Below are 55352 nucleotides of genomic sequence, written 5' to 3'. Positions count from 1 at the left end.
GTCCTGGTGCCGTTTGTCGCCGCCCATGTGCACACGGTCGATATCGCCAGCAGGCGGCTCGACAGCAACTGGCCGGCGGAGTTCTGAGGGCTGTTTCTTGGGCGGGCGCTATGCGGTTTGACGTGGTTTCCCTTTTTCCCGATATGTTCTCCGCGGTGCGCGACCTCGGGGTCACCGGGCGCGCCCATAAGCAGGGGCTTTGGTCGCTGGGCTTGTGGAATCCGCGCGATTTCACCCATGACGTCCATCGCACGGTCGATGACCGCCCTTACGGCGGCGGACCCGGCATGGTCATGATGGCCGAGCCGCTGGAGCTGGCTGTCGCGGCCGCCAGGGCCGGCATTGCGGCCGAGCGGGAGCCGCCTGGCGACATTCCTGTCATGCTCATGAGCCCGACGGGCAAGCGGTTTGACCAGGCCATGGCGCAGGAACTGGCCCATGGCGGCGGCGCCATCCTGATTTGCGGCCGCTACGAGGGCATAGACCAGCGTTTCATTGATCGCAATGTCACGCACGAGGTGTCGATGGGCGATTTCGTGCTGTCGGGCGGCGAAATCGCGGCGCTCGCCATCATAGACAGCGCCGTCCGCCTGCTGCCGGGCGCGCTCAATGACGCGGATTCGGCTCTCCAGGACTCTTTCAATACGGCCTTGACCGGCTTGCTGGACAGCCCGCATTACACGCGGCCGGAACAGTATCACGGGGTGTCTGTGCCGGCGGAACTGATCTCCGGCCATCATGCGAATATCGCTATCTGGCGGCGCCAGCAGTCGCTGGCCTTGACCGCGGCGCGGCGCCCCGACCTGATAGCGGCCGCCCGCGAGGCGGGTTTGCTGTCCAAGGCCGATGAGAAGTTCCTGAGGTCTTTGGGCGGTCAGGCGAAATAGGGCGGTTTGCGTGTTCTTTAGACATGCTCTTTGGCCATGCCGCTCTTCTCAAGAACGTATGCCAGGTCCTGTGCTACCTCCTTCATCGCCAATTTCCCTGGACAGCCAATCCAGCAGGCAGTGAATGACAAAATCCGCCACCAGCGCTAGCGTCTTGGCCTGCCGGGGTTGTGCTTGCCTAACGAATAAAACTCACCTCTGCCGCTAATTTTTTTAGCTGCCTGCTTGGCAACGGCTGAGCAGATGGCGCATGAGTTTGTCCGGCCCCCCCTTTATTCTCCTGCCTATCCGATGCAAGATATCCATTGCCAGGCGCCGTGCCCCGCTACTCTCGGGGCAGGTCAAAGCCGGGCTGGTAGTCCATAATAATGTCGATGGGCGTCTTATGACTATTTCCAACCATACGCCAATGGCGTATGATATGGCCATGGAGTTTATCGAAACTCCCATATTCACGGACCAGATTCTAAAACTGCTGGACGATGATGGCTACGCGAAATTCCAGCAGGAACTGGCTGCCAATCCGGCAATAGGCGACCTCATTCCAGGTGGCGGCGGAATTCGGAAGCTGCGTGTGCGGCGGCCGGGCACCGGCAAACGAGGCGGCTTGCGGGTAATCTATTACTGGATCACCGCCGACGACCAAATCCTGCTATTGCTGGCGTACGCCAAGGCAAAACAGGGGAACCTGACACCTGCACAGGTTGAAGTATTGCGGGAACTGGTAAAGGATCTCTGACATGGACGAAAAGCTCTTCTCTGAACTCAAGCTCAGCTTGCGGCAGGCCAAAGCGATTCGAGCTGGCCAGCTCGAAGGCCGACGCACCAACGTCATCGACGTCAAAGCAGTGCGCGAGCGCACACGGCTGTCGCAGGGAGATTTCGCGGCAGCGATCAACGTTAGTGTACGTACGCTGCAAAATTGGGAGCAACGGCGCCGCGCGCCCACCGGCCCGGCAGTTGCGCTGCTCAAAGTCGTGGCATCTGCGCCCGACGTGGTTCTCAAAGCATTGCACCATTAGTCGGCGCCGGCCCGTTTCATCAGCAAAGCGGCGTGTCAAGCAGATTCCGGCATCAAATCAACATGGCGACGTGTGAAGCAAGCGCCGACGCACGCCAGCGACGCATCAAAAGCCATCGCCAATGCACGCCGGCGCTGGGCGAAAGCAGGAATCATCGCCACCGCCCCCGTCAAGCCAGCTTTGCCAGCTGATCCCGCACCTTCTGCAGCGTTTCCCCGAATTGCGCCACGCGCGCCTTTTCCTGCGCCACGACTGCCGCCGGAGCCCGCTCCACGAAACTGGCGTTCGACAGCTTGCCATTGGCCTTCGCAATCTCATTTTCCAGGCGCTCGATTTCCTTGCCCAGCCGCAAGCGCTCCGCATCCACATCGATCTCGACGTGCAGCATCAATTGCGTCGCCCCCACCACCTGCACCGGAGCGCCCACATCCGGCAAATGATCCACTATATCCACATTGTCCAGCTTGGCCAGCGCCGCCAGATACATACTGTTGGCCTGCAGCACCGCGCGGTCGCCCTGCGCAATAAGCGGCACCCGCTGGGCCGGCGACAGGCTCATCTCGCCGCGCAAGGCCCGCACCGCTTCGACCTGCGCCTTCAGTTCGGCGACCTGCGCCTCCGCTTGCGGATCCAGCAAATCCGTATTGGCCCAGGGATAGGGCTGCACGCACAGGCTGGCCTGCTCGCCGGCCTGGCGCTTGCCGGCCACCAGGGCCACTTTCTGCCAGAGTTCTTCCGTGATGAACGGAATGATAGGATGCGCCAGGCGCAATACCGTTTCCAGCACCCGGATCAGCGTGCGGCGGGTGCCCAGCTGCTGCTGCGGCGTGCCGTTCTGAATCTGCACCTTGGCCAGCTCCACATACCAATCGCAATACTCGTCCCACACAAAGTGGTACAGCGCATTCGCGATATTGTCGAAGCGGTAATCGGCGAAGCCGCGCTCGACATCGCTTTCCAGACGCTGCAGCTGGCTGACGATCCAGCGGTCCGCGAACGACAGCTCGCCGCCCGGCGCTTGGCCGCCCGCCGGCGCGGCCAGGTCATGCCCTTCGGTATTCATCAGCACAAAACGCGTGGCATTCCAGAGCTTGTTGCAGAAATTGCGATAGCCCTCGCAGCGCTTCAGGTCGAAATTGATATTGCGCCCCAGCGTGGCATAGGCCGCCATGGTAAAGCGCAGCGCATCCGTGCCATAGGCGGGGAAGCCGTTGGGGTAGTCCTTGGCCGTCTTTTTCCTGATGCTGGCGGCCTGCCTGGGGTTCATCAGCCCGCTGCTGCGTTTTTCCAGCAAACCATCCAGGCCTATCCCGTCTATCAGGTCGACTGGGTCTATCGTGTTGCCCTTGGACTTGCTCATCTTCTTGCCGTCCATGTCGCACACCAGCCCGTGCACATAGACGGTTTCGAACGGCACTTTGCCGGTCATGTGCATGCTCATCATGACCATGCGGGCGACCCAGAAGAAAATGATGTCGAAGCCTGTGACCAGCACGCTCGACGGCAGGTAGCGGGCCAGGTCCGGGGTTTCTTCGGGCCAGCCCAGATCGGTGAACGGCACCAGGGCCGACGAGAACCAGGTGTCGAGCACGTCCTCGTCGCGCAGCAGCGGGCCGCTCACGCCGGCCGCGTCGGCTTTCCGGCGCGCCTCGGCTTCGTTGCGCGCCACGAAAATCCGGCCGTCTTCGGCGTACCAGGCGGGAATCTGGTGGCCCCACCAGAGTTGCCGCGAAATGCACCAGTCCTGGATTTTTTCCAGCCACTGGTTGTAAGTGGTGGTCCAGTTCTCGGGATAGAACTTGATGCGGCCATCGGCCACCACTTCCAGCGCCACATCGGTAATGCTCTTGCCCGGATGCAGGGTATCCGCCGGGGCCGCCTTGCTCATGGCCACGAACCATTGATCGGTAAGCATGGGTTCGATCACGGTGTTGGTGCGATCGCCGCGCGGCACCATCAGTTTGTGGGGCCTGACGCTCTGCAGCAGCCCCTGGGCGCTGAGATCGTCGACGATTTTCTTGCGGGCCTCGTAGCGGTCCAGGCCGCGATAGGCCGCCGGCGCCGCGTCGGCGATCCTGGCGTCCAGCGTGAGAATGCTGATCATGTCCAGGCCGTGGCGCTGCCCGACGGCATAATCGTTGAAATCGTGGGCCGGGGTGACCTTGACGACGCCGGTGCCGAACTCGCGGTCGACATAGTCGTCGGCGATCACCGGAATCTGGCGCCCGACCAGGGGCAGAGTGACGGTCGCGCCTATCAGGTGGGCGTAGCGCTCGTCTTCAGGGTGCACCATGAGCGCCACGTCGCCCAGCATGGTTTCGGGGCGCGTGGTGGCCACCACCAGATGCTCGATGCCGCCCGCGGGCTGGGCAAGCGGATAGCGGATTTCCCACATGAAGCCGTCTTCTTCCTCGCTGACCACTTCCAGGTCGGACACGGCGGTGCCCAGCACCGGGTCCCAGTTGACCAGGCGCTTGCCGCGGTAGATCAGGCCCTGCTCGTGCAGGCGCACGAAGGTCTCCACGACGCCGCGCGACAGATTGTCGTCCATGGTGAAGTATTCCCGCTTCCAGTCGCACGACGAGCCCAGGCGGCGGAATTGTTCGGTAATCGCATTGCCGGATTTCTGCTTCCATTCCCAGACCCTGTCGACGAAAGCCGCGCGGCCCAGGTCGTGGCGCGAGACGCCTTGCGCGTCGAGCTGGCGTTCGACGACGATCTGGGTGGCGATGCCCGCGTGGTCGGTGCCGGGGATGAAGACCGTGTCGTCGCCGCGCATGCGGTGGTAGCGCACCAGGCCATCCATGATGGTCTGGTTGAAGGCATGTCCCATGTGCAGCGTGCCGGTGACATTGGGCGGCGGGAACTGCACGGCAAAGGGCCGGGCGCGGTGCTGGCCGCCGGGTTCCACATGCTGGCCGCCGTTGAAGTAGCCTCGACGTTCCCATTCAGCATACCAGCGGGTTTCTATTTCCTGCGGCTCAAAGCTTTTCGAGAGTTGTTCGGGATCGGTCGCTGCGAGATTTGTGGTCATGATGTAAAAGGTAAATGCAGACAGCCGCAGAGCGGCGAAAGTCTGACTATATATGAAACGTGCGATGCGCGCGAAACTTGGGTCAAATGCCGAACTGGTCGGTAAAACGAGCCGTGATCCGCTTTTGACTTGAATGGCGTTATTTTATGATGTAGCCGGCTGGCTTTGGCATGTTAAAATGCCCGGTTAACATAAACTTCATCAAAGTTATTGTTTTTACTAAGAAAACCGTTTTCGCAACCTGGTTTTTCGCTGTCTTGACTGCCGCCCATGGTCTGCCCGCAGGGCGCCGCGCGTAATCAAACGGCAAGAACCATCCTATACTCTCTGGATTCTACATGGCTATTGAACGCACCCTTTCCATTATCAAGCCCGATGCCGTCGCCAAGAACGTCATCGGCCAGATCGTCGCCCGTTTCGAGCAAGCCAATTTGAAAGTCATTGCGGCCCGTTTGCAACAACTGTCGCGCGAAGACGCCGAACGCTTCTACGCCGTGCACAAGGCGCGTCCTTTCTACAAGGACCTGGTTGACTTCATGGTGTCGGGTCCCGTGTTCGTGCAAGTGCTGGAAGGCGAAAACGCCATCCAGAAAAACCGCGACCTGATGGGCGCAACCGATCCCAAGAAAGCCGAGGCCGGCACCATCCGCGCCGACTTCGCCGACAGCATCGACGCCAATGCCGTCCACGGTTCCGACGCCGCGGAGACAGCCGCTGTCGAAATCGCTTTCTTCTTCGCCGAAAGCAACATCCACAGCCGTTGATTCCTGGCGATAACGCGTCATTCATTGCGCCAAAGTTTATGTCATCCACTGAATCCATCAACCTTCTTGGCCTCGATACCGCCGCGCTGACCGACCTGGTCGGCCAGTGGGGCGGCAAGCCTTTCCGGGCCAAGCAACTGCAGCGCTGGATCCACCAGCGCGGCGTGGATACGTTCGACCAGATGACCGACCTGGCGCGTGAATTCCGCGGGCAACTGACAGAGCACTGTTCGATTCATGCGCCGGTCGCATCAATCGAACAGCGCTCTACCGACGGCACGCGCAAGTGGCTCTTCGATGTGGGCAAGAACAATGCGGTCGAGGCGGTTTTCATACCGGAAGACGACCGCGGCACCTTGTGCATTTCCAGCCAGGCGGGCTGTACCGTGGCCTGCCCCTTCTGCTCCACCGGCTACCAGGGCTTCAACCGCAACCTGACGACGGCCGAAATCATAGGCCAGCTCTGGTATGCCAAGCGCGCCCTGCAGGCCGATCCGCCCAGCGCCCGTATCGGCGAGGGCGCGCCGGCGGCGACCGAACCGGCCCGCGTCATCAGCAATGTCGTGATGATGGGCATGGGCGAACCTCTGCTCAATTACGACCAGGTGCTGGGCGCCTTGCGCCTGATGCTGGACGACAACGCTTACGGCCTGTCGCGGCGCCGCGTCACGGTGTCCACCTCGGGCGTGGTGCCCATGATGGATCGCCTCGGCCGCGACTGCCCGGTGGCGCTGGCGGTATCCCTGCATGCCCCCAACGACGCGCTGCGCGACAAGCTCGTGCCGCTGAACCGCAAGCATCCGCTGGCCGAACTGCTGGCGGCGTGCAACCGGTATCTCGAATATGCGCCGCGCGACTTCATTACTTTCGAATACATCATGCTCGACGGGGTCAACGACACCGACCAGCATGCGCGCGAATTGATTACTATTGCAAAGCAGGTGCGTTGCAAATTCAATTTGATTCCATTTAATCCTTTTCCGCAGTCAGGCCTGACGCGTTCGCCCGCGACCCGCGTGCGTTTGTTCGCTCAGCGTCTCATGGATGCCGGTCTGGTGACAACCGTACGCAAGACGCGTGGTGATGACATTGCCGCTGCCTGTGGGCAGCTGGCAGGCGATGTCAAAGATCGCACGCGCATCAACGAGCGTTTGCCTGACCGTGCGACCATCGCTATCAAACAGGAGCGTGGATGACTCAACCCTTACTGAAAGAATCTCGGCTCGAAGTCGTGCCTCCCCCTTCCGTCCCCAGCGGGATCGGGGCTACGCTGCGCAGTCTGCGCGAAGCCCGGCGCTTGTCGCCCGGGGAAGTCTCCGCGCGCCTGAAGTTCACCAGCCGCCAGCTGGAGGCGCTCGAAACCGAGCAATGGGACCGCCTTCCCACCGGTGTTTCCCTGCGGGGCTTCGTGAAAAACTATGGCCGCTTCCTGGAAGCCGATGTCGACGCATTGCTGGTCATGCTCGATAGCCAGGTGGGCTACACCGCCGCCAAGCCGGTCGCCATTTCGCGCGCCGGCTCCCTGGGGCCCGCCGACCTGCCCATCCATGGCGAGCCGGTGCACCGCCCCTGGGGCTGGCTCATCATCATTCTGGTCTTATTGTTTGTCGCCGGTTTTTACGCCATTGAACGCGGCTGGGTGCCCGATTCGTGGCTGGTATTCGACTGGCTCAAATCCCTGAAGAAATGAACGACACTCCAGGCAGCATTCCGGCCAGCCATTCCTTGCCTGTCGGCGCCGCCGGGCGCCGGCCGACACGGTCGGCCATCGTCAGCTGGGGCGGCAAATCGGTGCGGATCGGCGGCAACGCCCCGGTGGTGGTGCAGTCCATGACCAATACCGATACGACCGACGCCGTCGCCACCGCCATTCAGGTCAAGGAGCTCGCCATGGCGGGCTCCGAGCTGGTGCGCATTACGGTCAATACGCCGGAGGCTGCGCGCGAGGTTCCCGCCATACGCGAACAGCTGGACCGCATGAATATCGCCGTGCCGCTGGTGGGCGATTTCCATTACAACGGGCACAAGCTGCTGGCCCAGTTTCCCGAATGCGCGCAGGCCTTGTCCAAGTACCGCATCAATCCGGGCAATATGGGCGGGGGCAAGAAGCGCGACGACAATTTCGCGCAAATGATAGAAATTGCCTGCCGCTACGATAAGCCGGTGCGCATAGGCGTCAACTGGGGCAGCCTGGACCACGAACTGATGGCCCGCATGATGGACGACAACAGCCGGCGCCAGCAGCCATGGGATGCGCAGGCGGTGATGCGCGACGCCCTGGTGGTGTCGGCGATCAGCAATGCGCAGCGCGCCGAAGAACTCGGCCTGCCGCCCGACGCCATCGTGCTGTCATGCAAAGTCAGCCATGTCCAGGACCTGATCACGGTATACCGGGATCTTTCCTTGCGTTGCGACTACCCGCTGCACCTGGGCCTGACCGAGGCGGGCATGGGCAGCAAGGGGATAGTGGCCTCCACGGCGGCCCTGTCCGTCCTGATGCAGCAGGGCATAGGCGACACCATACGCATTTCGCTCACGCCCGAGCCGGGCGGGGACCGCCGCCGCGAGGTCATCGTCGCCCAGGAAATCCTGCAAAGCATGGGCCTGCGCGCATTTACTCCCATGGTGGTAGCATGCCCGGGTTGCGGGCGCACCAGCAGCACCGTATTCCAGGAACTGGCCGACAGCATACAGACGTATTTGCGCGAGCAGATGCCCGTCTGGAAAAGCCGCTACCCCGGCGTCGAAACCATGAATGTCGCGGTGATGGGCTGCGTGGTCAACGGGCCGGGCGAAAGCCGGCACGCCGATATCGGCATCAGCCTGCCCGGCACCGGGGAAATCCCGTCGGCGCCGGTGTTCGTCGATGGCCAGCGCACCGTGACGCTCAAGGGCGACGGCATCGCCCACGAATTCCAGGCGATAGTCGAGCAGTATGTCGAGCGCCGCTATGGCGCCGGCCATCCGGATAACTACAAGGGGCGGGGCTAGCCCGCGGGAAAACAAGAATTCTATGACGCAGTCGTTTCAAAAAGTCCGTGCCCTGACCGGCATGAAAGATGTATTGCCCGATAGCAGCGCCCAATGGGAAGCGCTCGAGGCAACAGTGCGCGAATGGCTCGCCAGCTACGGCTACCGCAATATGCGCACGCCTGTGCTGGAACAGACCAGGCTGTTCGCGCGCGGCATAGGCGAAGTCACCGACATCGTCGAAAAGGAAATGTATACCTTCACCGATGCCCTGAATGACGAACAGCTGACCATGCGCCCGGAGTTCACGGCCGGCATGGTGCGGGCGACCATCGAACACAATATCCTGTACGACAGGCCGCAGCGGGTGTATGCCATGGGGCCGGTGTTCCGCCACGAAAAACCGCAGCGCGGGCGCTATCGCCAGTTTCATCAGGTCGACGTCGAAGCCCTGGGCTTTGCCGGGCCCGACGTCGATGCCGAACTCATCGTCATGCTGTCGCGCCTGTGGAAAACGCTGGGCCTGAACGACATCCGGCTCGAACTGAACTCGCTGGGCCAGGCCGACGAGCGCGCCGCGCACCGCGCCGCGCTGGTCGCCTACCTGGAACAGCACAAGGACGTGCTCGACGAGGAAGCCTTGCGGCGCATGTACACCAATCCCTTGCGCGTGCTCGACACCAAGAACCCCGCCATGCAGGATATGGCCGACAACGCGCCACGCCTGTTCGATTTCCTGGGCCGCGAATCGCTGGACCATTTCGAAGGCGTATGCGAACGGCTGCGCGATGCCGGCATAGACTACCGCCTGAACACGCGCCTGGTGCGCGGCCTGGACTATTACAATCTGACTGTTTTCGAATGGGTCACCGACAGGCTGGGCGCGCAGGGCACGGTTTGCGGCGGCGGCCGCTACGACGGATTGATTGAATTGCTGGGCGGCAAGGCGGCGCCGGCGGTGGGCTTCGCCATCGGCGTTGAACGCCTGCTGGATCTGTGCTCGCAGTCGGGCGAGCAGGCCGCGCAGCCCGAATGCCAGGTATACATGATTCATCAAAGCCCCGAGGCGCAGCGCCTGGCCGCGCAATTGGCCGAATCGCTGCGCGATGCGGGCCTGCGCGTGATCGTCCATGCCGGGTCCGCGGGCTTCAAGTCGCAGTTCAAGCGCGCGGATGCCAGCGGCGCAACCGTCGCGGTCATCCTGGGGGCCGACGAACTCGCCGCGCGAGCGGCAAGCGTCAAATGGTTGCGGGAACAGGGCGGGCAAGATCAGCCTCAGCAAGAGACGATCGCGCTCGATCGCCTGGTTACAGAATTGAAATTAAAGGTTTAAGGCATGGCATACGATTTGGAAGAGCAGGAAAAGCTGGATGCGCTGCGCGCATGGTGGGACCGCTACGGTACGCTGTGCGCCATTCTGATTTTCGTCATCGTGGCGGGAATAGTCGGCTGGCGCGGCTGGCAATGGTACGAAGGCCACCAGGCCGGGCAGGCCATGGGCTACTTCGAAGCGCTTGAAAGCGCGACTGCGCAAGAGGGCGATGACGCCGTGGCGCGGATCAAGGCCGCCAGCAGCACTTTGCGCAGCGATTTTTCCGAATCCGGCTATACCTCGCGCGGCGTCCTGGTCGCGGCCAGCGCCTTGCAGGAACGCAAGGACCTCGATGGCGCGCGCGAACAACTGGAATGGCTGACCAGGCACAGCACCGATATCGCGCTGGTTTCGCTGGCCAAGCTGCGCCTGGCCGGCGTGCTGCTGGAACAAAAGCAGTACGATCAAGCCTTGGCCCAGCTGGACAATGCCCCCGCGGCGTTCGCCGGGCTGTATGCCGACAGGCGCGGCGACATCCTCCTGGCGCAGGGCAAGGTGGCCGACGCCAGGTCGGCGTGGGAAAGCGCATTGAAAGAACTTGGGCCGGATCCCGTGGCGCAAATCGTCCGATTGAAAATTGATGCATTAGGTGGAGCCTGATTTATGCAGATAACCCTTGCCCGTCGTGTTTTGCGCAGCACCGTGCTGGCGCTGGGCGTAGCCGCCCTGGCCGGATGTTCCATGTTTTCCAGCAAGAACGAGCGCTACGATCCGGCTCCCCTGACTGAATACGCCGCCGGCGTTTCGGCCAATGTGGCGTGGTCGGCATCCATAGGCAGCGGCGGCGGCTACGGCTTCATTCCCGTCCTGGTCGGCGACGCCGTTTATGCCGCCGCGCCCAACGGCGCGGTCAGCAAGGTGGAGCTTGCCTCGGGCCGCGTGCAGTGGCGCGGCGACGCCAAAACCAATCTCACGGCCGGTGTAGGCTCGGACGGGAACATCACGGCGGTCGCCGCGGCCGACGGCACCGTCGTGGCATTCGACGACACCGGCGCTGAAAAATGGCGCGCCAAGGCCACCAGCGCCGTCAACATTCCTCCCGCGGTCGGCGCCGGCGTAGTGGTGGTGCGCAGCAGCGATTACCGCATCCAGGCCTTCGACGAAGCCAGCGGCGAGCCGCGCTGGAATATCCAGCGCCCCGGTCCCGCCCTGGCGCTCAAGACCAATATGCAGATGGTCATCCTCGACGGCCTGGTGATTTCCGGCCTGCCCAACGGCAAGCTGATGGCCATCAATGCCGCCAACGGCAGCGTGCAATGGGAGGGGACGGTCTCCGTTTCCCAGGGCGCCACCGACCTGGAACGCATCAGCGATGTGGTCGGGACGCCGCAGATGCAGGGGCCCTTGCTGTGCGGCGTGACCTACCAGGGCCGGATGGTGTGTTTCGACGTGTCGCAGGGCGGCCGCCCCATATGGGAACAGAACTTCTCCAGCAACACCGGCATGACCACGGATACCCAGCAGGCTTACGCCGCCGACCAGCGCGATGTGGCGCGCGCTCTGGCGCTGGCCGATGGGCATGAAGTCTGGAAACAGGAAGCGCTGCGCAATCGTCGCCTGTCTTCGCCGGCGGTCGTTCCGCAGGCCGTGGCATTTGGCGATTTTGAAGGCTATGTGCATTTTTTATCGCGTACCGACGGCAAGCTGCTGGGTCGCGTGCAGGTCGGTGGCGACGCCATTACGTCGCCATTGCTGGCCACCAATCGCGGTGTGCTGGTGCAAACAGGTAATGGCAATCTGGTTTTGGTCGGTGTCAATTGAATAGTGTTACTTTTAAACCGGTAGTGGCCCTGGTGGGCCGCGCCAACGTGGGCAAGTCCACGTTGTTCAACCGGATCACCCGCTCGCGCGCGGCCCTGGTGGCGGATTTCTCCGGGCTGACGCGCGATCGCCACTACGGGGAAGGGCGCGTCGGCAATCATCCTTTCATCGCGGTGGATACGGGCGGTTTCGAGCCGGTCGCCAAGGACGGCATCCTGCTCGAAATGGCGCGCCAGACCCAGCAGGCGATTGCCGAATCCGATGTGGTGATTTTCCTGGTCGATGCGCGCGCCGGCGTCAACGCCCACGATCACGAAATCGCGCGCTTGCTGCGCAAGACGGGGCAGCGCGTGCTGCTGGCGGTCAACAAGGCCGAAGGCATGCGCTATGGCTCCGCCGCGTCCGAATTTCACGAACTGGGCCTGGGCGAGCCGCATCCCATTTCGGCCTCGCATGGCGATGGCGTGGTCGACCTGATCGAACTGGCCCTGTCCTACCTGGACAAAGAAGGCGGCGCTCCCGGCGCCCAGGCCGAGGAAACCGTTCTCGACCTGGACGAGGCCAATGCCGCCTTCGGCGACGACGAAGAAGAAGGGGTAGAGGGCGCGGAAGGCGAGGCCGGCGCGCACCAGCACCGCATCAAGCTGGCCATCGTCGGGCGGCCCAATGTCGGCAAGTCCACCCTGATCAACACACTCCTGGGCGAAGAGCGCGTTATTGCCTTCGATATGCCGGGCACCACGCGCGACGCCATCGAGATCGACTTCGAGCGCGGCGGCGTGGCGTATACCCTGATCGATACGGCGGGCCTGCGCCGCCGCGGCAAGGTATTCGAAGCGGTCGAGAAATTTTCGGTCATCAAGACCCTGCAGGCCATCGAAGCCTGCAATGTGGTGTTGCTGATGCTGGACGCGCAAACCGAGATTTCCGACCAGGACGCCCACATCGCCGGCTTTGTCCTGGAAACGGGCCGGGCGCTGGTCGTGGGCATCAACAAATGGGACGGCCTGGACAGCCATCAGCGCGAAGTCATACTGCGCGATTTCGAGCGCAAGCTGCGTTTCCTGTCCTTCGCCAAGATGCACACGATTTCGGCCTTGAACGGCCAGGGCGTCAATGCCCTGATCAAATCCGTCAATACGGCGCATGCCGCGGCCTTCGCCAAGCTGTCCACGCCCAAGCTGACCCGCATCCTGCAGGCCGCCGTCGAGCAGCAGCCGCCGCCGCGCAAAGGCATCTTCCGGCCCAAGATGCGCTATGCGCACCAGGGAGGACAGAACCCTCCGCTCATCGTCATCCACGGCAATGCGCTGGACGCCATTTCCGATTCCTACCGCCGGTACCTGGAAACCCGTTTTCGCACCACCTTCAAGCTCGAAGGCACGCCTTTGCGCATTGAATTCAAATCCTCGCACAATCCATACGCACAGGGGGCGCAGTGAGCCGTTTCTGGAGTGATCACGTCGTTAATCTGGCGCCATATACGCCTGGCGAGCAGCCCAAAATCGCCGACTTGCTCAAGCTCAACACCAACGAACATCCGATGGGCCCGTCGCCGCTGGTCCTCGAGGCCATCAGGGCGGCGGCCACTGACAGCCTGCGCCGCTATCCGGACAACGAATCCACGGCCTTGCGCGAGGCGATCGCCGCGCTGCACGGGCTGGACGCGCGCCAGGTGTTTCCCGGCAATGGCTCGGACGAAGTGCTGGCCCATATTTTCAACGGTCTGTTCCGGCGCGGCGACAGGCCCTTGCTGATGCCCGACGTGACCTACAGCTTTTACCGCACTTATTGCCGGCTGTACGACATCCCTTGCCGCACGATTCCCCTGGCCGAGGATTTTTCCATACGTGTTTCGGACTACACGGCGGGCCACCCGGCGCAGCCCGCCGGCATTATTTTTTCCAATCCCAATGCGCCCACCGGCATCGCGCTGGGCCTGGCCGACATCGAAGCCATCGCCAGCGCCAACCCGGATGTGCCGGTGGTGGTCGACGAAGCCTATGTCGACTTCGGCGCCGACTCGGCGGTGGCCCTGCTGGAGCGCTGCGGCAACATCGTCATCGTGCAGACATTCTCCAAGTCGCGTTCCCTGGCCGGCTTGCGCGTGGGTTTCGCCATGGCCAGCCAGGAAATCGTCGATGGCCTGGTACGGGTCAAGGACAGCTTCAATTCCTATCCTCTGGACACGGTCGCCCAGGCGGGCGCGATCGCGGCGCTGCGCGACCAGGCTTATTTCGACCAGGCCCGGGAAGCGATCATCGAGACGCGGGAGTACCTGACGCAACAATTGGCTACGCTCGGATTCGAAGTTTTACCCTCGCGCGCCAACTTCGTTTTCGCCCGCCATCCTGAGCACGAGGGGGGGGCGCTGAGCCGCGCCCTGCGGGCCCGCGGCGTGCTGGTCAGGCATTTCAGCCTGCCGCGCATCGAGGATTTTTTGCGCATTACGGTGGGAACTCGCAGCGAATGCGAGCGTCTATGTAATACCTTGTCCGAAATATTCTTGAAAACCCATTAGAATTACGCGCACAGAGGCTGTTTTGGTCCGCAGTGCTCGTGCGCATTCAGGGAAAACCCTGTACAGTAGATCCTTTCACCAAATTACTTTAAATAACAACATAATTGGAGCCTAGCCAATGAGCAATAAAGGGCAAACACTACAAGATCCGTTTCTGAATGCATTACGCAAGGATCACGTGCCCGTATCGATTTACCTGGTTAACGGAATCAAGCTGCAGGGGCAGGTTGAATCTTTTGATCAATATGTCGTTCTATTACGAAATACCGTTACCCAAATGGTATATAAACACGCAATTTCCACCGTCGTTCCCGCAAGACCCGTCGTCTTCCAAGTGGATGAGCCTTCTGAGTAATCTTGCGCTTCATCCTGTTCGCGAAACACCCGCCGTGTGCCTCGTGCCGGCGGGTCTTTCGTTTGGGGCCTCGTCATGAGGGCCCTGATCATCAACGTGGACCTCGGCAAGCCTGATTACCAGGCCCATGCCGACGAATTCCTCATGCTGGCCAAAGGCGCCGGGGCGCAGATCGTCGGAACGGTGGTGGCGCGCCGCGCCCGCCCGGATGCCGCCCTGTTCATCGGCACGGGCAAGCTGGACGAGGCCGTGCTGGTGGCCGACGAGGCCGACGCCGAAATCGTCCTGTTCGACCAGCCGCTGACGCCGGGCCAGCAGCGCAACCTTGAAAAAGGCTTCAACCGCCGCGTGGTGGATCGTGTCGCCCTGATCCTGGACATTTTTGCGCTACGCGCCAAAAGCCATGAAGGCAAGCTGCAGGTTGAACTGGCCCAGCTGCAGCACCTGTCGACGCGCCTGACCCGAATGTGGTCCCACCTGGAGCGCCAGCGCGGCGGCATCGGCATGCGCGGGCCGGGCGAGGCCCAGCTGGAAATGGACCGCCGCATCATAGGCGACAAGGTGCGCCTGCTCAAGGAACGCCTGGAAAAGGTGCAGCGCCAGCGCACGACACAGCGGCGTTCGCGTTCGCGCGGCAGCATTTTGTCGGTGTCCCTGGTCGGCTATACCAACGCCGGCAAATCCACCTTGTTCAATTCGCTCACGCGGGCCGGCGCCTATGCCGCCGACCAGTTGTTCGCCACCCTGGATACGACCACGCGCCGCATCTGGATCGAAGGGGCGGGGCAGGTGGTCATATCGGATACGGTGGGTTTCATACGGGATCTGCCCCCTACGCTGATCGCCGCCTTCCGCGCCACCCTCGAGGAAACCGTGCAGGCCGACCTGCTGCTGCACGTGGTGGACGCGTCCAGCCCGCAGCGCGACGAACAGATCGCCGAAGTCGACAAGGTGCTGGTCGATATCGGCGCCCACGAAATTCCGCGGATACTCGTCTATAACAAAATAGACGAAGCCGGGTACGAGCCGAGGGTGGAGCGCAACGAACATGGTACGATTGCACGAGTTTTTGTGAGCGCTCTGAAGCGCGCCGGTTTAGATGGTTTGCGTGGGGCAATTGTCGAATCAGGTCAAATCGCGGGAAATAATGCGTCAAATATCGAAAATGTTTAATCTGAATGATCCTGGCTGGGGCCGTGGCAACAATAACGGCTCTGAACCTCCCCGTCGGCCCAAGGGCGACGGTCCTCCCGACCTCGATGAGGTCTGGCGCGATTTCAACAGCCGTCTCGGCTCCCTGTTCGGGCGCAAGCCCAAGCGCGGCGGCAACAAGTTCGGCGGCGGCGGCGACAATGGCTCGGGCAGCGGCGGCTTGCCACAGCTGCCCAAAGGCTCGCCCAAGCTGGTCGGCATCATCGTCGTCATTGTCATAGGCCTGTGGCTGGCCAGCGGCTTCCTTATCGTCCAGGAAGGCCAGGTCGCCGTGGTGACCAAGTTCGGCAAGTACACCAAGACTTTGCCTCCCGGCTTGCAATGGCGTCTTCCCTATCCCATAGAAAACCACCAGATGGTGAATATTTCGCAACTGCGCACCTTCGAGGTTGGCTACCGCGGCACGGCCCGCAACAAGGTGCTGCCCGAATCGCTCATGCTGACCACCGACGAGAACATCGTCGACCTGCAGTTCGTGGTGCAGTACCGCCTGATGTCGACCGGGGCGCCCGATTACCTGTTCAAGACCAGCCAGCCGGACGAGTCCGTGCGCCAGGCGGCCGAAACCGCCATGCGCGAGATCGTTGGCAAGAAGCCCATGGACTTCGTGCTGTACTCCGGCCGCACCGAAGTGGCCACCGAAGTGCAGAAGCTGGCGCAAAACATTCTGAACCGCTACCAGACCGGCATCCAGATCAGCACCGTGGCCATCCAGAACGTGCAGCCGCCCGAACAGGTCCAGGCGGCTTTCGACGATGCCGTCAAGGCCGGCCAGGACCGCGAACGCCAGATCAACGAAGGCAACGCCTATTCCAACAAGGTCTTGCCCGAAGCGCAGGGCCAGGTGGCCCGCATGGTCCAGGAAGCCGAAGGCTACCGCGCCACGGTGATCGGCGACGCGCAGGGCGATACCTCGCGCTTCACCAGTGTCGAGAGCGAATTCGCCAAGGCGCCCGACATTACCCGCGAGCGCCTGTATTTGTCGACCATGCAGGAAATCCTTGAAAACAGCAGCAAAGTCATGATCGACTCGCAAGCCAGCAATAACATGTTGTATCTGCCTCTGGATAAAATCATGCATCAAGCGGCCGGCGCACGCGCCAGCTCCAGCAGTTCGCCCGAAAACACCGCCGCGGCGGCCGCCGCCGCCGCGCAGCCGCCCAAAGCGGCCAGCACTCCTGCCAAACCCCGTACGCCCGACACCAGCGCTTCCGCCAGGAACTCGCTGTTGACGAATCCGTATTCACGCTAGGAGGCCATGATGCAACGTTTTTTCCCCGCTTTAGTCGGCCTGGTCATAGTCCTGGCGATACTTTCTTCCTGCGTGTTCGTGGTGCGCGAACGCGACGCGGTCCTGGTCTTCACCCTGGGCGAGGTGCGCAACACCATCACCGAACCCGGCCTGTATTTCAAGTTCCCGCCGCCTTTCGAAAACGTGGTGCGCCTCGACAAGCGCCTGCAGACCATAGAAACCAACGATCCGGAACGCATACAGACGGCCGAGAAGAAAAACCTGCTGATCGATTCTTTCGTGAAGTGGCGCATTGCCGATCCGCGCCTGTTCTACGTCACCTTCGGCGCCAACGACCGCGCCGCGGTCGAACGCCTGCAGGCCCAGATCCGCGATGCGCTGAACGCCTCGGTCAACGTGCGCACCGTCAAGGAAGTCGTCTCCAACGAGCGCGACACCATCATGAGGGAAGTCCTGACCACGGTCGAGGCCCGCGCCAAGCCCCTGGGCGTGCAGGTGCTGGATGTCCGCCTGCGCCGCATCGACTTCGCGCCTGAAATTTCCGAATCGGTGTACCGCCGCATGGAAGCCGAGCGCAAGCAGGAAGCCAACCGCCTGCGCGCCACCGGCGCCGCCGACAGCGAACGCATCCGTGCGCAGGCGGACCGCCAGCGCCAGGAATTGCTGGCCAAGGCCTATGCTCAAGCCCAGGGCATCAAGGGCCAGGGCGACGCGACGGCCGCGGCCCTTTATTCCGAAGCCTATGGCAAGAACCCCGAGTTCTACGGCCTGTACAAGAGTCTGGAAGGCTATCGCGCGGCGTTCTCCGGCTCCAACGACACCCTGGTCCTGAGCCCGAAATCCGACTTCTTCAAGTTCTGGAATTCACCGGACGGGGCCAAGCCGGCCACGCCGTAAGGTTCCCGCCCCGCGGTCCCGTTCAGCCGGCCCGCGGCGGCTGTGCCGCGGGCCGGGCCGGCGGCCGCCCGGTTTCCTTATTCGATTCTATCGTTTATACTATCGCGTAAGTTTTGTTTAACTTTTTACCGCAAGCGACTTGGCGGGCTTACGCCCCAGGTCGCTTTTTGTTTGGCAGTGCCTTTTGCAATGGTATTTTTCAGGGCCGCATGATGTCCAATTGGTTGTTGCCAGAAAGTCTGGCCGATATTCTGCCCGCCGAGGCGCGCCGCATCGAAGAGCTGCGGCGCAATTTGCTGGACCTGTATCGCACGTACGGCTTCGAGCTCGTCGCTCCGCCCTTGGTCGAATACATTGATTCGCTGCTTTCCGGAACCGGCGGCGCGCTCAATCTGCGCACCTTCAAGCTGGTCGACCAGCTTTCCGGGCGCACGCTGGGCGTGCGCGCCGACATCACGCCGCAGGTGTCGCGCATCGATGCCCATTTGCTCAATCGCGAAGGCGTGACCCGTTTGTGTTACTGTGGTTCGGTATTGCACGCGCGGCCGGCCGGCTTGCTGTCCGATCGCGAGCTGCTGCAGATAGGCGCCGAGATATTCGGCCACGCCGGGGTTGAAGCCGATATCGAAATCCTCGAACTGGCGCTGGAAAGCGTCAAGCGGGCCGGCGTCAGGAAAGCCCGCCTGGACCTGAACCATCCGGGCGTGGTCAGGGCGGTGATAGACTCCGACCCCGCGCTGGCCGGGGCCGCCGACGATATCTCCGAACTGCTCAGCACCAAGGATGTGCCCGCTTTGGCGGCGCTGGGCGACAGTGTGCCAGGCATACGGCCGGCCACGGTGCGGGCCCTGCTGGACCTGGCCTCGCTGTACGGCGGCACCGAAGTCATCGCCAAGGCCCGCCAGGCGCTGCCGGCCTTGCCGGCGCTGCTCGCCGGGCTGGATGACCTCGAAACCCTGGTCCGCGCCTTGCCCGCGCACGAGTTCAGCATAGACCTGGCCGATATGGGCAGCGGCTATGGCTACCATTCCGGCGTGGTTTTTTCCATTTATGCCGAAGGCTGGCACGACGCGCTGGTCAAGGGCGGGCGCTATGACGGCGTGGCCAAGGCCTTCGGCCGTTCGCGGCCCGCCACCGGCTTCAGCCTGGATCTGCGCAAGCTGTCCTCCGGCCTGCCGCCGGCGCAAGTCGCCAAAGCCATACGCGCCCCATGGGGCACAGAGGCGGCCCTGGTCGCCGCCTTGCGCGAACTGCGCGACGCCGGCGAGATCGTTGTGCAGGTTCTGCCGGGGCAGCCGCATCGCCTGGACGAATTTACCGTTGATCGGGAACTGGTTCTGGATAACGGTGCATGGAAGGTAAGGGCGGTCCAGTAGTCCGCGCGGTCGGATAGCTGTATCGCATGGTTTAAACCTGCTTTGGCCTTGGGTCCCGGGCCGAAACTTTTTTGATACGTAACATGAGCAAGAATATTGTAGTGATCGGCACCCAGTGGGGTGACGAAGGCAAGGGAAAGATCGTGGACTGGCTGGCCGAGTCGGCCCAGGGCGTGGTGCGTTTCCAGGGCGGTCACAATGCGGGGCATACGCTCTGGATCAATGGCAAGAAAACCATTCTTCGCCTGATCCCGTCCGGCATCATGCATTCCCACGTCATCTGCTATATCGGCAATGGCGTCGTGCTGTCTCCCGAAGCGCTGCTCAAGGAAATCGCCGAACTGGAACTGGCGGGGCTGGACGTGCGTTCACGCCTGCAGGTATCGCCGGCCTGCCCGCTGATCCTGCCCTATCATATCGCCGTCGACCAGGCGCGCGAAGCGCGCAAGGGCGAAGGCAAGATCGGCACGACGGGCCGCGGCATCGGCCCCGCCTACGAAGACAAGGTCGCCCGCCGCGCCTTGCGTGTGCAGGACCTCTACGATCCGGCCATTTTCGATGAAAAGCTCGCCGAAGTCCTGGATTTCCACAACTTTGTGCTGACCCGCTACCTGGGCGGCAATGCGGTTTCGGCCGACGAAGTGCGCGACCAGGCGATGGCCCTGGCGCCAGAGCTCAAGCCCATGGTGGCCGACGTGTCCAGCAACCTGCATATCGCCCAGAAGACCGGGCACAAGCTGCTGTTCGAAGGGGCGCAGGGCGCTTTGCTCGATATCGACCACGGCACTTATCCTTTTGTCACCAGCAGCAATTGCGTGGCGGGCGCGGCATCCGCCGGCGCCGGCGTCGGGCCCCAGTCGCTCGATTACGTGCTGGGCATTGCCAAGGCCTACACCACGCGTGTCGGTTCGGGCCCATTCCCCACCGAATTGCTCGACGACACCGGGGCGCGGCTGGCCACGGTCGGCAAGGAATTCGGCTCGGTCACGGGGCGTCCGCGCCGTTGCGGCTGGTTCGACGGCGCCGCCATGAAGCGCTCGGTCATGATCAACGGCATCTCCGGGCTGTGCATCACCAAGCTCGACGTGCTCGATGGCGTCGAGCAGATCAAGATCGGCGTGGGCTATCGCTACAAAGGCGAATTCCTCGACGTGCTGCCCTATGGCGCGCACGCCGCGGCCGAAGCCGAGCCCGTCCTGGAAGAAATGGCGGGCTGGAGCGAATCCACCGTCGGCGTGACCGAATACGACAAGCTGCCGGTCAATGCGCGCCGCTACCTGGAGCGCATCGCCGAAGTCTGCGATGTCGCCATCGACATGGTTTCGACAGGTCCCGACCGCCTGGAAACCATCGTGCTGCGCCATCCTTTCAAGGGATAGCCCAGGTTGTTCACCTCGCGGCCTGCATGCAGCGCGGCGTAGCGGTCCAGGTCGGCTTTCAGGCTGGCCGGGGAGGCAAAAGTCAGTTTGATGCTTTCGGTCTTGGGCAGCGGCCCGAGCCGCAGCCTCTTGCTCGTACTCATTGCGAAGCTCCTCGATTGAAGAACAGCGGCTGGTAGGGCCGCAGCACCAGATCGCGGTTGATGATGATTCGCACCTGCAGGCCCGGCCGCCCGGTCAGCGTCGGCTGAATGTTCATGTTGCGCCGGGTTATCTCCTGGCCGACCTGATTGATGCTGTCCTGCGCGCTGTCTCGCCCGGCGATGACGATGCGATTGCCGTCCTGGCGGTTCTCCGCCGCGGCCAACTCGGCGCCGACGCCAGCAGCGTGGCCGGCGCCGCGACGGCGAAGATACGAGCCCAATGCCAATCCACGTCATCCTCCAGCCCGGCGTAGCCGGCCGGATCGGAGTCCACGAGCTTGTCGAGCGTCAGCGAGGACGTGTCGGGCAGGATGATCCGGTTCCATACTTCACCCTTTGACGGATGCTCAAACGAGAGTCCGATGCGTAGGATTCGCCTCAGCCGACATCGCTGGCAACGTCGCGTAGAAATCGTTCATTGGAAAGGGAGTGCATCGATATTTTTGAATTCTTCATGGAATACCTTCGGCAGTGTTGTTCATCGACACTACCGAGGCCGCATCGCTCCAACACTGTGCGCTGGATCGACGCGCCTCCGGCATCCGGGTGGGTTACTTCCCTTTTGGAGGCAATCCCATTTTTTCGAGCGTCAGCGTCTCGTCGGCGCGGCCCCAGCCGCCGTCTGCGACCTCCTCGACAAGGACCATGGTGAATGGACGGACTTTCTCGCCGAAGTACTCGACGAACATCGCCGTGGTGCGATGAATGATCTCCTCTTTGCGGGCATGGTCCAGGATCCCTTCCGGGAATTTGTAGTTTGCAAATGGCATAAATTGACTCCATTGGTTGTGAAGCGGGATTGAAGAGACGAGGAGAGGTCAAGAATGCTGGACGCCTCTCTGCCTTGCTTGCGCAACTGCGGAAGCGCGGCACGGTCGACCTGCTGTGTGCCAAGCACGTCGACGTCATAGAGCTGGGCGTATTGCTCGGGGGTGAAGCCTCTGCGGCATCGAACACCATGTGCCCGGCATTGTGCATCACCACATCCAAGCGTCCCTGCTCGGCAACGACCTGCTGGACGGCGGCATCGGCAAGTGCTCGGGCACTCATCGCGCCCAACCCGCTGGACGCGCCGGTGGTCAGAATGGCTTGGCTCATGGGTCTCTCCGCAAGTTGGTGTTCAAGCGAAGCCGCCATTAGCGCGCAGCACTTGCGCATGGACCCACGCACCATCGGGGCCGGCCAGAAATGCCACTACCCGTGCGATGTCTTCCGGCGTTCCCAGGCGCTCAAGCGGCGCCACTTTGGCGATCTGGTCGATTTGCTCCAGTGTTTTGCCATCAAGGAACAATTCAGTGCCGACCGGTCCCGGCGCGACCGCATTGACGGTGATGTCGCGGCCACGGAGTTCGTTGGCCAGTACACGCACCAGGCCCTCTACCCCGGCTTTGGACGCGATGTACGGGCCATAGTTGGGGAAGGACTTGGCAATCACGCTGGTCGACAGCGCGACGATGCGGCCGCCCTTGCCGACGTTCACGGCGGCTTCGGCGAGCACCAGGAACGCGCCTCGCAGATTGGTGGAGATCACCTTGTCGAAGTCGGCCAAGCCTCGCGGGGCGATTGGCGCCATGGGCATGATGCCCGCGCAATGCACCACCACATCGATGTGGCCGAACTTGCGCTTCGTCTCTGCAAACAGCATTGCCACGTCATCGGGATCGCTCACGTCGCCTTGAATGGCGACCGCTTTGCCCCCAGCAGATTCGATCGCGGCGATAGATTCCTGCGCCTTCGCCGCATTCTTGGCGTAGTTGACGACGACGGTAAAACCGTCAGCGGCGAGACGAATGGCGATTGCGCTGCCTATGCCCCGCGAACCGCCCGTCACGATTGCTACTTTTTCGTTGATTTCGCTCATGAAAGCTCTCCCTCTATGTAAGGCGCATGACCATGGAGTGGATTATTATTGTTTTTAGCTGGACAATAAAGCGTCATATATTGGCAATAGAATTCAACATGGAACAACTATACTGACCATGGATCGTTTCGACTCCCTCCGGCTTTTCGTCCGCATCGTGGAAATGAGCAGCTTTAGCCGCGCTGCAGCCGTGCTCGAAATTCCTCGGGCGACTGCCACACATGCCATCAAAGAGATGGAGGCCAGGCTAGGTACTCGGCTGCTGGAGCGCACAACGCGCCACGTGCGCCCGACACTCGACGGACAGGCGTTCTACGAGCGGTGCGTGCATGTGCTCAGTGAACTCGACGATGCCGAGTCATCGTTGCAGCACGTCGCATCGAACCCACGAGGAGTGCTGCGAATAGATATGCACGGGACACACGCAACGAAAATCGTCTTGCCCAGAATTGACGATTTCCGGGCACGCTATCCGGGCATCGAGCTGGTCGTGAGCAGTGGAGACAGGTTGGTCGATCTTGTTCGAGAGGGCGTCGATTGCGTCATCCGGGCAGGGAACCCTCACGATTCTTCTTTGGTCGCCCGGCGCTTGGCCGTCATGCCGCAAGTTGTCTGCGCCAGCCCGGACTACCTCGCCTACTTCGGAACCCCCCGTCACCCAGACGAACTCTCGGCGCATCAGGTGGTGAAGTTCTTTGCCAGCAGCGGCGCTGTGAGCTACCCGTTGGAGTTACTGATCGATGGCCGGGTCAAGGAGTTCGTGCTTGACGGATGGATGTCGGTCAACGATGCGGAAAATTATGTTGCCTGTGCGCTGCGCGGCTGTGGCCTGATTCAGCTTCCGCGCTTTCACGTCGAAGACGAGCTTCGTGCTGGACGATTGGTTGAAGTGCTTGGAGCTTGGGACAGTCCCAATTTGCCACTGGCAGCCCTGTACCCGTCGCAGCGTCAGTTGTCACCGCGAGTTCGTGTGTTTATTGATTGGCTCGGCAAGCTGTATGAAGAAAAGTTTGCGCCGCGATGTCCGGTCGCTTCACGTCCTGCACCTTCATCCGGCCCATGATCGGGATGATGTTGCGGTCGATGACGGCCCAGTGGCCGCGCTGCGTGCATGACCATGCATCGGTCCAACCCGCTTCTGCCACGATGCCGTCTGACAGCGCGACGCGCATCTGGCCATGGAAGCCATTAGCCGCCGCCTTCACGCTGTCGCGCGCCTAAACAGGCTTCCCAATGCTGCTGTTCGGTGCTGCGCGAAGTTCCGGCTTTCGCTCGGGGCTCGCTATGGAAAGCGCTCTACGGACGCCTTCTGCATCGAGATTGGCGGCATACACCGGTGTGCCAGGCTGTTGCCCCCAGGACTCGTCAAGCCGGCCAGCGTCGATACCGTCAAATCCGAGCTCGTCGAAGAGGCGCATGGCCTTTGCTTTGTGGGCCTCATCGTCGCCGGAGACCGGTAATGCGATACGGCCGGGCGCGCCCGCTGGTTTGCCCTCATCAAGAAGACTGCGCCAGTGCAAGGTGTTGAGGGCCTTCAACACTGGCCGTCCAAGTTGATTTGCCACCCAACGGCTTTCGGACATCCCCTCTTCGATCGCATCGATCCGGCCGTCGCGCTCTTGGGGATAATAGTTTCCGGTGTCTACGACGACGATATCGGGACTGACGCCGTCGAAGAGGTCCCTCGGCAAATCCGGAATCCTGCACACTGGTATCGTGACGAAGACGATTTCGCCGCTGCGGGCTGCCTCATGGACGGTTACCGCCGTGGCGCCGCTCTCGGCGGCAAGTTCCGCGAGCGAAGCCGGTCCGCGCGAATTGGCGATGAAAACCTTGTGGCCCAACTTCGACAACCGGCGCGTCAGTGTACCGCCAATGAGCCCGGCCCCTATGATTCCGATATCCATGACATGGTCCTCCGGAGGGTTAGACGATCCCGGCGAGGTCAGAGCCTGTAGCCGCCGCTCGCTTCGATCACCTGGCCGGTCACCCAACGACCGTCGTCCGAAGCCAGGAAGGCCGCGACCGCGGCGATGTCCGAGGGTTCTCCGAAGCGTCCCAGTGCGGTGTCGGCTTCGATGCCCTTCACCATATCAGCGTTCTCACGGACGGCGGCGTTCATGTCTGTCCGCGTCCAACCCGGCGCCACGGCGTTCACCGTGATCCCGCGCGATCCAAGCTCCATGGCGAGCGCATGGGTCAGGGTGTTGATGGCCGCCTTGGCCGCGGAATAGATCGCCGCCGCCGGTTGCGGACGGGTGGAAAGACCCGACGAGAGGTTGATGATGCGTCCTCCATCGGAGAGACGGCTCAGCGCCGACTGGACCATGAAGAAAGGCGCTCGGGCGTGCACGGCGACGATGGCGTCCCAGGCGTCCGGCGTCGCATCGGAAAGACCCGCCCAACCCGGATTGCCTGCATTGTTGACCAGAATGTCGAGCGCCTTGCCGCCTGTCCGTTCAGCAAGCTCGCGATCGAGCTCGTCGAACAAGGCCGGGATAGACCCGGCGTCGAGGAGGTCCGCCTGCAGCGCAAACGCGGCGCCGCCCGCCTTCCCCATGGCCGCGACCGCTTCCTCGGCGCCCGCGCGGCTGGCGTTGTATGTGATCGCGACGGTCGCGCCGTCGGCCGCGAGCCGTTCAGCGATTGCCCGACCGATACCGCGCGATCCTCCTGTGACGAGCGCGGTTTTCCCATGGAGGGCTTGCGACATAAGAATCTCCTTCGTTAGGTGAAATGCGATTTCTGTGACTTTGGGGATATGCTTCGCGGGGGTTCCGGCGATGTGTTCGCGCAGGATTGGGCCGGGGCGCGCTGGCCAGACGGAAAGCCTGAAGCTCACAACTTCACGCCGACGCTCTCCAGGAAGCTGTCCATGCGGTTGTCGACCTCGGCCTTCGTCTCCGCCCACTCGGGGACCGACTGGAGGAGATTGTCGTGCCAGGCCATGAGGTTCGGATAGTCCCGGAGGGGAGGCTTTGAACGATCGATCTGGGAGAAGGGCCCCGCAATATCGAAATCAGCAAGGGTCAGAGCTTGGCCAACCATGAACTTGCGGCCTTCAAGATGCTGGTTGAGCACCTTCGCTGCGGCGCGAAACTTGCCCTCGGCGAACGCGATCACCGGTTCGTTCTTCGATAGGCCCATGACCGTCTTCCCGACCCGCTCATCGAAGAGGGTGGTTGCGAAGATGCGCCATTGCTCGCCCGACCAGAACATCCACTGAAGGACCTGAAAGCGATCTTTCTCCGTGGTTCCGACCAGCAGCGAGTCTACCTTGTTAGCCAGATAAAGATTGATCGCGGCGGCCTCATAGAGAATGAAATCGCCATCTTCCAGAACCGGCGTCAAACCGTGGGGATTGAGACGTGATTTGAACTCGTCGGTCTGGCTTTCGCCCTTAAACAGATCGACGTTCACGCGCTCAATTTCAATGCCCATGATCTTCGCGGCGGTGGTCACGCGACGCAAGCTGCCCGAGCCGGGATCGCCGTAAATCTTGATCGTCATAACTATTCCTTTCAGTTGGAGGCCCATGACCGGGCGGTCGAACGAAGATTCTCATATTTCTCCTGAGAATGATATTGACACTTACCGAATACCATCTATTCTGTATTGGAATTGATCGATATATTGCGTGCGTGGTGGGTTGTGGCTTGGTCAGTAAGCTCGATCGACACCCAGTCGGATAAAAAGCAAGACAGCCGGAGGTGTTGCCAACCGCTACGAAGGGTGTCTCGCAGGTCCAGGTGCTGGTCAGCCCGGACTCTCCGAGGACCGTTATGCTGTAGTCGTTTTCTTCACCGTTGTAAGGGCAATAGGTAATGTACTGTGAGCGCTCAAGGAGCGACATGTCGATGTCGCGAAGTGGTACATGTATGTCTTCTGTTCTTCTACGGAATGAAAGTGGTGGATAAATTAGACGCAATGCGGATGTTCGTGCGCGTCGTCGAAAGCGGAAGCTTTTCGCAGGCAGCGCGGGACCTGAACGTCACGCAACCGACAGTCAGCAAACAGCTCGCTGCGCTCGAAGCGCGGCTAGGGACGCAACTCCTCGCGAGAAATTCGCGTGCCCTGGCCGTGACGCCCGCAGGACAGGATTATTACGAGGCCATCGTCCGTATTCTTCAGGATCTCGACTTCGTCGAAGAGAGAGTCCTTGAAGGGCAGTCGGCCCCCTCGGGGCTGGTTCGCGTGACCCTCTCGCCAGCATTCGGGAGGATGTTCGTGATTCCCCGGCTAGCGGAATTTAGGAACCGTTTCCCTGACGTCGCGATCGAGATGGAAGTCTCCGGGCGGCACGTTGACCTGATCGAGGAGAGAATAGACGTCGCGATCCGTATCGGCCGGCTTTCGGATTCAGCACTCGTCGCCCGACGCATCGGCGACATGCGGATGATAACCCTAGCCTCCGCCGGCTATATTGCCCAATACGGTACGCCGCAAACGTTAGACGAACTACGCACCCACCAGCGTATCAGCTATGTCTACCAGAGAGATATCATCGGGTGGGATTTCCATGTAGATGGCCGGCAGGTCACGGTCGACGGTGGAGGAGCGTTCCGCACGAACGACGCCGAGCATGTCCGCGGCGCGGTCCTCGCGGGACTCGGCATCGCCCAACACGCGAGTTGGTTGTTCACGGATGTGCTGGCCTCCGGCGAGGTTGTACGTATTTTGGAGCAGCATGCGCCGCCGCCCTTTCCGATCAACGCTGTTACCGTTGCCGGACGGCGCATGCCCTCCCGGGTGAGGCAATTCATCGATTTCCTCGCTGCGATTTGCGCCGAGGAGCCGGAATTAAGGATAGGCGACGGCTAGCCCGTCATGGAGCGGACGGCTCCGGGTTGGCCCTGCACAGGAGGACACTGAACAGGCCCTTGTCGTCGCTGCAGTCGGCCATTGGCAACATCCCGCTGCGCGCAGCAACAAGGTACGGGCCGAGAAGTCTTATCCGAATTGGCAATGTCGGTCGAGTTTCGGAAAGCACCGGCATATGTTGAACTCGCCCAAGTTATTGATAAACCTGCTGTATCGGGCCTTGGCGTAGTCCAGCGAAGTACCGGGCTGGAGTCATCGTGAAACAAAAAAGCCCCCACGCTTCACCGCTTGCGCGGCTTGCCATCCGCCTCGCGGCCTGCACGCGGCCCGGCGGCAACAGAAACTCCGTATTCATCAATGAATCCGGAGTTTTTCCAATTCCGGCTTTTCGCCCGCCGGCTGCCGGTTTATCATTATGGGCTTTCAACAGTAGCCCGGGGGAACCATCGCCTTATGAACAATCCAAGCACCGACCGCGACCATTGGGTCAGCTGGGATCAATACCATGCGCTGATCGAGCGCCTGGCCTTGACGGTTCACGAATCGGGCTGGCATTTCGACAAAATCTTGTGCCTGGCGCGCGGCGGCGTCCGCGTCGGCGATGTGTTGTCGCGCATTTACGACGTGCCGCTGGGCATTCTGGCCACCAGCAGCTATCGCGAGGCCGCCGGCACGCAGCGCGGCGAACTCGATATCGCCCAGTTCATCACCATTACCCGCGGCACGCTGGATGGCCGCGTTCTGCTGGTCGACGACATGGTCGATACCGGCCTGACTTTCGGCCGGGTCCGCGACCATCTCCTGTCCCAGTTTCCCGCCATTACCGAGCTCAAGACGGCCGTGCTGTGGTGGAAGGGCCATTCGCAATCCACACCGGATTATTTCGTGGAAAAGCTGCCGACCAATCCCTGGATACACCAGCCTTTCGAGGACTACGACAGCATACGGCCCCATCAACTCGAGGCCTGGGTGCGCAAGGGTGTCCGCAACTAAGTTTCCGCCAGGCGCGCCCGGTGCGTGGCTGGCATCCGCCTGATGGCCGATAGGGCGCGCGAATGCGGTTTTCGTGCTAAACTCTTAGGTTGTCGTTAATACCCACTAATTTATAACCTGCAAGGCTTAAGATTACATGCCTATCGTTCGTCTGAAAGAAAACGAGCCGTTTGAAGCCGCACTGCGCCGCTTCAAGCGCACCATTGAGAAAATCGGTCTCTTGACTGAACTGCGCGCGCGCGAATTTTACGAAAAGCCCACGGCAGAACGTAAACGCAAGCATGCTGCGGCCGTCAAGCGCCACTACAAACGCATCCGCAGCCAACAACTGCCTCCGCGTATGTATTGATTGATACCTGAATCATTTGTTCAGGATCTCCTCGCCCGAGTAGATGTTGTTGACGTCGTCGGGCGATATGTACAGCTGCGCAAGGGCGGGGCCAATTTACTTGGCCTGTGCCCGTTCCATAACGAAAAAAGCCCCTCTTTCACGGTAAGTCCCAGCAAGCAGTTTTATCACTGCTTCGGTTGCGGGGCGCATGGCAGCGCCATCACTTTCCTGATCGAACACACCGGCGCCAGTTTCCCCGAGGCGGTTCGCAGCCTTGCGGCCAATGCCGGCATGACCGTGCCCGAAGAGCCGCGCAGCCCCAGGCAGCGCGCCGCCGACAAGACGCGCAAAGAAGAAGTGTCGCGCCAGCAGCAGATACTGGACATGGCCCAGGCGCACTACGTGCGCGAGCTCAAGGGTTCGCGGGGCGCCATCCATTATCTGAAGCAGCGCGGCCTGTCCGGCGAGACGGCCGCCAGGTTCGGCCTGGGCTGGGCCGGCACGGACCGGCGCGGCCTGTCCGCCGTATTTCCCCTCTACGAAGACCCCCTGCTCGTCGAGTCGGGCCTGGTCATCGAAGCCGAAGACGGCCGGCGCTACGACCGCTTCCGCGAGCGCATCATGTTTCCCATACGCAACCAGCGCGGGAATCTGATCGGTTTCGGCGGGCGCATCATAGGCAAGGGCGAGCCCAAGTACCTGAATTCGCCTGAAACCCCGCTGTTTTCCAAGGGCCACGAGCTTTACGGCTTATGGGAAGGGCGGGCCGGCATACGCAGCGAGGGCTATGTGCTGGTGGTCGAAGGCTATATGGATGTGGTGGGGCTGGCGCAGCACGGCCTGGCCAACGCCGTCGCCACGCTGGGCACCGCCACGACGCCGTCGCACATACAGAAGCTGCTGCGCGCGAGCCATAAAATCGTGTTCAGCTTCGACGGCGACAAGGCGGGCCGGCGCGCCGCCTGGCGCGCCTTGAACACCTGCCTGCCGCTGGTGCGCGACGATGTGTCGATGCGCTTCCTGTTTCTGCCGCCCGAGCACGATCCCGACTCGTATATACGGGAATACGGCGCCGAAGCGTTCAAGGCCACGGTGGCCGAAGCGATGCCATTGTCGCGCTTCATGCTGGACGAGCTTGCTTCCCATCATGCCATGCATGAGGCGGAAGGGCGCGCGGCCTGCGTGCATGAGGCCAAGCCGCTGCTGGTCGCGCTTCCGGAAGGGACGCTGCGCGTCCAGATAGAGCGCGAATTCGCCAAGCTGGTATTGCTGACGCCGGAAGAGCTCAGCCAGATGCTGGCGGAGGTTCCCGCGCCGGCGCCGCCTGATCCGGGAGGCCGCAAGACGGGGGTCTCCCGGGCCGATGCGCCGGCGGCGGGCGGGGGCGACGCGGAGCCTCCCGGTTTCATGGATGCGCCCATGTTCGAGCCGGACGACTATGGGTCCTACGATGGCGCCGATGAGGCGCCCGAGCCCTACGCCCGGCACAAGCCGGCGGCGGGGCGCGGCAGCAAGGCGCGCACGGTCACGCCCATGGCCAAGCGGCTGCTGCGGCTGTTGCTGGCCCATCCGGAACTGGTTTCCAGCCTGGGTGATCAACAGCTTGAAATTCTGGAACATGGCCCCCATTTAGTCTTGGTAAGAGACCTGATCGCCCTGGCCAATGCCAGCGGCGCCCGCCATGCGGGGGCTTTATTGCAGGCCGCCGAGCCCGGTTCCGACTTGGAAGGCGTGCTGGCTTCGATCAGCCCGGAGCTGTTGGCCCAGGAAGATCTGCCCGATCCGCAGGCTGAATGGCACGATGCCATGCGGCGCATAGAGCTCGATGCCATCAAGGCCGAGCAGCTGGCGCTGGTGGGGGCGGGTTTGAAAGATGATGTTTCCCGAAAGAGGTATCACGAACTGACGCGACGAATTGCCCTGCTAAGTAGTGCTTCTTCGCGTTGAGTGCTGTAAAATAGAGAGTTTTCGCAACGCCTAGGCATGTATTTGCATAATAATGGTGTTTGAGACCGGCTAGCCCCCTTTGCCTTGCAACGAATCGCGTCAAGGATTATTTTATACGGGCTGCTATGGTCGGCATCAGCGTTACCCGCGGCACATGCCCATTCTTTGCGATAAGTAAGTTCTGCCCTGCAACACTCGTTGGCCGATGGCTGACCGAGTGCTTTTGCGCCTACGGAAGCGACTATGACCCAAAGTACTGGTAAAACCCCCCTGGCAGCTGAAGAAGCTGTGAAAAAAGCTAAAACTGTTGGCGCCACTAAAAGTGCCGCCAAGACGGCAGTGAAGGTCGGGGATGGTGTTACGGCAGAGGCCTCTGCTGCAAAAAAGGCTGCAGCCAAGAAAGCCGCGCCCGCCAAGGCGGCGGCCAAGAAGGCTCCTGTCGCCGAGGCAGGCGCCGCCGAAGCCAAGAAAGCGGGCAAGACCGCGGCCCGGGCAGTGCCTACGGGCCGCCGCCCTGGCCGTCCCGCCAAGAACGCCAATAACGACGCCGCCGACTTCAATGACGATGATGCCGGCGACGCCGAGGTCATTCCCGACCTCAAGCCGCTGCCCAAGCGCGGCGGCAAGCGCGCCAAGGGCGACAAAGACGTGCCCGCGCGCAACCAGATGACGCCCGAAGAGCAAGAGGCCCGCCGCAATCGCCTGAAAGTGCTGATCAAGCTGGGCAAGGACCGCGGCTACCTGACTTACGGCGAAATCAACGACCATTTGCCCGACGACCTGGTCGACGCCGAAGCCATCGATGGCATCATCAGCACGTTCAGCGACATGGGGATCGCGGTCTACGACCAGGCCCCCGATGCCGACGCGCTGCTCATGAGCGACAACGCGCCGGTGGCCACCAGCGACGACGACGTCGAAGACGAAGCCGAAGCCGCCCTGACCACCGTCGATTCCGATTTCGGCCGCACGACCGACCCGGTGCGCATGTATATGCGCGAAATGGGCACGGTCGAACTGCTGACCCGCGAAGGCGAAATCGAAATCGCCAAACGCATCGAAGACGGCCTCAAGCACATGGTCATGGCGATTGCCGCCTGCCCGACCACGGTCAACGAAATTCTGCAGTATGTGCAGCGCGTGCGCGATGGCGCCGCGCAAATCGATGAGGTCGTCGACGGCCTCATCGACCAGGAAGGCGAAGAATACGCCGGCGCCGGCGTTTCCGTCGACAACGACGAAAACGAAGACGGGCCCGCGGGCGGCATGAGCAGCAAGCAGCTCGAATACCTGCGCACCACGGCGCTCAAGAAATTCGAGACCATAGGCGTATGGTTCGACAAAATGCGCAAGGCGTTCGAGCGCGACGGCTATCAGGCCCAGGAATATATACAGGCCCAGGAAGCCATCCTGAACGAACTCATGGGCATACGCTTCACGGCCAAGATGGTCGAGAAGCTGGCCGACACCCTGCGCGAGCAGGTCGGCGAAGTGCGCAAGCTGGAACGCGCCGTCCTGCACGCTTGTGTGGACCGCGCCGGCATGCCGCGCGCCCATTTCATCAAGGCCTTCCCCGGCAATGAAACCAATCTTGAATGGGTGCTGGGCGAAGTCGCCGGCGGGCATGCCTATTCCGAAACGCTGGAACGCCATATTCCGGCGGTCCAGGAAATCCAGCAAAAGCTGATCGACCTGCAAACGGCCGTCGTGCTGCCGCTCAAAGACCTCAAGGACGTCAACAAGCGCATGGCGACGGGCGAAGCCAAGGCCCGCAAGGCCAAGCGCGAAATGACCGAAGCCAACCTGCGCCTGGTGATCTCCATCGCCAAGAAGTACACCAATCGCGGCCTGCAGTTCCTGGACCTGATCCAGGAAGGCAATATCGGCCTGATGAAGGCGGTCGACAAGTTCGAATACCGCCGCGGCTATAAGTTTTCCACCTACGCCACGTGGTGGATACGCCAGGCCATTACGCGCTCGATCGCCGACCAGGCCCGCACCATCCGCATTCCGGTGCACATGATCGAAACGATCAACAAGATGAATCGCATCAATCGCCAGATCCTGCAGGAAACCGGCGCCGAGCCCGATCCCGCCACTTTGGCGCAAAAGATGGACATGCCGGAAGACAAGGTCCGGAAAATCCTCAAGATCGCCAAGGAGCCGATCTCGATGGAAACGCCTATCGGCGACGATGACGATTCCCATCTGGGCGACTTCATCGAAGACACCGGCACCTTGTCGCCGTCCGAATGGGCCCTGCACGGCTCCATGCGCGACGTCGTCAAGGAAGTCCTCGATTCGCTGACGCCGCGCGAAGCCAAGGTGCTGCGCATGCGCTTCGGCATCGAAATGAGCACCGACCAGACGCTGGAAGAAGTCGGCAAGCAGTTCGACGTCACCCGCGAGCGCATCCGCCAAATAGAAGCCAAGGCCTTGCGCAAACTGCGCCACCCCAGCCGGGCCGACAAGCTGAAAAGCTTCCTGGAAGGGCAGTAAGCGCAGGCCGGACAGGCGCCTCGGGCATCTGATCCGGCACCGCGCACCAGTATGATGGCGGCAACCTTCGGGTTGCCGCTATTTTTTTGCCGCCGCTATTTTTTCCGATCCGCACTAGAATGGCCGGAGGCTTCTTCATGGCTTGCGGCGCCTGCCCCTGGCGGGCGCCGGCGCGTATTTTCTGACCAAGAAAGGACTATTTGTGAACGACATCAAAAACATCGCCGTCATTGTCGGCAGCCTGCGGAAAGACTCCATCAACAGGAAAGTGGCGCAAGCGCTGATCGATATGGCGCCCGCATTCCTTAACCTGGAGATCGTCGAGATCGGCCACCTGCCGCTATATAACCAGGATTTCGATGCGGATTCGCCGGCGGCATATATCGAGTTCCGCGAGAAGATAGCCAGCATGGACGGCGTGCTGTTCGCCACGCCGGAACATAACCGCTCGATGCCGGCCGCCATGAAGAACGCCATCGATATCGGTTCCAGGCCCTATTCGAAAAGTATCTGGAACGCCAAGCCCGGCGCCGTGATCAGCGCCTCGCCGTCGCTGCAGGGCGGCTTCGGCGCCAATCACCATCTGCGCCAATCGTTGATGTGCCTGAATGTTTATTGCATGGCCAACCCCGAAACCTATCTCAGCCAGGCCGACAAGTTGTTCGACCCCGCGGGAGAGGTGACGGAAACCGGGCGCGCCTTGCTCAAGCTGTTTATCGACCGCTACGCCGAGTGGGTCAGGAACTGGTAGGCCGGCATCGCGCCAGCGGCGCGTAATCCCGGAGGCGGCTAGTCCGGCCTGCGGGCAGCGTGCCGTGCCGACGCGCGTCCGAGGTAGCGGTACAGGGTGCTGCGGTGCACGCCCAGCTTGCGGGCCGCCAGGCTGATGTTATGGGAGGATTCCGCGATGACCCGTTCTATGGTCTGGTCGCTGATGTCGCGCAGGGTGGGACACAGCGCGCTTGCGGCGGCTATGCCGGCCGCTGGCGGCGCGACGCCCGCCGCGGAAGGCATAGCCGCTGCGGCGGGCACTATGCCGGCTGCGGCGGACTCAGTACTTGCCGCAGGCCGCGCAATGCCGCCGGCCGGGCGGATTTCAGCGGGCAGGTCATCGGCCTGGATCAGGCTGCCTGGCGGCAGCAGCGCCACCAGCCGGCGCAGCAGGCTGTGCAACTGGCGGTAGTTGCCGGGCCAGTGATAGCCCGCGAGCTGTTCGAGCGCCGAATCGGCCAGCATCATGGAGCAATCCGCGCCGCCGACGCGCTTGAATTCCTGGCACAGGAACTCGCGCAGGCGGCGCCTCTCGCGCAGGGGCGGCAGACGGACATCGAAGTCTTGCAGGCGATAGTACAGGTCTGCGCGGAACGCGCCGTTTTCGACCATGGACGACAGGTCGTGATTGGTGGCGCTGACCAGGCCGAAGTCCACCGGGATGCGCTTGTCGGAGCCCAGCGGCTGCACTTCGCGCTCCTGCAGCGCGCGCAGCAGGCGGGTTTGCAGCAATAGCGGCATGTCGCCGATTTCATCCAGGAACAGGACCCCGCCATGGGCTTCGCGCAGCCGGCCGCGCGAGCCTTCGCGCCGCGCTCCGGTGAAAGCGCCGGCCTCGTAGCCGAACAGCTCGGACTCCACCAGGCTTTCGGGCAGGGCGCCGCAATTGACGGCCACGAACGGGCCCTGGCGCCACTGGCTTTGCGCGTGCAGATGGCGGGCGAAGATTTCCTTGCCGGCGCCGGTTTCGCCTTGCAGGAGTATGGCCAGGCCGGCATTGACGGCGCTTAGCGCGTGCCGCATGCTGGGCTGCAGATCGTCGGCCAGCGATGGCAGCCCCGGCGCGCCCGCCGGCAGGCGTCGCGCCCTGGCGGGCCGGGGCGTGGCGGCGCCGTCGGGCGCGGCAAGGCTGGCCGGCCTGGCCGCTGCGGGGCCTTTGCCCGGCCGCAGCGTTCCCAGCAGGGCCGTGCCTCCGCGGGTATGCAGGGGCCGGGGATTGTCGCCCATGCGGTCCCAGCCATCCAGCCAGTCATGCACAGGCGCATCCAGCAGGCTCCAGTCGCCGCCCAGCAAGTGCAGGGCGGCTTCGTTGGCTCCCACGATGCGGTCTTCTTCCAGCAGCAGAATAGCGCGCTCGACGGAGTCCAGCAGCGAGGATTGCCGCTGGAAAACCAGGCGGTGCAGCCTGGCGTCGGTGTGGTCCAGATAGCGGTTGCTGATTTGCCGGGCGCATATTTGCGCCAGCCCCATGGCGTAGGCGTGCAGGGTCGTCGCCTCGCTGGAAATGTCCAGCACGCCGATGACCTTGCCGCGGGGCGAGAAGATGGGCGCTGCGTGGCAGCTGAGCACCCTGTTGCATTCCAGAAAATGTTCTTCGCCATGGACCCTGACGGCGGCGGCGTCGAAGAGGGCGGTGCCGATGGCGTTGGTGCCGCGCAGCGATTCGGCCCAGCTGACTCCGGGCTGCAGCGCTACTTGCTCGGCTTTGCGCAGGAATTCCGTGCATCCCGCCTCCTGGAGGATGACGCCGGTCTCGTCGGCGAGCACGACGACGCTGCGGGCGCTGGCCACCAGCGACGCCAGGGTTTCGATTTCGGGCTGCGCCAGCTGCAGTATGCGGGCGTGCTGTTCGCGCCGGGCTTGCAGGTCGGCCTGCAGCATGGGATTGGGGTCGGCATGCAAGGCATAGCCGTTCGCCGCGCAGCGCTCCCAGGAACGCAGGACAGACGTGGCCGGCAGCCCCTTGATCTTGTCGAGCAGCCCTTGCGATGCCAGCGGCGTGAGCGAGTTCATGCCTGTCTCCTGTGTTGCGTTGTGCGCCAGTGCGGCTGTCGCGTTATCCGCCCCTGCCTGTCGCATTTTGCGACAAGTTATTGTTTTACAAGCAGATTATGCCACTGTCGCAGGCTTATGGGAACCCGCCGCGGGGGAATGCCGCCGCGCCGCTTCCTCGCCGCGGCGGCATATGGCCTGGCACGCATATTGCTTGACTTCCATAGGACGGACCGCTAAAGACGGTAGCCGCCATTCCAACCTCAAGGAGACAAGAAATGGATCTGACCGACCTGAAATATTTCGGCATCGACGTCGAATACCCCTATAAGCGCCACTATGAAAACTACATAGGCGGGCGCTGGGTGGCCCCCGTGGCGGGCAATTATTTCGAAAACCTGTCGCCCATCACCGGCCAGGTTTTCTGCGAGGTGGCCCGCTCCGATGCGGCCGACGTCGACGCGGCGCTGGACGCGGCGCATGCCGCGCGTAAAAAATGGGGCGCAACCTCGGTGACGGAACGCTCCAACATGCTATTGCGCATGGCCGACAAGATGGAGCAGAACCTGAAGGTCCTCGCGGTGGCGGAATCCATCGACAATGGCAAGCCCCTGCGCGAAACCATGGCCGCCGACCTGCCCCTGGCCATCGATCACCTGCGGTATTTCGCCGGCTGCATCCGCGCGCAGGAAGGCGGGATTTCCGAGCTGGACAACGATACCGTGGCATATCACTTTGCCGAACCGCTGGGCGTGGTGGGCCAGATCATTCCCTGGAATTTCCCTCTGCTGATGGCCATCTGGAAGCTGGCGCCGGCATTGGCGGCGGGCAATTGCGTGGTGCTCAAACCCGCCGAGCAGACTCCGGCCTCCGTCCTGGTGCTGATGGAAATCATCGGCGACCTGTTCCCCCCTGGCGTCATCAATATCGTCAATGGCTACGGCAAAGAAGCCGGGCAGGCGCTGGCCACCAGCAAACGCATCGCCAAGCTGGCGTTCACCGGGTCCACGGCCACCGGCAAGCACATCCTGCATGCGGCCGCTGAAAACCTCATCCCCAGCACCGTCGAGCTGGGCGGCAAAAGCCCCAATATCTTCTTCGCCGATGTCATGGACGAAGACGATGCCTTCTTCGACAAGGCCCTGGAGGGGCTGGCCATGTTCGCCCTGAACCAGGGCGAAGTATGCACCTGCCCCTCGCGCGTGATGGTCCAGGAATCGATATACGATCAATTCATCGAACGCGCCATCAAGCGGGTCGAAGCCATCAAGACGGGGCATCCGCTGGACGCCAAGACCATGGTCGGGGCGCAGGTGTCGCAGGTGCAGATGGACAAGATCCTGTCCTACATCGACATCGGCCGCGGCGAAGGGGCTAAATGCCTTACCGGCGGCACGCGCAACGCGCCCGGGGAAGGGCTGAACGAAGGCTTTTACGTCAAGCCCACGCTGCTTTTCGGCGACAACAGCATGCGCGTCTTCCAGGAAGAAATCTTCGGGCCGGTGGCTTCGGTTATGACGTTCAAGGATGAGGACGACGCCATCGAAATCGCCAACGATACCGAATACGGCCTGGGCGCGGGCGTATGGACCCGCAACGGCACGCGCGCCTATCGCGTCGGGCGCCAGCTGCAGGCGGGCCGCGTGTGGACCAATTGCTATAACTTGTACCCCGCCCATGCGGCGTTCGGCGGCTACAAGAAGTCGGGCGTAGGCCGCGAAAACCACAAGATGACGCTTGCGGCCTACCAGCAGACCAAATGCCTGCTGGTCAGCTACAGCCCCAATGCCCTAGGTTTTTTCTAAGTCTCAGGAATCCATTGCCATGACCAAAAAAACAATGAAAGCAGCCGTCGTCCGGGAATTCGGCAAACCACTGACCATCGAGGAGGTGTTGGTCCCCGAACCCGACGACAACCAGATCCTTGTCAAGATCGAGGCGTCCGGCGTTTGCCACACCGACCTGCATGCCGCCGAGGGCGACTGGCCGGTCAAGCCGAATCCACCCTTCATTCCGGGGCACGAGGGCGTCGGCTTCGTCGCGGCGGCGGGCCGCAATGTCCGGCACGTGAAGGAAGGCGACCGCGTCGGGGTGCCCTGGCTGCATTCGGCCTGCGGCTATTGCACGCATTGCCTGGGCGGCTGGGAAACGCTATGCGAAGCGCAAAGCAATACCGGCTATTCGGTCAACGGCGGCTTTGCCGATTATGCCCTGGCCGATCCGAACTTCGTGGGGCACCTGCCGGCGGGCATCGGTTTCGTGGACATCGCGCCGGTGCTTTGCGCCGGAGTCACGGTCTACAAGGGCCTCAAGGTGACCGACACGCGTCCGGGCGATTGGGTGGTGATTTCCGGCATAGGCGGGCTGGGCCATATGGCGGTGCAGTACGCCAAGGCCATGGGCCTGAATGTGGCCGCGGTCGACGTGGAAGACGACAAGCTGGAGCTGGCCCGCAAGCTGGGCGCCAGCGTGACGGTGAATGCCGCCACGACGGATGCCGCGGCCTATTTGCAAAAGGAAATCGGCGGCGCCCATGGCGCGCTGGTCACGGCGGTGTCGCCCAAGGCATTCCAGCAGGCGCTGGGCATGGTGCGGCGCGGCGGCACGATCTCGCTCAATGGTTTGCCGCCGGGCAGTTTCCCGCTGCCGATTTTCGACATGGTGCTGCGCGGCATAACGGTGCGCGGTTCGATAGTGGGCACGCGCCTGGATATGCAGGAAGCCCTGGACTTCGCGGCGCGCGGCTCGGTCAAGGCCACCGTGGCGACGGAAAAGCTCGACAATATCAATGATGTGTTCGCGCGCATGCACAAGGGCCAGATCCAGGGCCGCGTCGTGATCGATATGTCGGCCTGACAAAACTGTGTCCGGGCTCTGCCCACCTCGCGGACTGCATGCCGCTCGGATTCGCCAGGCACAAAACAGTCCGCAGGGACTGTTTTGTGTCCGGGCTCTGCCCACCTCGCGGCCTGCATGCCGCTCGGATTCGCCAAGCACAAAACAGTCCGCAGGGACTGTTTTGTGTCCGGGCTCATCCCCAAACGTGGTGCGCTTTTTGCCTTGGGGCGGCCCGGCGGCAAAAAAGGGGTGGCCGCCAGGCATAGTGCCCGATGCCTGGCCCCATGTCGACGAGCGGGGTTCGCTTGCCTTTGCCGGTCTTGGCGATAAACTGGCGTTTATCCGATCAGCAAATTCTTCGAACCCACTATGACCTTATCGATAGACTTGAATTGCGACATGGGCGAAAGCTTTGGCCCATGGGAAATGGGGCAGGACGAAGCCATCCTGCCCCACGTCAGCTCGGCCAATATCGCCTGTGGCTTCCATGCCGGCGACCCCGGCGTCATGCGCAAGACTGTCGCGGCGGCCATCAGGCACGGCGTGGCGCTGGGCGCGCACCCGGGCCTGCCGGACCTGGCCGGTTTCGGGCGGCGCGGCATGGACATCAGCCCCGACGATGCCTACGACATGGTGGTCGTGCAGGTGGGCGCCCTGGCCGGCGTCGCCGCCAGCCAGGGCGGCCGCCTGCATCATGTCAAGGCCCATGGGGCCTTGTACAACATGGCTGCCAGGAGTCCCGAACTGGCGCGGGCGGTGGCGCAAGCCGTCCATGACGTGGATCGTTCGCTGGTGTTCTACGCCCTGGCTTCCAGCGTCCAGGCCAGCGTCGCCGCCGATATCGGCCTGAACGTAGCCCAAGAGGTCTTTGCCGACCGCACCTATCAGAGCGACGGCTCGCTGACGCCGCGCAAACAGGCGCATGCCATGATCGTCGACGTCGATGCCTCCATCCGGCAGGTGCTGCGCATGGTCGCCGAGGGCCGGGTTGCGACGGTGCAGGGCGAGGACATCGTCGTCCGCGCCGATACCCTGTGCATCCATGGCGACCAGCCGGGCGCGGTCGTATTCGCCCAGGCCATACGCCGGGCGCTCGAAAGAAAAGGCATAGCCGTGCGCAAAGTGGCCCGGTGAACCGGCCCGGGCGCGCCGGCTAGCCGTTCGTCGTGGCGGTGGGCCGAGGCTCCAGGTTGGCGCCGGCCGCGGCATGGCGGGCCCGGGCTCTTTTGCCGGCGCCCAGCAAATGGACGGCGATTCCCAGGACCAGCCCCCAGAATGCGCTGCCTATGCCCAGGAAACTCAAGCCCGATGCGGTGCTCAGGAAGGTCACCAGGGCGGCCTCGCGCCCGGTTTCATCGGCAAGCGCGCCGGCCAGGCTGGCCCCGATGGTGCCCAGCAAGGCCAGCCCCGCGATAGCGGCCACCAGCTCCGCGGGAAAGGCCGTGAACAGGCCGACCACTGTCGCCCCGAACCAGCCCGTCGTCAAATAGAAGGCGCCGGCCCAGACCGAAGCCATATAGCGTTTCCGCGGATCCGGATCGGCATCCTTGCTCATGCAAATGGCCGCGGTGATGGCCGCGAGGTTGAAAGAATATCCTCCAAACGGGCCCAGCAGCAGGCCGGTGAAGCCGGTCCAGCTGATCAAGGGCGAGGCCGGTGTTTCATAGCCGTTGGCGCGCAATACCGCGAGCCCCGGCACATTCTGCGAGGTCATGGTCACGATGAACAAAGGGATGCCTACGCCCACGAGCGCGGAAAGGGAGAAATCCGGCATCATCAGCAATGGTTTTGCCGGCGTCCAGTTCAAGACCTCCAGGTGCAACAGGCCCCGCATGCCCGCATAAGCCGCGCCCACCGCCAGCGCCAGCGGCACGGTATAGCGGGGCAGCCATGCGCGGCCCAGCAGGAAGGCGGCAAACATCAGGCCCACCAGCACCCATTGGGACTGCATGGCGGTGAACAGCTCCATGCCGAAGCGGACCAGGATGCCCGCCAGCATGGCGGCCGCGATATGGCGCGGAATGTACTGCATGATTCTCTGGAACCAGCCTGTAACGCCGCAAATCGTGATCAGCAAGGATGCAAACAGGAAGGCGCCTATGGCCTGGCTCATGTTCAGGCCCGACAGCCCCGTGACCAGCAGCGCCGCGCCGGGCGTCGACCAGGCGGTCAGCACCGGGCTGCGGTAGCGCAGCGACAAGCCGATGCAGCTTGCGCCCATGCCTATGCCCAGCGCCCACATCCATGAGGCCAGCTCGGCCGGCGTGGCCCCGGCCGCGTTGGCCGCCTGGAAGACAATGGCCACCGAGCTGCTGTAGCCGACCAGCACGGCAATGAAGCCGGAGGAAATATGCGAAATCTTGAAATAGTTGCCCATGGACGATCTTCCCGGCTGGCCGTTTGTGCGTTATAACGCTCGATAGGGGGCTATGCTAGCATCGTGCGTTATAGCGTACAAGCTCCGATACGGAAACAAGGACTTATTTTTTGCCGACACGCGACATCGCCATGCAAGAACCCAATGCCTATCTATCGCAAGCGCTGAAAAGCCTGCGCAAGCAGCGCGGCTGGAGCCTGGAGCAGGCCGCGCAGGAGACCGGCGTCAGCAAAGCCATGCTCGGCCAGATAGAAAGGGCGGAATCCAGCCCCACTATCGCCACGCTGTGGAAAATCGCCCACGGCTTCCAGGCGTCCATTTCGTCCTTCCTGGAACCGCCGGCCGGCGATCTGCTCGACGGCGCGCTGTCCCAGGGCGGGAAGCCGCCGCGCAAGAGCCTCGCGGCGGATCCTTTGCTGGTAACCTCATTATTTCCCTACGATGCGCATTTTGGCTTCGAGCTGCTGGAGCTTACCTTGCCGCCGGGCGGCGTGCGCCTGTCCGAGCCGCACGCCGCCGGAGTCATTGAGCATGTGGTGGTGATCAGCGGCGCGATGGAATTGCTGGTGGATGGGCGCTGGGCGCCCTTGGCCGAACGCAGCGCGGTCCGTTTCGCGGCCGACCGCCCGCACGGCTACCGCAACCTCGGCGACCACGCCTCGATCTTTCACAATCTTATCCATTATCCGGCCGGCTATGAAATGTCCGGCTCCCCCGTCAAAAAACCCTTGCGCCGCCCATGAGGCGGCACCGCCCGCGCGGGACCGCTGCGGGCCATCCTTGAGTCTGGAAATTTGCCATGAAGAATGTTTTTCCCGATGCCGACCGGCGCCACGCCCTGCAGGAAGCCATACAGCAGGGCCAGGCTTATGCCTTGGCGCAGGAAGATATCGCGTTTCTCGCCAGCGAGGACCTGCGGCCGGTGCGCATGCAGCTGGAGCTGCTCAAGGCCGAGCATGCCTTGCGCGAACATGGCGTGCAAGCCACGATAGTGGTGTTCGGCAGCGCGCGCATCCTGTCGCCGGAGGACGCGCAGGCGGCGCTGGCCCTGGTCCGCGAGCAGATGCATGCGCAGCCGGATGAGCAGAGCCTCAAGCGCGCCTGGGCCCTGGCCAAGCGCCGCGTCGAGCAATCGCATTGGTACGAAGAGGCGCGCCGCTTCGCGGAGATGGCCTCGCGCTGTTTCGAGCACGAAGGGCCCTGCGATCTCGTGGTGATGACGGGCGGGGGGCCGGGCATCATGGAAGCGGCCAACCGCGGCGCCTTCGAAGCCGGCGAGCGCTCGATAGGACTGAATATCACCTTGCCGCACGAGCAGTACCCCAACCCCTTCATCACTCCGGAACTGGCATTCCGTTTCCACTATTTCGCATTGCGCAAGATGCATTTCCTGCTGCGGGCCAGGGCGCTGGTTGCTTTTCCCGGCGGCTTCGGCACGCTCGATGAGCTGTTCGAAGTGTTGACGCTGGTGCAGACGCGCAAAATGCCGCGCATCCCCATCGTGCTGGTAAGCAGGCCGTTCTGGCAGCGCCTGGTGGATTTCGATTTCCTCATCGAAGAAGGCATGATTGCCGCGGAAGATGCGCAGCTGTTCGTCATGGTCGACAGCGCCCAGGAGGCCGTCGAGGCGCTGCGCGAATTCTACCGGTTCGCTCCGCCGTGAGGCCAGCCCGGGCCCTGCGGCGCGGGCCCGGGCCTGGAAATTGCTGATTCACCCTTTTCACCCAACTCACAGGAGGCCGCCATGGCTACTGAAAAGGATCGCAAATTCGCCAAAGAGGCCACTGAAATAAAGACCGGCCTTACCGACGCGGCGCTGGGCCCCAGCGACTCTTCGGATTCCGGCAGCGATATGCCGGCCGGCACGCCGGACGCCGACAGCGACCGGGGCAATACCGGAGAGCGGGCCGCCGTGGAAAACAGGATAGATATTTCATCGGCCGAGGATGTGGATGTCGACAAGGTGGTCCCGGAAGACGATGCCGGCCTGGCCCACACGCCGCCCGACCCGGCGCGCAATGGGGGATAGCACGCGCCGGCCCCGCGCCGGGCGGCCGGCCCGGCCAGGAAAAGCCGTCTATTGCGCCGGGGCGAGAAGCTCCAGCAAAGCGCGCGCGGCCGGCTCGGAAGAGGCGGGGTTCTGGCCGGTGACCAATATGCCGTCGGTGACCACGTGCGCTTGCCAGTCGTCGCCCCTGGAATAAAGCCCGCCATCCTTTTTCAGCACATCCTCGACCAGGAAGGGCACTACGCCGGCCAGGCCCACGGCTTCTTCTTCCGTGTTGCTGAATCCCGTGACTTTTTTACCCTGCACCAGGGCCGCGCCGTCCGGGGTGCTGGCATGGCGCAGCACGCCCGGCGCATGGCAGACGGCAGCGACGGGCTTGCCGGCGGCGAACATGGCATTGATCAGGGAAATCGACGCGGCATCCTGCGCCAGATCCCACAAAGGGCCATGTCCGCCGGGATAAAACACGGCGTCGAAGTCCGCGGCCGAAACGCGCGACAGTTCCAGCGTGCCGGCGAGAGCCGCCTGGGCGGCCTTGTCGGCCTTTAAGCGCCGGGTCGCTTCGGTCTGCGCGTCGGCCGCAACGCTCTTGGGATCGAGCGGCGGCTGGCCGCCGCGCGGCGAGGCAAGCGTGATGTCCGCGCCGGCATCCTTGAAAACGTAGTAGGGCGCGGCGAACTCTTCAAGCCAGAAGCCTGTTTTTTCACCGGTGTTTCCCAATTGGCCGTGCGAGGTCAAAACCATTAATATTTTCATGCTGGCTCCAGATCAGGATAGGGGTTCAGGAACGCCGCTTGCTGGCTTTGCCTTATTTACTCATTCGAGGGGAACGGCCATGGCGAGATGCGACAACTGCGGAAACGATTACGATAAGTCATTTCAGATGACGGCGCTAGATGGAAAAATGTATACCTTCGACAGCTTTGAGTGCGCCATCCAGACGCTGGCGCCGGTCTGCGCCCATTGCGGCGTGCGCATCATAGGCCACGGCCTGGAGGAAAACGGCCGCATGTTCTGCTGCAATCATTGCGCGCAGGGCGAAGGCGTAAGCGAACTGCGTGATCGTTCCTGAGCCGGGAGGGATCATGCAAAGCACGCGGCGACACCCCGCTCTGACCGTAGCGGCTATCATCATCGCCATTTTTGGCGCGGCCTTGATCATCGGAGGAGGATGGCTCATAGCGCTGGGCGGCTCCTGGTATTACCTCTGCGCCGGCATAGCGCTGCTTGCAAGCAGCGCCCTGCTTGCGCAGCGCAGCCCCGCCGCACTGTACTTGTACGCCCTGCTGGTCGTCGCCACCCTGGCCTGGAGCCTGTGGGAGGCCGGGCTGGATTGGTGGCCGCTGGCGGCGCGCGGCGATGTGCTGTTCGTGGTGGGGCTGGCGCTTTTGACGCCCTGGATCACCCGTTCCCTGACCAGGCGCCAGCCGGCCTACCCGGGGACCGGGCCGCAAGTGTCGGCCGTACGCGGCGCCGGCCTGGCGCTGACACTGGCGCTGGGCTTGTTCCTGCTGGCGGCCATCGCCTCATGGTTTGCCGAGCCGCAGCGCATCGAAGGCGCGCTGCCCGCCGCGCGTGCGCAACTTGCCGCCGAAAGCCAGGCGATACCGGCAGGCGAATGGCATGCCTACGGGCGCAGCGGCTACGGCCAGCGCTATTCGCCGCTGACACAGATCACGCCCGACAATGTCGCCAAGCTGGAGGCCGCGTGGCACTTCAAGACCGGCGATATGCGCGGCCCCGGCGATCCGGTCGAAACCACGTTCGAAGTCACGCCGCTGAAGATAGGCGACAAGCTCTTTCTCTGCACGCCGCATCAATCCGTCATTGCGCTGGATGCCACCACCGGCAAGGAGATCTGGCGCTACGATCCCAAAGTGCAGGGCAGCCTCGCGCTGCAGCATCTGACTTGCCGCGGGCTTTCCTATCATGAGGCCGCGGGCGGGGGCAGCCCGCGGCCGGCCGCAGAAACCGGCACCGGCGCGGCGGCTGCCGGCCCGGCATCCGCGCCGTCGAGCGATCCCGCTCTGCCCATCGCCGCGGCCGGCGGCCCCGCCGCCGCCGATTGCCCGGCGCGGCTTTTCATGCCCACCGCGGACGGCCGCGTCATCGCGCTCGATCCCGAAAGCGGCAAAGTGTGCACGGGCTTTGGCAAGGGCGCCGGCCAGATCGATCTGTGGGCCAATATGCCCAACGTCAACCCGGGCTCGTATTATTCGACCTCGCCCGTGGTGGTCACGGCATCCCTGCTCATTGTCGGCGGAACGGTGCTGGACAATGTTTCCACCAAAGAAGCTTCCGGGGTGATCAGGGCCTACGATGTCGATACGGGCGCGCTGGTGTGGAACTGGGACTCCGGCAATCCGGATGCCACCGCCCCCATTGCCGCCGATGCCAGCTACACCGCCAACTCGCCCAACAGTTGGGCGCCCGCCAGCGTGGATGAGAAACTGGGCATGGTCTATGTGCCGCTGGGCAACCAGCCGCCCGATCAGTGGGGCGGCAAGCGCAGCGAGGCGGTGGAGCGCTATTCGTCGTCGGTCGTGGCGCTGGACCTGGCCACCGGCAAGGTGCGCTGGCATTTCCAGACGGTGCACCATGACCTTTGGGACTACGATGTGCCGGCGCAGCCCAGCCTGGTCGATTTGACAATAAAAGGCCAAACCGTTCCGGCCCTGGTGCAGCCGACCAAACAGGGCGAACTCTATGTGCTGGACAGGCGCAGCGGCGAGCCGCTGCTGCCGGTGACGGAAACGCCCGCGCCGCAGGGCGCCGCCGAGGGCGACCGCAGCGCCGCGACCCAGCCGGTTTCGGCGCTGTCCTACGATCCGCCGCCCCTGACGGGCGCCGATATGTGGGGCGCCACGATGTTCGACCAGCTTGCCTGCCGCATCGCCTTCAAGAAGCTGCGCTACGAGGGCCGCTACACGCCGCCGTCGATCCAGGGCACCCTGGTGTACCCAGGCAATTTCGGGGTTTTCAACTGGGGCGGCATCGCGGTCGATCCGCAGCGCCAAGTGGCCTTCACGACGCCGACTTACCTGGCTTTTGTCTCGCAACTGGTGCCGCGCAAAGACGATACGACCTTGTACGTGCAGGGCAGCGAACGCCCGAAGGACAGCCTGCCCGCGCTGAATGAGAATTTCGGGGCGCCATTCGCGGTCAAGCTCAGCGCATTCACCTCCGCGCTGGGGCTGCCATGCCAGGCCCCGCCATGGGGCTATGTCGCCGGCGCGGACCTCGCCACCGGCAAGATCGCATGGAAGCACAAGAACGGCACCGTGGTCGACAGCTCGCCGCTGCCTTTGCCCTTCAGAATGGGCGTGCCCAATATCGGCGGGCCCATCATGACGGCGGGCGGCGTCGCGTTCCTGTCGGGCACGCTCGACAACTACGTGCGCGCCTATGACGTGACGGACGGCAGGCAGCTCTGGGAGAGCCGGCTTCCCGCGGGCGGCCAGGCCACGCCTATGACCTATACCGGCGCCGACGGGCGGCAGTTCCTGCTTGTCGTGGCGGGCGGCCATGGATCGCTGGGCACCAAGGCGGGGGACGATGTGATTGCCTATGCGCTGCCGCGCGAGCCCTGACCCTCCCCCGGGGCGGGCAGGCAAACAGCTTGCCCGCGCTGCGTATTCCTTGTCCAGTGAACCTTGAAGCCGCGGATTTATTACCGTTAGGCGACAGGACCCCAGGTTTTCCCCAGGGTTGTGCACAGATTATGGGGATAAAGTACGACATATGGCCAAACTGGAGGCGACCCTGCATGAATGGACTCTTCGACAATGACAGCCGCAGCAACCGCGAAAGAATGCTTGCCGGCGACCCCTATATCGCCGATGATCCCGAGCTTGCGGCCGCGTCCCGGCGGGCGATGGAGCTCGCGCATCGCTATGGCGAGGTCTATCCGGCCGACCGCGAGGCGGCGCGGCCTTTTCTGGAAGCCCTGCTCGGGGCTATCGCGCCTGACGCGCAGGTCAGGCCGCCGCTCTATGTGGACTACGGCTCGCATATCACCATCGGAGCTCGGACCTTCATCAATTATGGGCTCGTCGCGCTGGACGTCGCCGCTATCGCGATCGGAAACGACGTGCAGATAGGCCCGAATGTGCAATTGCTCACGCCCACGCACCCGATAGACCCCGACGCCAGGCGCAGCAAGCTGGAAGCCGCCAAACCCATAGTCATAGGCGATAACGTCTGGCTGGGCGGGGGCGCGATAGTCCTGCCCGGGGTGAGTATCGGCGAGAACAGTGTCATTGGCGCCGGCTCGGTCGTCACCAAGGATATTCCCGCAAACACCGTCGCGGTGGGCAATCCGGCGCGGGTAATTCGCCATTCAGGGGAAGCGCTATGCCCATGATCCACGACTATGCGGCTGTCGAGCCCGTCCGCGCCGATATCGACGCGCTGGCGGGGCCGACCCTGCTGGAATTCGGCGCGCCGTGGTGTGGCTATTGCCGCGCCGCACAGCCAGCCATCGCTTCGGCCTTTGCCGAACACACTGCCATCCGCCATATCAAGGTGGAGGACGGCAGCGGCCGCCCCTTGGGCCGTTCGTTTGCCGTCAAGCTCTGGCCGACCCTGATCTTCCTGCGCGACGGCAAGGAGCAGGCGAGGCTGGTGCGCCCCACGGATGCCGGCGCCATCGCCCGGGCCCTGGCGCTGATCGACGGCGCAAGCCCGCCCTAGCGCTTCCAGGGCTATCGATTCTTGCGGTTCAGCGCCGCAATCAAGCCGTCGATCCCGTCTTGCCTGACCTGCTGCGAAAACTGGTTCCGGTAGTTTTGTATCAGCCAGATGCCTTCCACATTCAGGTCGTAAATCTTCCAGCCCTGGGCCGTGTTTTCCAGGCGGTAGTCGACGGCGACCGCGGGGCCGTTGTGTTGTGAAAAAATCGTGCGCACCACGACGTCCCGGGCGTCGAGGTCGCCGCGGAAGGGCAGGACGTTCAGGGCGGCGATTTTATCGACATTGGCCAGCGCGCCGGCGTAGGTGCGGATGAGCGTGCCCCTGAAAGCATCGACGAGATCGCTCTTCTGCTGCGCGGTGGCGCTGCGCCAGCTTTGTCCGGCGGCCAGGCGGGTGGTCTTTTCGAAATTCACATAGGGCAGCAGGTATTGGTCTATCAGCTCATTGATGCGGCGCAGGTCGCCCTGTTTCGCCGCGGCATCGCTGCGCACGGCATTCAAGGCGTTGTTGCCGACGCTTTGAACGAAATCATTGGGCGCCGCCTGGGGATCGACGGCTTGCTGGGCGCTGGCGGCGCCGGCCATGCAGAGCGGGACCAGGGCCGCCAGGGCGGCAAACAGGAAGCGCCGGCGCCTGCTTTCGATGCGCGCAGGAAAACCGGGCAGGAGTGAGGATTGCGAATTCATGGCTCCAGCCTATTGCATTATGACTCCGCAAGCAATGCGGGCGCCGCCGCCGCCCAGTTCCTGGGGGTGGTCCGAATGATTGTCGCCGCCTTGGTGCACCATCAGGGCGTGCCCGGCGACATCGCTCAGCTTGCGCAGGCGCGGAGCCATGACGGGATTGCCGGCATTGCCCTGGGCGTCCACATAGAGCGCCGGCAGGTCGCCCAAATGGCCATCGCCCCAGGGGAATCCATGTTTGCCGGTATTTTCGGGATCGAGGTGGCCGCCGGCCGCGCCCGCGGCGGTCGGCTTGCCGTCCTTGTCCGCTGGCTCGCAGCTGGCCTTCTGATGGACATGGAAACCATGGATTCCCGGCGCAAGGCCTTTCAGCTGGGGCGTGAACACCAGCCCATACTTGGATTCGGATATGGTGACCGTGCCGGCCGAGGCCGCGGCGCCTTTCTCGTTCACCTCGTGCATTTGCACCACGACATCGGCGCGCGCAAGCGCGGCCACGCAAATGCCCGCGGATATCGCAATTGTGCTTAGAATGGTCTTCATGGTTTCTCCTGTAAGGGTGCTTGCGGCCCGTTGCCCGCCGCGGCGCAGGCAAGCAAGTGGCATGCCGCTTGCCCTCGGCTCAATGGGGGAGGCCGCCGCGCGCAGGGCAGGGCCTCGGGTAAAACCTTTCCAAATGTTTTTCTTGATGGATTAAACTGGGAGATATCTATGCAGCAGCTTAAAGATGTAATGACTCATAATGTCAAGATCCTTAATCCCGACGCAACGATAAAGGATGCCGCGCGGCAGATGCGCGACGGCGGTTTTGGCCTTATGCCGATAGGCGAGCATGACCGGATGATAGGAGTCATCTCGGACCGCGACATTGTCATCCGCGCGGTTGCGCAGGGCAGCGATCCGAATACCAAGGTGCGCGACCTCATGTCCGACACGATAATGTGGGCTTACGAGAACGATTCAGTTGAGCAGGCATGCAAAATCATGAGCCAGAACCAGATCCGGCGCCTGCCTATCGTCAATGCGGACAAGCGGCTCGTGGGCATCGTCGCCCTGGGCGATCTGGCTGTCGACGCGGCCGATACCGAGGCCGCGAGCCAGGCGCTGTCGGGAATTTCGCGACCCGGATAATGATCAGGCACTTCGGGAAAAACGCGGCGGGGCGCGATTTCGTGGTGGGCGACATACACGGCTATTTCAGCCGTCTTCAAGAGGCGCTCGCCGCCTGCGGCTTCGCGCCCGGTAAAGACCGGCTGTTCAGCGTCGGCGATCTGGTGGACCGCGGCCCGGAATGCGAGCTCGCGCTGGATTGGCTGGCCCAGCCCTGGTTCCATGCCGTGCGCGGCAACCATGAAGACTACGCGATACGCCACAGCCTGACCGGGCGCGTCGATGTGGACAATTACATGGCCAATGGCGGCGGATGGTTTCTGGGGCTGCCGGCGCAGCGCCAGAAGGAGTTCGGCCTGGCTTTCGACAAGCTGCCCTACGCCATCGAAGTCGAAACCGCCAAGGGCCTGGTCGGGGTCCTGCATGCGGATTGCCCGGTGCGCGACTGGAAGGACTTGCCGGCGGCCCTGGCCGGGAAGCCAGGCCGCATGACGACCATCTGGTCGCGCGAGCGCACCCAGTACAGCGATCAAAGCGTCGTACAGAACGTCTACGCCGTGATAGTGGGGCATACGCCGCTGCGCGAGGTGGTCGCGCTGGGGAATGTGGTTCATATCGATACCGGCGGATGGCTGGAGCAGGGCCATTTCACCCTGCTGGACATCGGCGTCCTGTGACGGCGGTCCAGGCGCCGCCGCGGCAACAATTCCTCACGCCGGCGCGGTCGCCCGGCCCCCATGCGCATGCTAGGATGGCTCTGGACTCAACCAAAAGGAGCAATACATGAGCAAATCCAAAATGAAGGCTGCCTTTGCCGTTGTCGCCCTGGGAGCCGCCAGCGCCTTCCTCGCGCCGGCCAGCGCGCAATATACCGGGCCTTCGGAAAAGGTGAGCGCGGCATCGGTCGCCGACGTCCTTGAAAAGTCCAAAGACGACGATAAGGTGATGCTCACGGGCATGCTGGTCAGGAAGGTGTCCGACGAAAAATATATGTTTTCCGATGGCACGGGGGAAGTGCAGGTGGAGATCGATGACAAGATCTTCCCCAAGGCGCCCGTAAATGAGACGACCAAGGTCCGCATCAATGGCGAGGTCGACAAGGGGTTTGCCGGCAAGGTGGAAGTCGACGCGAAGTCAGTGCAGATATTGCAATAAATAGCCGCGGCGGCCGGCGCATGCCGGCTCCGTCAGCCGCGATTGGCGAGATTCAGCGCCAGGCCGATGGCAATGCCGATTCCAATGCCGCCGGTGATATTGTCCATCGCGCTGCCTATGGCCGCGCCTATCGCCACACCGATGGCTATCCAGGCTCCCGTATTCATTCACCAACGATAGCACGCCCGCCGGGACGGCTTCATTGCCAAATGTTGTCGCCGCCCGCGTCAAAGCCCGCGGCGGCCTGGAGCCGTCTCAATTGCATACAATTTTGCCGGCCGGGAAGATAGCCGCAGATAGCCCGCGGTTGAATTTTGAAATCCGAATTTTACCCAGGTGTAGGCTAAAAACCGTCATCTTCGCCCAACCATACGTCAAAGCCGGTGTTGCATAAGGGCGCTCTGAACCCATACCATGCTCCATCCAATAACGAATACAAGGGCTGGGCGTGACGACACTTCAAATCATTTCTTCGCAGCGGCAGCTGGGCCGCAGCCGCAAGGCGCTACCGGAGCGGGCGGCATGGGCGATTTGATAACCGACATAGCCGCCCAGCTGGCGCAATTGCAGGAGCGCAAGCTGCTGCGCCTGCGGCGCTCCGTGGAGGGGCCGCAAGGGCCTTGCCTGACCGTCGGGGGCGAGCGCTACCTGGCGTTCTGCAGCAATGATTATCTTGGCCTGGCGAACCACCCCGCGCTGATTGCCGCGGCCCATCGCGGCCTCGACCACTATGGCGTCGGCGCGTCGGCATCAGCCTTGATCAGCGGGCACAGCGGGGCGATGGAACAATTGGAAGCTGCGCTGGCGGCCTTTGTCGGCATGCCCAGGGCGCTCTATTTTTCCAATGGCTATATGGCCAATATGGGGATAGTCCCGGCCCTGGCCGGACGGGGCGACAGCATATTTTCCGATAGCCTGAATCACGCCTGCCTGATCGACGGCGCGCGTTTGTCCAAGGCCGACGTGCACATCTACGCGCATAGCGATATGGCGCAGCTGGAAGCGCTGTTGGCGCAAAGCGCCAGCCCCCGCAAACTGATCCTTAGCGACGCCGTATTCAGCATGGACGGCGATATTGCGCGCGTGCCCGAACTCGTAGCGCTTTGCGAGCGCCATGACGCCTGGCTGTTGCTGGATGACGCGCACGGTTTCGGCGTGCTGGGTCCGCAGGGCAGGGGCAGCCTGGCCCATTTCGGCCTCGCCTCGCGGCGCGTGCTGTACATGGGCACGCTGGGCAAGGCCGCGGGGGTCGCGGGGGCTTTTGTCGCCGGCGATGCGACACTGGTCGAATGGCTATTGCAGCGGGCGCGCACCTATGTGTTCACCACCGCCAGCCCGCCCCTGCTGGCCAGCGCCTTGCTGGCCGCGCTCGATCTGTTGCGCTCGGGCGACGAGCGCCAGCAGCATCTGCGCCGCCTGGGCCGGCAATTGCAGGACGGCCTGGCGGGCCTGCCATGGCGCTTGTTGCCCTCGCAGACCGCGATACACGCGCTTATCGTCGAGGATAACGCCCTGGCCCTGGACTTGATGCAAGGGCTGCGCGAACAGGGCATCTGGGTGCCCGCCATCCGGCCCCCGACAGTGCCCGACAATACCGCCCGCCTGCGCATATCATTGTCCGCCGCGCATTCCACGGAACAAGTCGCGCGCCTGGTCGCCGCCTTGAAAGTATTGGCGGCCCGGCATGCGTGATGAAGCCGGCAAGTCGGACATGGTCCGGCGCAGCCTGAAAAGCGTCTGGCATCCCTGCACCCAGATGCAGCACCACCAGACGGTTCCGCTGGTCGCGGTCAGCCACGGCCGCGGCGCCTGGCTATATGACGCCGATGGCAGGCGCTATCTGGACGCCATCAGTTCCTGGTGGGTCAACCTGTTCGGCCATGCCAATCCGCGCATCAACGCGCAGCTCAAAGATCAACTGGATAAGCTCGAACACGCCATGCTGGCGGGGTTTACGCATGAGCCGGTGATCCGTTTGTCGGAATGCCTGGCGGCGCGCACCGGCAACGCATTGGGCCACTGTTTCTATGCGTCGGACGGGGCCTCGGCCGTGGAGATCGCGCTGAAAATGAGCTTCCATTCCTGGCGCAATGCCGGTCATGGCGCCAAGCAGGAATTCATTTGCCTGAAGGGAAGCTATCATGGGGAAACCATAGGCGCGCTGGCGGTCACCGATGTGGCCTTGTTCCGCGATGCCTACGGCCCCTTGCTGCGGCAGGCGCATGTCGTCATGTCGCCCGATGCGCGCGGCGCCTTGCCGGGCGAAAGCGCCGCGGACGTGGCGCGCCGCGCCGCCGCCGCGCTGGAGTCCTTGCTGCAGCAGCGCGCGGGGCATATCGCCGCGCTCATCGTCGAGCCCCTGGTGCAATGCGCCACGGGCATGGCGATGCATGATCCGGTCTATCTTGCGCTGGCGCGCGCTTTATGCGATCGCTACCAGGTCCACCTGATATTCGACGAGATCGCCGTCGGTTGCGGCCGCAGCGGCACCTTCTTCGCGTCCGAGCAGGCCCCGGCGAGCGGCGCCGATGGCGCCCCGGTCTGGCCCGACCTGCTGTGCCTGTCCAAAGGCATCAGCGGCGGCTACCTGCCCTTGTCGCTGGTCATGGCGACGGAGGCGATCTACCAGGCCTTCTACGACGCGGACGTGACCCGCGGCTTTCTGCATTCCCATTCGTATACCGGCAATCCCCTGGCTTGCCGCGCGGCCCTGGCCACGCTGGAAATCTTCGAGCAGGACGATGTGCTCAACGCCAATCGGCGGCGCGCGCAGCGCATCACGGCTGCCTTGCGCCCGCTGGCGGCGCATGAGCGGGTGCGCGATTTCCGGCAGCGCGGCATGATCTGGGCGTTCGACGCCGCGCTGGACGATCCCGCCGCGGCCGCCGGCTTTTCACAGCGATTTTTCGCCGAGGCGCTGGCAAACGAACTGCTGCTGCGGCCGATAGGGCGCACGGTCTACCTGATGCCGCCATATATTCTCGATGATGGCGAATGCGACCTATTGGCGGCGCGCACCGCCGCGGTGTTTGAAAGCGTGATGGCCCATGCCTGATCCAGCCTGTTCCTATTTTGTCGCCGGCACCGATACCGAAATCGGCAAAACGCTGGTCGCCAGCAGCCTGCTATACGCCTTGGCGCAAGCCGGCGTGCGCGCGGCCGGCATGAAACCCGTGGCCGCCGGCGCCGATCTGCGCGGCGGCGTCTGGCATAACGATGACGCCGATGCCTTGGCCGCCCAGGCCAGCGTGGCGCTGCCGGCATCGCTGGCGACGCCTTACCTGCTGCGCCAGCCCACGGCGCCGCACATCGCCGCGGCGCTGGAGGGCCGTATGATAGATCTGGCGCACATCCTGGCCTGCTACAGGCAGGCCGCTCTGCGCGCCGAGGCGGTAGTGGTCGAAGGCGTGGGCGGCTTCCGGGTTCCCTTGAATGCGGCCTTCGATACGGCTGATCTGGCCCGGCAGCTGGGCTTGCCGGTGATACTGGTGGTCGGCTTGCGCCTGGGCTGCATCAGCCATGCGCTGCTGACGGCCGAGGCCATTGCCGCGCGCGGGCTGCGGCTGGCCGCATGGGTGGCCAATACCGTCGATGCCGACCTGCCCAATAGCGCGGCAACCGTGGAGGCGCTTGCCTCGCGCATCGCCGCGCCGCTGCTGGGCATCATCCCCAGGCTGCCCGCCCCATCGCGCCCGGGGGCGCAACTGGCGCCTGCCGCCGCCCGCCATCTGGATTTCGCCCGGCTGCCGGGCTGGCCCGCCGGCTCGCCCGGCGCGGTCGATGGGGGCTGACGGAATCAGCCATTGACCATGCTGAACACTGTCGACCTGAACTGTTTGAAGAGCCCCAGGAAGTTTTGAATGTCCACGCTGGGCGCGGCAATCTTGGGAAGCTCGAGTATCGAGTCCAGCATGGCGTCGACCTGCTGGTGCATCTTTCCAACGCGGGGCCAGTATGCGGCTGCGTCGTCGGGCGACTTTTCCAGTTCCGCCAAGGCGCGCAGCTTCAGGTATTGGGGACGCCCCGTCAGGCCGGACGATCGCAGCGCCGCCAGGCTGACCCGGTCCAGTTCATTGTGCAACTGCTCGAACCTGGCATAGACATATTCCCGGAACACGGCCAGGGCCTCTTCCCGCAATTCGAGGAATAGCGGCGGCGCGTCCGCGGGCCGCGGATGATCCAGCTGCAGTTGATTATTCAGCAGGTCGAGCAGGAATCGCCTGGCGGCGTCCATGAATTCATGAAGCTGCTCTTTGCCTGGGTCCTCTT

General features: G+C 63.0%; 56 protein-coding genes and 3 pseudogenes (2 of these 59 cut by a window edge). 42 read left to right on the top strand and 17 right to left on the bottom strand.

What is annotated here, in order from left to right:
* The 4 genes from rimM to nadS form a co-directional block, all read left to right on the top strand.
* Positions 1–87: the 3' portion of a ribosome maturation factor RimM gene (gene rimM, locus BUB23_RS01985; protein WP_073101381.1), read on the top strand. 534 nt of this gene lie to the left of the window's left edge; only the last 87 of its 621 coding nucleotides appear in the window; the start codon falls outside the window, past its left edge; its stop codon occupies positions 85–87.
* Positions 88–110: 23 nt separating this feature from the next.
* Positions 111–887, top strand: a complete 777-nt coding sequence (trmD, locus tag BUB23_RS01980) for a tRNA (guanosine(37)-N1)-methyltransferase TrmD (protein WP_073101380.1) — start codon at positions 111–113, stop codon at positions 885–887.
* Positions 888–1272: 385 nt separating this feature from the next.
* Positions 1273–1626, top strand: coding sequence for a type II toxin-antitoxin system RelE/ParE family toxin (locus tag BUB23_RS01975; RefSeq protein ID WP_245801131.1), 354 nt, complete (start codon positions 1273–1275; stop codon positions 1624–1626).
* Position 1627: 1 nt separating this feature from the next.
* Positions 1628–1909, top strand: coding sequence for a NadS family protein (nadS, locus tag BUB23_RS01970; RefSeq protein ID WP_073101379.1), 282 nt, complete (start codon positions 1628–1630; stop codon positions 1907–1909).
* A gap of 169 nt (positions 1910–2078) precedes the next feature.
* On the opposite strand, the gene BUB23_RS01965 is transcribed toward nadS, so the two are convergent.
* A complete protein-coding gene (locus BUB23_RS01965; protein ID WP_073101378.1) occupies positions 2079–4943 on the bottom strand; it encodes a valine--tRNA ligase in 2865 nt (954 codons plus the stop codon).
* Between the two features lie 338 nt (positions 4944–5281).
* Here BUB23_RS01965 and ndk point away from each other — a divergent pair, with 338 nt between their 5' ends.
* The 15 genes from ndk (at position 5282) to BUB23_RS01890 (ending at position 20802) form a co-directional block, all read left to right on the top strand.
* Positions 5282–5707 (top strand): nucleoside-diphosphate kinase, encoded by a 426-nt coding sequence (gene ndk, locus BUB23_RS01960; protein WP_073101377.1) that lies wholly within the window; start codon positions 5282–5284, stop codon positions 5705–5707.
* 38 nt (positions 5708–5745) lie between these two features.
* Positions 5746–6903, top strand: a complete 1158-nt coding sequence (gene rlmN, locus BUB23_RS01955) for a dual-specificity RNA methyltransferase RlmN (RefSeq protein WP_073101376.1) — start codon at positions 5746–5748, stop codon at positions 6901–6903.
* Positions 6900–7397 carry a helix-turn-helix domain-containing protein gene (locus tag BUB23_RS01950; RefSeq protein WP_073101375.1) on the top strand — a complete coding sequence of 166 codons (498 nt, stop codon included), beginning with the start codon at positions 6900–6902 and terminating at the stop codon, positions 7395–7397. Before rlmN ends, BUB23_RS01950 begins: the two co-directional genes overlap by 4 nt.
* Positions 7394–8698, top strand: a complete 1305-nt coding sequence (gene ispG / locus BUB23_RS01945) for a flavodoxin-dependent (E)-4-hydroxy-3-methylbut-2-enyl-diphosphate synthase (protein ID WP_073101374.1) — start codon at positions 7394–7396, stop codon at positions 8696–8698. The genes BUB23_RS01950 and ispG overlap by 4 nt, the downstream gene beginning before the upstream one ends.
* A gap of 22 nt (positions 8699–8720) precedes the next feature.
* Entirely contained in the window at positions 8721–10010 is a 1290-nt protein-coding gene (gene hisS, locus BUB23_RS01940; RefSeq protein ID WP_073101373.1) for a histidine--tRNA ligase, read from the top strand.
* Between the two features lie 3 nt (positions 10011–10013).
* Complete coding sequence (locus tag BUB23_RS01935; protein ID WP_073101372.1) at positions 10014–10649, top strand: YfgM family protein; 636 nt, start codon at positions 10014–10016, stop codon at positions 10647–10649.
* Between the two features lie 3 nt (positions 10650–10652).
* Positions 10653–11810 (top strand): outer membrane protein assembly factor BamB, encoded by a 1158-nt coding sequence (gene bamB / locus BUB23_RS01930; RefSeq protein ID WP_073101371.1) that lies wholly within the window; start codon positions 10653–10655, stop codon positions 11808–11810.
* Positions 11807–13252: a ribosome biogenesis GTPase Der gene (gene der / locus BUB23_RS01925; RefSeq protein ID WP_073101370.1), complete on the top strand. Its 1446-nt coding sequence runs from the start codon at positions 11807–11809 to the stop codon at positions 13250–13252. The genes bamB and der overlap by 4 nt, the downstream gene beginning before the upstream one ends.
* On the top strand, positions 13249–14331 hold the full coding sequence (hisC, locus tag BUB23_RS01920) for a histidinol-phosphate transaminase (protein WP_073101369.1): 1083 nt from the start codon (positions 13249–13251) through the stop codon (positions 14329–14331). Before der ends, hisC begins: the two co-directional genes overlap by 4 nt.
* 118 nt (positions 14332–14449) lie before the next feature.
* Complete coding sequence (gene hfq, locus BUB23_RS01915; RefSeq protein ID WP_073101368.1) at positions 14450–14686, top strand: RNA chaperone Hfq; 237 nt, start codon at positions 14450–14452, stop codon at positions 14684–14686.
* 75 nt (positions 14687–14761) lie between these two features.
* Complete coding sequence (gene hflX, locus BUB23_RS01910; protein ID WP_073101367.1) at positions 14762–15859, top strand: GTPase HflX; 1098 nt, start codon at positions 14762–14764, stop codon at positions 15857–15859.
* Positions 15834–17150, top strand: a complete 1317-nt coding sequence (gene hflK / locus BUB23_RS01905; protein ID WP_073101366.1) for an FtsH protease activity modulator HflK — start codon at positions 15834–15836, stop codon at positions 17148–17150. Before hflX ends, hflK begins: the two co-directional genes overlap by 26 nt.
* A 9-nt stretch (positions 17151–17159) precedes the next feature.
* The gene (gene hflC / locus BUB23_RS01900) at positions 17160–18047 is read left to right on the top strand and encodes a protease modulator HflC (RefSeq protein ID WP_073101365.1); all 888 of its coding nucleotides are present in this window, start codon (positions 17160–17162) and stop codon (positions 18045–18047) included.
* A gap of 212 nt (positions 18048–18259) precedes the next feature.
* Positions 18260–19423: an ATP phosphoribosyltransferase regulatory subunit gene (locus BUB23_RS01895; protein ID WP_073101637.1), complete on the top strand. Its 1164-nt coding sequence runs from the start codon at positions 18260–18262 to the stop codon at positions 19421–19423.
* Positions 19424–19506: 83 nt separating this feature from the next.
* Positions 19507–20802 (top strand): adenylosuccinate synthase, encoded by a 1296-nt coding sequence (locus BUB23_RS01890; RefSeq protein WP_073101364.1) that lies wholly within the window; start codon positions 19507–19509, stop codon positions 20800–20802.
* Between the two features lie 23 nt (positions 20803–20825).
* Here the strand turns inward: BUB23_RS01890 and BUB23_RS01885 are convergent.
* The 5 genes and pseudogenes from BUB23_RS01885 to BUB23_RS01870 form a co-directional block, all read right to left on the bottom strand.
* A pseudogene (locus tag BUB23_RS01885) lies at positions 20826–20945 on the bottom strand (DUF2274 domain-containing protein); the annotation flags it as partial.
* A pseudogene (locus BUB23_RS01880) lies at positions 20942–21333 on the bottom strand (TraB/TrbI/VirB10 family type IV secretion system protein); the annotation flags it as partial. The pseudogenes BUB23_RS01885 and BUB23_RS01880, both read right to left, overlap by 4 nt.
* 223 nt (positions 21334–21556) lie before the next feature.
* Positions 21557–21775, bottom strand: coding sequence for a tautomerase family protein (locus BUB23_RS01875; protein ID WP_073101363.1), 219 nt, complete (start codon positions 21773–21775; stop codon positions 21557–21559).
* A 68-nt stretch (positions 21776–21843) separates the two neighbouring features.
* Positions 21844–22103 (bottom strand): annotated as a pseudogene (locus BUB23_RS27245) (SDR family NAD(P)-dependent oxidoreductase); the annotation flags it as partial.
* A gap of 22 nt (positions 22104–22125) precedes the next feature.
* Positions 22126–22866, bottom strand: a complete 741-nt coding sequence (locus BUB23_RS01870; protein WP_073101362.1) for an SDR family oxidoreductase — start codon at positions 22864–22866, stop codon at positions 22126–22128.
* Positions 22867–22984: 118 nt separating this feature from the next.
* Between BUB23_RS01870 and BUB23_RS01865 the strand changes: the two genes are divergently transcribed.
* On the top strand, positions 22985–23929 hold the full coding sequence (locus BUB23_RS01865; RefSeq protein WP_073101361.1) for a LysR family transcriptional regulator: 945 nt from the start codon (positions 22985–22987) through the stop codon (positions 23927–23929).
* Between the two features lie 154 nt (positions 23930–24083).
* Here BUB23_RS01865 and BUB23_RS01860 read toward each other — a convergent pair whose 3' ends face one another.
* The 4 genes from BUB23_RS01860 to BUB23_RS27735 form a co-directional block, all read right to left on the bottom strand.
* Positions 24084–24773, bottom strand: coding sequence for an NADPH-dependent F420 reductase (locus BUB23_RS01860; RefSeq protein ID WP_073101360.1), 690 nt, complete (start codon positions 24771–24773; stop codon positions 24084–24086).
* Between the two features lie 38 nt (positions 24774–24811).
* Positions 24812–25579: an SDR family NAD(P)-dependent oxidoreductase gene (locus BUB23_RS01855; protein WP_073101359.1), complete on the bottom strand. Its 768-nt coding sequence runs from the start codon at positions 25577–25579 to the stop codon at positions 24812–24814.
* Positions 25580–25704: 125 nt separating this feature from the next.
* Complete coding sequence (locus tag BUB23_RS01850; protein ID WP_073101358.1) at positions 25705–26376, bottom strand: glutathione S-transferase family protein; 672 nt, start codon at positions 26374–26376, stop codon at positions 25705–25707.
* Positions 26297–26794, bottom strand: a complete 498-nt coding sequence (locus BUB23_RS27735; protein ID WP_425439508.1) for a DUF427 domain-containing protein — start codon at positions 26792–26794, stop codon at positions 26297–26299. Before BUB23_RS27735 ends, BUB23_RS01850 begins: the two co-directional genes overlap by 80 nt.
* Between BUB23_RS27735 and BUB23_RS01840 the strand changes: the two genes are divergently transcribed.
* The 6 genes from BUB23_RS01840 to BUB23_RS01815 all read left to right on the top strand — a co-directional run bounded on the left by BUB23_RS01840 (position 26776) and on the right by BUB23_RS01815 (position 34208).
* Positions 26776–27687, top strand: a complete 912-nt coding sequence (locus BUB23_RS01840; protein ID WP_073101636.1) for a LysR family transcriptional regulator — start codon at positions 26776–26778, stop codon at positions 27685–27687. The two genes, BUB23_RS27735 and BUB23_RS01840, sit on opposite strands and share 19 nt — an antisense overlap.
* A 453-nt stretch (positions 27688–28140) precedes the next feature.
* Positions 28141–28680 carry a phosphoribosyltransferase gene (locus BUB23_RS01835; RefSeq protein ID WP_073101635.1) on the top strand — a complete coding sequence of 180 codons (540 nt, stop codon included), beginning with the start codon at positions 28141–28143 and terminating at the stop codon, positions 28678–28680.
* A 136-nt stretch (positions 28681–28816) separates the two neighbouring features.
* On the top strand, positions 28817–29029 hold the full coding sequence (rpsU, locus tag BUB23_RS01830; protein ID WP_073101356.1) for a 30S ribosomal protein S21: 213 nt from the start codon (positions 28817–28819) through the stop codon (positions 29027–29029).
* On the top strand, positions 29030–30958 hold the full coding sequence (dnaG, locus tag BUB23_RS01825) for a DNA primase (protein WP_073101355.1): 1929 nt from the start codon (positions 29030–29032) through the stop codon (positions 30956–30958).
* Positions 30959–31201: 243 nt separating this feature from the next.
* The gene (gene rpoD, locus BUB23_RS01820) at positions 31202–33457 is read left to right on the top strand and encodes an RNA polymerase sigma factor RpoD (RefSeq protein ID WP_073101354.1); all 2256 of its coding nucleotides are present in this window, start codon (positions 31202–31204) and stop codon (positions 33455–33457) included.
* A 202-nt stretch (positions 33458–33659) separates the two neighbouring features.
* Positions 33660–34208 (top strand): NADPH-dependent FMN reductase, encoded by a 549-nt coding sequence (locus BUB23_RS01815; RefSeq protein WP_073101634.1) that lies wholly within the window; start codon positions 33660–33662, stop codon positions 34206–34208.
* A 38-nt stretch (positions 34209–34246) separates the two neighbouring features.
* On the opposite strand, the gene BUB23_RS01810 is transcribed toward BUB23_RS01815, so the two are convergent.
* Positions 34247–36241: a sigma-54-dependent Fis family transcriptional regulator gene (locus tag BUB23_RS01810; RefSeq protein WP_073101353.1), complete on the bottom strand. Its 1995-nt coding sequence runs from the start codon at positions 36239–36241 to the stop codon at positions 34247–34249.
* Positions 36242–36498: 257 nt separating this feature from the next.
* Here BUB23_RS01810 and exaC point away from each other — a divergent pair, with 257 nt between their 5' ends.
* The 3 genes from exaC to BUB23_RS01795 all read left to right on the top strand — a co-directional run bounded on the left by exaC (position 36499) and on the right by BUB23_RS01795 (position 40192).
* A complete protein-coding gene (gene exaC / locus BUB23_RS01805) occupies positions 36499–38025 on the top strand; it encodes an acetaldehyde dehydrogenase ExaC (protein ID WP_073101352.1) in 1527 nt (508 codons plus the stop codon).
* Between the two features lie 19 nt (positions 38026–38044).
* On the top strand, positions 38045–39076 hold the full coding sequence (adhP, locus tag BUB23_RS01800) for an alcohol dehydrogenase AdhP (RefSeq protein ID WP_073101351.1): 1032 nt from the start codon (positions 38045–38047) through the stop codon (positions 39074–39076).
* Between the two features lie 351 nt (positions 39077–39427).
* A complete protein-coding gene (locus BUB23_RS01795; RefSeq protein WP_073101350.1) occupies positions 39428–40192 on the top strand; it encodes a LamB/YcsF family protein in 765 nt (254 codons plus the stop codon).
* 19 nt (positions 40193–40211) lie between these two features.
* On the opposite strand, the gene BUB23_RS01790 is transcribed toward BUB23_RS01795, so the two are convergent.
* Complete coding sequence (locus BUB23_RS01790) at positions 40212–41435, bottom strand: benzoate/H(+) symporter BenE family transporter (protein WP_084135632.1); 1224 nt, start codon at positions 41433–41435, stop codon at positions 40212–40214.
* A 110-nt stretch (positions 41436–41545) separates the two neighbouring features.
* Here BUB23_RS01790 and BUB23_RS01785 point away from each other — a divergent pair, with 110 nt between their 5' ends.
* The 3 genes from BUB23_RS01785 to BUB23_RS01775 all read left to right on the top strand — a co-directional run bounded on the left by BUB23_RS01785 (position 41546) and on the right by BUB23_RS01775 (position 43464).
* Positions 41546–42178: a helix-turn-helix domain-containing protein gene (locus BUB23_RS01785; protein ID WP_245801130.1), complete on the top strand. Its 633-nt coding sequence runs from the start codon at positions 41546–41548 to the stop codon at positions 42176–42178.
* A 56-nt stretch (positions 42179–42234) separates the two neighbouring features.
* Positions 42235–43098 (top strand): LOG family protein, encoded by an 864-nt coding sequence (locus BUB23_RS01780; RefSeq protein WP_073101349.1) that lies wholly within the window; start codon positions 42235–42237, stop codon positions 43096–43098.
* An 81-nt stretch (positions 43099–43179) separates the two neighbouring features.
* Positions 43180–43464 carry a MatE family transporter gene (locus BUB23_RS01775; RefSeq protein ID WP_073101348.1) on the top strand — a complete coding sequence of 95 codons (285 nt, stop codon included), beginning with the start codon at positions 43180–43182 and terminating at the stop codon, positions 43462–43464.
* A gap of 48 nt (positions 43465–43512) precedes the next feature.
* Here BUB23_RS01775 and BUB23_RS01770 read toward each other — a convergent pair whose 3' ends face one another.
* Positions 43513–44199 carry a type 1 glutamine amidotransferase domain-containing protein gene (locus tag BUB23_RS01770; RefSeq protein ID WP_073101347.1) on the bottom strand — a complete coding sequence of 229 codons (687 nt, stop codon included), beginning with the start codon at positions 44197–44199 and terminating at the stop codon, positions 43513–43515.
* Between the two features lie 148 nt (positions 44200–44347).
* Here BUB23_RS01770 and BUB23_RS01765 point away from each other — a divergent pair, with 148 nt between their 5' ends.
* The 4 genes from BUB23_RS01765 (at position 44348) to BUB23_RS01750 (ending at position 48135) form a co-directional block, all read left to right on the top strand.
* On the top strand, positions 44348–44515 hold the full coding sequence (locus BUB23_RS01765; protein WP_245801129.1) for a hypothetical protein: 168 nt from the start codon (positions 44348–44350) through the stop codon (positions 44513–44515).
* A gap of 13 nt (positions 44516–44528) precedes the next feature.
* Positions 44529–47033 carry a glucose/quinate/shikimate family membrane-bound PQQ-dependent dehydrogenase gene (locus tag BUB23_RS01760; RefSeq protein WP_073101345.1) on the top strand — a complete coding sequence of 835 codons (2505 nt, stop codon included), beginning with the start codon at positions 44529–44531 and terminating at the stop codon, positions 47031–47033.
* A 176-nt stretch (positions 47034–47209) separates the two neighbouring features.
* The gene (locus BUB23_RS01755) at positions 47210–47806 is read left to right on the top strand and encodes a sugar O-acetyltransferase (protein WP_073101344.1); all 597 of its coding nucleotides are present in this window, start codon (positions 47210–47212) and stop codon (positions 47804–47806) included.
* Positions 47797–48135, top strand: coding sequence for a thioredoxin family protein (locus tag BUB23_RS01750; RefSeq protein WP_073101343.1), 339 nt, complete (start codon positions 47797–47799; stop codon positions 48133–48135). The genes BUB23_RS01755 and BUB23_RS01750 overlap by 10 nt, the downstream gene beginning before the upstream one ends.
* 11 nt (positions 48136–48146) lie before the next feature.
* Here the strand turns inward: BUB23_RS01750 and BUB23_RS01745 are convergent, their stop codons facing one another.
* Positions 48147–48719 (bottom strand): MlaC/ttg2D family ABC transporter substrate-binding protein, encoded by a 573-nt coding sequence (locus BUB23_RS01745; RefSeq protein WP_245801144.1) that lies wholly within the window; start codon positions 48717–48719, stop codon positions 48147–48149.
* Positions 48720–48830: 111 nt separating this feature from the next.
* Positions 48831–49361 carry a superoxide dismutase family protein gene (gene sodC / locus BUB23_RS01740; RefSeq protein ID WP_073101341.1) on the bottom strand — a complete coding sequence of 177 codons (531 nt, stop codon included), beginning with the start codon at positions 49359–49361 and terminating at the stop codon, positions 48831–48833.
* 168 nt (positions 49362–49529) lie between these two features.
* Here sodC and BUB23_RS01735 point away from each other — a divergent pair, with 168 nt between their 5' ends.
* The 3 genes from BUB23_RS01735 to BUB23_RS01725 all read left to right on the top strand — a co-directional run bounded on the left by BUB23_RS01735 (position 49530) and on the right by BUB23_RS01725 (position 51083).
* Positions 49530–49949, top strand: coding sequence for a CBS domain-containing protein (locus tag BUB23_RS01735; RefSeq protein WP_073101340.1), 420 nt, complete (start codon positions 49530–49532; stop codon positions 49947–49949).
* Entirely contained in the window at positions 49949–50605 is a 657-nt protein-coding gene (locus BUB23_RS01730; RefSeq protein ID WP_073101339.1) for a metallophosphoesterase, read from the top strand. The genes BUB23_RS01735 and BUB23_RS01730 overlap by 1 nt, the downstream gene beginning before the upstream one ends.
* Before the next feature lie 106 nt (positions 50606–50711).
* Entirely contained in the window at positions 50712–51083 is a 372-nt protein-coding gene (locus tag BUB23_RS01725) for a YgiW/YdeI family stress tolerance OB fold protein (protein WP_245801128.1), read from the top strand.
* A gap of 32 nt (positions 51084–51115) precedes the next feature.
* On the opposite strand, the gene BUB23_RS27530 is transcribed toward BUB23_RS01725, so the two are convergent.
* On the bottom strand, positions 51116–51250 hold the full coding sequence (locus BUB23_RS27530) for a glycine zipper domain-containing protein (RefSeq protein ID WP_281255533.1): 135 nt from the start codon (positions 51248–51250) through the stop codon (positions 51116–51118).
* Positions 51251–51605: 355 nt separating this feature from the next.
* Between BUB23_RS27530 and bioF the strand changes: the two genes are divergently transcribed.
* The 3 genes from bioF to bioD are packed head-to-tail and all read left to right on the top strand — an operon-like array spanning position 51606 to position 54874.
* On the top strand, positions 51606–52775 hold the full coding sequence (bioF, locus tag BUB23_RS01720; protein WP_073101338.1) for an 8-amino-7-oxononanoate synthase: 1170 nt from the start codon (positions 51606–51608) through the stop codon (positions 52773–52775).
* A complete protein-coding gene (bioA, locus tag BUB23_RS01715; protein ID WP_073101337.1) occupies positions 52768–54138 on the top strand; it encodes an adenosylmethionine--8-amino-7-oxononanoate transaminase in 1371 nt (456 codons plus the stop codon). Before bioF ends, bioA begins: the two co-directional genes overlap by 8 nt.
* Positions 54131–54874: a dethiobiotin synthase gene (gene bioD / locus BUB23_RS01710; RefSeq protein WP_073101336.1), complete on the top strand. Its 744-nt coding sequence runs from the start codon at positions 54131–54133 to the stop codon at positions 54872–54874. The genes bioA and bioD overlap by 8 nt, the downstream gene beginning before the upstream one ends.
* Before the next feature lie 5 nt (positions 54875–54879).
* Here the strand turns inward: bioD and BUB23_RS01705 are convergent, their stop codons facing one another.
* Positions 54880–55352 carry the 3' portion of a hypothetical protein gene (locus BUB23_RS01705; protein ID WP_073101335.1) on the bottom strand. 28 nt of this gene lie beyond the right edge of the window, so the window shows 473 of its 501 coding nt (coding positions 29–501); its start codon lies off the right edge, out of view; the stop codon is at positions 54880–54882.

The organism is Pollutimonas bauzanensis (assembly GCF_900129885.1).
Lineage (GTDB): Bacteria > Pseudomonadota > Gammaproteobacteria > Burkholderiales > Burkholderiaceae_B > Pollutimonas > Pollutimonas bauzanensis.
The sequence above is the reverse complement of the archived record's forward strand: the minus strand, read 5'-3'. Positions and strand labels throughout refer to the sequence as shown.

Bases quoted from the DNA above. Each gene is read 5' to 3' on its own strand.
- BUB23_RS01950 (WP_073101375.1), top strand. From the start codon at position 6,900: ATGACTCAACCCTTACTGAAAGAATCTCGGCTCGAAGTCGTGCCTCCC.
- rpsU (WP_073101356.1), top strand. From the start codon at position 28,817: ATGCCTATCGTTCGTCTGAAAGAAAACGAGCCGTTTGAAGCCGCACTG.
- BUB23_RS01750 (WP_073101343.1), top strand. From the start codon at position 47,797: ATGCCCATGATCCACGACTATGCGGCTGTCGAGCCCGTCCGCGCCGAT.
- BUB23_RS01775 (WP_073101348.1), top strand. From the start codon at position 43,180: ATGGCTACTGAAAAGGATCGCAAATTCGCCAAAGAGGCCACTGAAATA.
- BUB23_RS01765 (WP_245801129.1), top strand. From the start codon at position 44,348: ATGTATACCTTCGACAGCTTTGAGTGCGCCATCCAGACGCTGGCGCCG.
- BUB23_RS01735 (WP_073101340.1), top strand. From the start codon at position 49,530: ATGCAGCAGCTTAAAGATGTAATGACTCATAATGTCAAGATCCTTAAT.
- bioD (WP_073101336.1), top strand. From the start codon at position 54,131: ATGCCTGATCCAGCCTGTTCCTATTTTGTCGCCGGCACCGATACCGAA.
- BUB23_RS01875 (WP_073101363.1), bottom strand. From the start codon at position 21,775: ATGCCATTTGCAAACTACAAATTCCCGGAAGGGATCCTGGACCATGCC.
- BUB23_RS01745 (WP_245801144.1), bottom strand. From the start codon at position 48,719: ATGGCCGGCGCCGCCAGCGCCCAGCAAGCCGTCGATCCCCAGGCGGCG.
- trmD (WP_073101380.1), top strand. From the start codon at position 111: ATGCGGTTTGACGTGGTTTCCCTTTTTCCCGATATGTTCTCCGCGGTG.
- BUB23_RS01895 (WP_073101637.1), top strand. From the start codon at position 18,260: ATGTCCAATTGGTTGTTGCCAGAAAGTCTGGCCGATATTCTGCCCGCC.
- BUB23_RS01965 (WP_073101378.1), bottom strand. From the start codon at position 4,943: ATGACCACAAATCTCGCAGCGACCGATCCCGAACAACTCTCGAAAAGC.
- BUB23_RS01795 (WP_073101350.1), top strand. From the start codon at position 39,428: ATGACCTTATCGATAGACTTGAATTGCGACATGGGCGAAAGCTTTGGC.
- bamB (WP_073101371.1), top strand. From the start codon at position 10,653: ATGCAGATAACCCTTGCCCGTCGTGTTTTGCGCAGCACCGTGCTGGCG.
- bioA (WP_073101337.1), top strand. From the start codon at position 52,768: ATGCGTGATGAAGCCGGCAAGTCGGACATGGTCCGGCGCAGCCTGAAA.
- BUB23_RS01890 (WP_073101364.1), top strand. From the start codon at position 19,507: ATGAGCAAGAATATTGTAGTGATCGGCACCCAGTGGGGTGACGAAGGC.
- BUB23_RS01850 (WP_073101358.1), bottom strand. From the start codon at position 26,376: ATGACGATCAAGATTTACGGCGATCCCGGCTCGGGCAGCTTGCGTCGC.
- BUB23_RS01730 (WP_073101339.1), top strand. From the start codon at position 49,949: ATGATCAGGCACTTCGGGAAAAACGCGGCGGGGCGCGATTTCGTGGTG.
- BUB23_RS01760 (WP_073101345.1), top strand. From the start codon at position 44,529: ATGCAAAGCACGCGGCGACACCCCGCTCTGACCGTAGCGGCTATCATC.
- bioF (WP_073101338.1), top strand. From the start codon at position 51,606: ATGGGCGATTTGATAACCGACATAGCCGCCCAGCTGGCGCAATTGCAG.
- BUB23_RS01835 (WP_073101635.1), top strand. From the start codon at position 28,141: ATGAACAATCCAAGCACCGACCGCGACCATTGGGTCAGCTGGGATCAA.
- rlmN (WP_073101376.1), top strand. From the start codon at position 5,746: ATGTCATCCACTGAATCCATCAACCTTCTTGGCCTCGATACCGCCGCG.
- adhP (WP_073101351.1), top strand. From the start codon at position 38,045: ATGACCAAAAAAACAATGAAAGCAGCCGTCGTCCGGGAATTCGGCAAA.
- nadS (WP_073101379.1), top strand. From the start codon at position 1,628: ATGGACGAAAAGCTCTTCTCTGAACTCAAGCTCAGCTTGCGGCAGGCC.
- hflC (WP_073101365.1), top strand. From the start codon at position 17,160: ATGCAACGTTTTTTCCCCGCTTTAGTCGGCCTGGTCATAGTCCTGGCG.
- sodC (WP_073101341.1), bottom strand. From the start codon at position 49,361: ATGAAGACCATTCTAAGCACAATTGCGATATCCGCGGGCATTTGCGTG.
- BUB23_RS01725 (WP_245801128.1), top strand. From the start codon at position 50,712: ATGAGCAAATCCAAAATGAAGGCTGCCTTTGCCGTTGTCGCCCTGGGA.
- rpoD (WP_073101354.1), top strand. From the start codon at position 31,202: ATGACCCAAAGTACTGGTAAAACCCCCCTGGCAGCTGAAGAAGCTGTG.
- BUB23_RS01810 (WP_073101353.1), bottom strand. From the start codon at position 36,241: ATGAACTCGCTCACGCCGCTGGCATCGCAAGGGCTGCTCGACAAGATC.
- BUB23_RS27530 (WP_281255533.1), bottom strand. From the start codon at position 51,250: ATGAATACGGGAGCCTGGATAGCCATCGGTGTGGCGATAGGCGCGGCC.
- hflK (WP_073101366.1), top strand. From the start codon at position 15,834: ATGCGTCAAATATCGAAAATGTTTAATCTGAATGATCCTGGCTGGGGC.
- ispG (WP_073101374.1), top strand. From the start codon at position 7,394: ATGAACGACACTCCAGGCAGCATTCCGGCCAGCCATTCCTTGCCTGTC.
- BUB23_RS01860 (WP_073101360.1), bottom strand. From the start codon at position 24,773: ATGGATATCGGAATCATAGGGGCCGGGCTCATTGGCGGTACACTGACG.
- BUB23_RS01780 (WP_073101349.1), top strand. From the start codon at position 42,235: ATGAAGAATGTTTTTCCCGATGCCGACCGGCGCCACGCCCTGCAGGAA.
- hflX (WP_073101367.1), top strand. From the start codon at position 14,762: ATGAGGGCCCTGATCATCAACGTGGACCTCGGCAAGCCTGATTACCAG.
- ndk (WP_073101377.1), top strand. From the start codon at position 5,282: ATGGCTATTGAACGCACCCTTTCCATTATCAAGCCCGATGCCGTCGCC.
- hisS (WP_073101373.1), top strand. From the start codon at position 8,721: ATGACGCAGTCGTTTCAAAAAGTCCGTGCCCTGACCGGCATGAAAGAT.
- BUB23_RS01855 (WP_073101359.1), bottom strand. From the start codon at position 25,579: ATGTCGCAAGCCCTCCATGGGAAAACCGCGCTCGTCACAGGAGGATCG.
- BUB23_RS01790 (WP_084135632.1), bottom strand. From the start codon at position 41,435: ATGGGCAACTATTTCAAGATTTCGCATATTTCCTCCGGCTTCATTGCC.
- hfq (WP_073101368.1), top strand. From the start codon at position 14,450: ATGAGCAATAAAGGGCAAACACTACAAGATCCGTTTCTGAATGCATTA.
- exaC (WP_073101352.1), top strand. From the start codon at position 36,499: ATGGATCTGACCGACCTGAAATATTTCGGCATCGACGTCGAATACCCC.
- BUB23_RS01935 (WP_073101372.1), top strand. From the start codon at position 10,014: ATGGCATACGATTTGGAAGAGCAGGAAAAGCTGGATGCGCTGCGCGCA.
- BUB23_RS01755 (WP_073101344.1), top strand. From the start codon at position 47,210: ATGAATGGACTCTTCGACAATGACAGCCGCAGCAACCGCGAAAGAATG.
- BUB23_RS01770 (WP_073101347.1), bottom strand. From the start codon at position 44,199: ATGAAAATATTAATGGTTTTGACCTCGCACGGCCAATTGGGAAACACC.
- BUB23_RS01865 (WP_073101361.1), top strand. From the start codon at position 22,985: ATGGATCGTTTCGACTCCCTCCGGCTTTTCGTCCGCATCGTGGAAATG.
- BUB23_RS01975 (WP_245801131.1), top strand. From the start codon at position 1,273: ATGACTATTTCCAACCATACGCCAATGGCGTATGATATGGCCATGGAG.
- BUB23_RS01870 (WP_073101362.1), bottom strand. From the start codon at position 22,866: ATGAGCGAAATCAACGAAAAAGTAGCAATCGTGACGGGCGGTTCGCGG.